The organism is Sphingobacterium sp. B16(2022) (assembly GCF_012030425.1).
Taxonomy (GTDB): domain Bacteria; phylum Bacteroidota; class Bacteroidia; order Sphingobacteriales; family Sphingobacteriaceae; genus Sphingobacterium; species Sphingobacterium anhuiense.
In genome coordinates, this window is record NZ_JAAUVN010000002.1 from 403,700 (window position 1) to 461,370 (window position 57,671).

40 protein-coding genes, 1 tRNA gene and 1 pseudogene (2 of these 42 running past the window's edge) are annotated in these 57,671 nt (G+C 36.8%); 21 read left to right on the top strand and 21 right to left on the bottom strand.

What is annotated here, in order from left to right:
- From HCX49_RS12085 to HCX49_RS12100, 4 genes are all read left to right on the top strand, one after another.
- Nucleotides 1-1,563, top strand: partial view of a sodium/sugar symporter gene (locus HCX49_RS12085; protein ID WP_132845100.1) — the 3' portion only. Its footprint begins 120 nt before the window's first position; the window shows 1,563 of its 1,683 coding nt (coding positions 121-1,683); the start codon falls outside the window, past its left edge; it ends in the stop codon at nt 1,561-1,563.
- A gap of 6 nt (nt 1,564-1,569) precedes the next feature.
- Nucleotides 1,570-4,734 (top strand): GH92 family glycosyl hydrolase, encoded by a 3,165-nt coding sequence (locus HCX49_RS12090; protein ID WP_206368431.1) that lies wholly within the window; start codon nt 1,570-1,572, stop codon nt 4,732-4,734.
- A gap of 289 nt (nt 4,735-5,023) precedes the next feature.
- A complete protein-coding gene (locus HCX49_RS12095; RefSeq protein WP_168127189.1) occupies nt 5,024-7,438 on the top strand; it encodes a hypothetical protein in 2,415 nt (804 codons plus the stop codon).
- Nucleotides 7,439-7,603: 165 nt separating this feature from the next.
- Complete coding sequence (locus HCX49_RS12100; protein ID WP_168127190.1) at nt 7,604-9,169, top strand: glycoside hydrolase 43 family protein; 1,566 nt, start codon at nt 7,604-7,606, stop codon at nt 9,167-9,169.
- An 89-nt stretch (nt 9,170-9,258) separates the two neighbouring features.
- Here the strand turns inward: HCX49_RS12100 and HCX49_RS12105 are convergent, their stop codons facing one another.
- On the bottom strand, nt 9,259-10,257 hold the full coding sequence (locus HCX49_RS12105; RefSeq protein WP_132770764.1) for a beta-ketoacyl-ACP synthase III: 999 nt from the start codon (nt 10,255-10,257) through the stop codon (nt 9,259-9,261).
- A gap of 537 nt (nt 10,258-10,794) precedes the next feature.
- Between HCX49_RS12105 and HCX49_RS12110 the strand changes: the two genes are divergently transcribed.
- Together HCX49_RS12110 and HCX49_RS12115 are read left to right on the top strand one after the other, a co-directional pair.
- Nucleotides 10,795-11,331 (top strand): GNAT family N-acetyltransferase, encoded by a 537-nt coding sequence (locus HCX49_RS12110; protein ID WP_206368433.1) that lies wholly within the window; start codon nt 10,795-10,797, stop codon nt 11,329-11,331.
- A 291-nt stretch (nt 11,332-11,622) separates the two neighbouring features.
- Entirely contained in the window at nt 11,623-13,392 is a 1,770-nt protein-coding gene (locus HCX49_RS12115; RefSeq protein WP_168127191.1) for an aromatic amino acid hydroxylase, read from the top strand.
- Nucleotides 13,393-13,535: 143 nt separating this feature from the next.
- Here HCX49_RS12115 and HCX49_RS12120 read toward each other — a convergent pair whose 3' ends face one another.
- The gene (locus HCX49_RS12120) at nt 13,536-14,441 is read right to left on the bottom strand and encodes a flavin reductase family protein (RefSeq protein WP_168127192.1); all 906 of its coding nucleotides are present in this window, start codon (nt 14,439-14,441) and stop codon (nt 13,536-13,538) included.
- A gap of 30 nt (nt 14,442-14,471) precedes the next feature.
- On the bottom strand, nt 14,472-15,446 hold the full coding sequence (locus HCX49_RS12125) for a fumarylacetoacetate hydrolase family protein (RefSeq protein ID WP_168127193.1): 975 nt from the start codon (nt 15,444-15,446) through the stop codon (nt 14,472-14,474).
- Between the two features lie 385 nt (nt 15,447-15,831).
- Here HCX49_RS12125 and HCX49_RS12130 point away from each other — a divergent pair, with 385 nt between their 5' ends.
- The 3 genes from HCX49_RS12130 to HCX49_RS12140 are packed head-to-tail and all read left to right on the top strand — an operon-like array spanning nt 15,832 to nt 19,396.
- On the top strand, nt 15,832-16,989 hold the full coding sequence (locus HCX49_RS12130; RefSeq protein WP_168127194.1) for a homogentisate 1,2-dioxygenase: 1,158 nt from the start codon (nt 15,832-15,834) through the stop codon (nt 16,987-16,989).
- A gap of 25 nt (nt 16,990-17,014) precedes the next feature.
- Nucleotides 17,015-18,142: a 4-hydroxyphenylpyruvate dioxygenase gene (gene hppD, locus HCX49_RS12135; RefSeq protein WP_132845091.1), complete on the top strand. Its 1,128-nt coding sequence runs from the start codon at nt 17,015-17,017 to the stop codon at nt 18,140-18,142.
- An 18-nt stretch (nt 18,143-18,160) separates the two neighbouring features.
- On the top strand, nt 18,161-19,396 hold the full coding sequence (locus HCX49_RS12140) for a Glu/Leu/Phe/Val dehydrogenase dimerization domain-containing protein (RefSeq protein WP_237682785.1): 1,236 nt from the start codon (nt 18,161-18,163) through the stop codon (nt 19,394-19,396).
- A 78-nt stretch (nt 19,397-19,474) separates the two neighbouring features.
- On the opposite strand, the gene HCX49_RS12145 is transcribed toward HCX49_RS12140, so the two are convergent.
- From HCX49_RS12145 to HCX49_RS12155, 3 genes are all read right to left on the bottom strand, one after another.
- Nucleotides 19,475-20,146: a hypothetical protein gene (locus tag HCX49_RS12145; protein ID WP_132845089.1), complete on the bottom strand. Its 672-nt coding sequence runs from the start codon at nt 20,144-20,146 to the stop codon at nt 19,475-19,477.
- Nucleotides 20,136-20,663, bottom strand: a complete 528-nt coding sequence (locus tag HCX49_RS12150; RefSeq protein WP_237682786.1) for an RNA polymerase sigma factor — start codon at nt 20,661-20,663, stop codon at nt 20,136-20,138. The genes HCX49_RS12145 and HCX49_RS12150 overlap by 11 nt, the downstream gene beginning before the upstream one ends.
- A gap of 760 nt (nt 20,664-21,423) precedes the next feature.
- The gene (locus tag HCX49_RS12155) at nt 21,424-22,950 is read right to left on the bottom strand and encodes an NYN domain-containing protein (protein ID WP_168127195.1); all 1,527 of its coding nucleotides are present in this window, start codon (nt 22,948-22,950) and stop codon (nt 21,424-21,426) included.
- Nucleotides 22,951-23,306: 356 nt separating this feature from the next.
- Here HCX49_RS12155 and HCX49_RS12160 point away from each other — a divergent pair, with 356 nt between their 5' ends.
- The gene (locus HCX49_RS12160; RefSeq protein WP_168127196.1) at nt 23,307-24,290 is read left to right on the top strand and encodes a lipoate--protein ligase; all 984 of its coding nucleotides are present in this window, start codon (nt 23,307-23,309) and stop codon (nt 24,288-24,290) included.
- A 277-nt stretch (nt 24,291-24,567) separates the two neighbouring features.
- Nucleotides 24,568-25,692 carry a lipid II:glycine glycyltransferase FemX gene (locus HCX49_RS12165; RefSeq protein ID WP_168127197.1) on the top strand — a complete coding sequence of 375 codons (1,125 nt, stop codon included), beginning with the start codon at nt 24,568-24,570 and terminating at the stop codon, nt 25,690-25,692.
- A 78-nt stretch (nt 25,693-25,770) separates the two neighbouring features.
- On the opposite strand, the gene HCX49_RS12170 is transcribed toward HCX49_RS12165, so the two are convergent.
- Nucleotides 25,771-27,171: a family 10 glycosylhydrolase gene (locus HCX49_RS12170; RefSeq protein WP_206368435.1), complete on the bottom strand. Its 1,401-nt coding sequence runs from the start codon at nt 27,169-27,171 to the stop codon at nt 25,771-25,773.
- Between the two features lie 483 nt (nt 27,172-27,654).
- Here HCX49_RS12170 and HCX49_RS25690 point away from each other — a divergent pair, with 483 nt between their 5' ends.
- Both HCX49_RS25690 and HCX49_RS12175 read left to right on the top strand, forming a co-directional pair.
- Complete coding sequence (locus tag HCX49_RS25690) at nt 27,655-27,786, top strand: hypothetical protein (RefSeq protein ID WP_260292297.1); 132 nt, start codon at nt 27,655-27,657, stop codon at nt 27,784-27,786.
- 32 nt (nt 27,787-27,818) lie between these two features.
- On the top strand, nt 27,819-29,840 hold the full coding sequence (locus HCX49_RS12175) for a site-specific recombinase (RefSeq protein ID WP_168127198.1): 2,022 nt from the start codon (nt 27,819-27,821) through the stop codon (nt 29,838-29,840).
- 20 nt (nt 29,841-29,860) lie between these two features.
- Here HCX49_RS12175 and HCX49_RS12180 read toward each other — a convergent pair whose 3' ends face one another.
- From HCX49_RS12180 to HCX49_RS12195, 4 genes are all read right to left on the bottom strand, one after another.
- Nucleotides 29,861-30,943 (bottom strand): WG repeat-containing protein, encoded by a 1,083-nt coding sequence (locus HCX49_RS12180; RefSeq protein WP_168127199.1) that lies wholly within the window; start codon nt 30,941-30,943, stop codon nt 29,861-29,863.
- A 57-nt stretch (nt 30,944-31,000) separates the two neighbouring features.
- Nucleotides 31,001-32,215, bottom strand: coding sequence for a trans-sulfuration enzyme family protein (locus HCX49_RS12185; protein ID WP_168127200.1), 1,215 nt, complete (start codon nt 32,213-32,215; stop codon nt 31,001-31,003).
- Between the two features lie 41 nt (nt 32,216-32,256).
- On the bottom strand, nt 32,257-32,625 hold the full coding sequence (locus tag HCX49_RS12190; RefSeq protein WP_168127201.1) for a DUF488 domain-containing protein: 369 nt from the start codon (nt 32,623-32,625) through the stop codon (nt 32,257-32,259).
- Between the two features lie 480 nt (nt 32,626-33,105).
- On the bottom strand, nt 33,106-34,320 hold the full coding sequence (locus HCX49_RS12195) for a DUF763 domain-containing protein (protein ID WP_168127202.1): 1,215 nt from the start codon (nt 34,318-34,320) through the stop codon (nt 33,106-33,108).
- A gap of 163 nt (nt 34,321-34,483) precedes the next feature.
- On the opposite strand from HCX49_RS12195, the gene HCX49_RS12200 reads away from it, so the two are divergent.
- The 3 genes from HCX49_RS12200 (at nt 34,484) to HCX49_RS12210 (ending at nt 37,702) form a co-directional block, all read left to right on the top strand.
- Nucleotides 34,484-35,599: an acyltransferase family protein gene (locus HCX49_RS12200; RefSeq protein ID WP_168127203.1), complete on the top strand. Its 1,116-nt coding sequence runs from the start codon at nt 34,484-34,486 to the stop codon at nt 35,597-35,599.
- A gap of 157 nt (nt 35,600-35,756) precedes the next feature.
- Complete coding sequence (locus tag HCX49_RS12205; protein ID WP_168127204.1) at nt 35,757-37,235, top strand: ATP-binding protein; 1,479 nt, start codon at nt 35,757-35,759, stop codon at nt 37,233-37,235.
- Between the two features lie 101 nt (nt 37,236-37,336).
- Complete coding sequence (locus HCX49_RS12210; protein WP_168127205.1) at nt 37,337-37,702, top strand: response regulator; 366 nt, start codon at nt 37,337-37,339, stop codon at nt 37,700-37,702.
- Between the two features lie 118 nt (nt 37,703-37,820).
- Here HCX49_RS12210 and HCX49_RS12215 read toward each other — a convergent pair whose 3' ends face one another.
- Nucleotides 37,821-40,301 carry a phosphocholine-specific phospholipase C gene (locus tag HCX49_RS12215; RefSeq protein WP_168127206.1) on the bottom strand — a complete coding sequence of 827 codons (2,481 nt, stop codon included), beginning with the start codon at nt 40,299-40,301 and terminating at the stop codon, nt 37,821-37,823.
- 269 nt (nt 40,302-40,570) lie between these two features.
- On the opposite strand from HCX49_RS12215, the gene HCX49_RS12220 reads away from it, so the two are divergent.
- On the top strand, nt 40,571-41,365 hold the full coding sequence (locus tag HCX49_RS12220; RefSeq protein ID WP_021190410.1) for an HAEPLYID family protein: 795 nt from the start codon (nt 40,571-40,573) through the stop codon (nt 41,363-41,365).
- A 74-nt stretch (nt 41,366-41,439) separates the two neighbouring features.
- On the opposite strand, the gene HCX49_RS12225 is transcribed toward HCX49_RS12220, so the two are convergent.
- Nucleotides 41,440-42,621, bottom strand: a complete 1,182-nt coding sequence (locus HCX49_RS12225) for a glycosyltransferase (RefSeq protein WP_168127207.1) — start codon at nt 42,619-42,621, stop codon at nt 41,440-41,442.
- Between the two features lie 506 nt (nt 42,622-43,127).
- Nucleotides 43,128-43,200, bottom strand: a tRNA-Ala gene (locus HCX49_RS12230).
- Nucleotides 43,201-43,687: 487 nt separating this feature from the next.
- Between HCX49_RS12230 and HCX49_RS12235 the strand changes: the two genes are divergently transcribed.
- On the top strand, nt 43,688-46,798 hold the full coding sequence (locus HCX49_RS12235) for a SusC/RagA family TonB-linked outer membrane protein (protein WP_206368437.1): 3,111 nt from the start codon (nt 43,688-43,690) through the stop codon (nt 46,796-46,798).
- 31 nt (nt 46,799-46,829) lie between these two features.
- Nucleotides 46,830-48,320, top strand: a complete 1,491-nt coding sequence (locus HCX49_RS12240; protein ID WP_237682787.1) for a RagB/SusD family nutrient uptake outer membrane protein — start codon at nt 46,830-46,832, stop codon at nt 48,318-48,320.
- A 126-nt stretch (nt 48,321-48,446) separates the two neighbouring features.
- Here the strand turns inward: HCX49_RS12240 and HCX49_RS12245 are convergent, their stop codons facing one another.
- Both HCX49_RS12245 and HCX49_RS12250 read right to left on the bottom strand, forming a co-directional pair.
- Nucleotides 48,447-49,277 (bottom strand): hypothetical protein, encoded by an 831-nt coding sequence (locus tag HCX49_RS12245; protein ID WP_168127208.1) that lies wholly within the window; start codon nt 49,275-49,277, stop codon nt 48,447-48,449.
- A 246-nt stretch (nt 49,278-49,523) separates the two neighbouring features.
- On the bottom strand, nt 49,524-50,288 hold the full coding sequence (locus HCX49_RS12250; RefSeq protein WP_168127209.1) for an AraC family transcriptional regulator: 765 nt from the start codon (nt 50,286-50,288) through the stop codon (nt 49,524-49,526).
- An 87-nt stretch (nt 50,289-50,375) separates the two neighbouring features.
- Here HCX49_RS12250 and HCX49_RS12255 point away from each other — a divergent pair, with 87 nt between their 5' ends.
- On the top strand, nt 50,376-51,512 hold the full coding sequence (locus tag HCX49_RS12255; protein WP_168127210.1) for a multidrug effflux MFS transporter: 1,137 nt from the start codon (nt 50,376-50,378) through the stop codon (nt 51,510-51,512).
- Nucleotides 51,513-51,596: 84 nt separating this feature from the next.
- Nucleotides 51,597-52,334, top strand: a pseudogene (locus HCX49_RS12260) (metallophosphoesterase family protein); the annotation flags it as partial.
- Nucleotides 52,335-52,489: 155 nt separating this feature from the next.
- On the opposite strand, the gene HCX49_RS12265 reads toward HCX49_RS12260, so the two are convergent.
- From HCX49_RS12265 to HCX49_RS12285, 5 genes are all read right to left on the bottom strand, one after another.
- Nucleotides 52,490-52,855, bottom strand: a complete 366-nt coding sequence (locus HCX49_RS12265) for a PleD family two-component system response regulator (protein WP_168127211.1) — start codon at nt 52,853-52,855, stop codon at nt 52,490-52,492.
- 4 nt (nt 52,856-52,859) lie between these two features.
- Nucleotides 52,860-54,359 (bottom strand): PAS domain-containing sensor histidine kinase, encoded by a 1,500-nt coding sequence (locus HCX49_RS12270; RefSeq protein ID WP_168127212.1) that lies wholly within the window; start codon nt 54,357-54,359, stop codon nt 52,860-52,862.
- Nucleotides 54,360-55,217: 858 nt separating this feature from the next.
- Nucleotides 55,218-55,799: a YdeI/OmpD-associated family protein gene (locus HCX49_RS12275; RefSeq protein WP_168127213.1), complete on the bottom strand. Its 582-nt coding sequence runs from the start codon at nt 55,797-55,799 to the stop codon at nt 55,218-55,220.
- A gap of 229 nt (nt 55,800-56,028) precedes the next feature.
- A complete protein-coding gene (locus tag HCX49_RS12280; protein ID WP_168127214.1) occupies nt 56,029-57,075 on the bottom strand; it encodes an NAD(P)-dependent alcohol dehydrogenase in 1,047 nt (348 codons plus the stop codon).
- A 21-nt stretch (nt 57,076-57,096) separates the two neighbouring features.
- Nucleotides 57,097-57,671, bottom strand: the 3' portion of a protein-coding gene (locus tag HCX49_RS12285; RefSeq protein WP_168127215.1) for an AraC family transcriptional regulator. It continues 352 nt past the right edge of the window; the window shows 575 of its 927 coding nt (coding positions 353-927); its start codon lies off the right edge, out of view; the stop codon is at nt 57,097-57,099.

A 57,671-nucleotide genomic window follows, 5' to 3' on the forward strand; every position in this document is an offset into this window, starting at 1 on the left:
AAAGATTATTTTTTAGCAGAAGGCTCACTAACTTGGTGGGCCATCGGCGCTTCTTTGATTGCATCTAACATCTCTGCCGAACAGTTTATCGGTATGAGCGGTTCGGGCTTTAAGATGGGTCTTGCTATTGCTACTTATGAATGGATGGCAGCTGTGACATTGATTATTGTTGCGGTGTTTTTTATTCCGGTATATCTTAAAAATAAGATATTTACGATGCCTCAATTTCTGCATCAACGCTACAACGGCACCGTTGCTATGATTATGGCTGTATTTTGGTTGATGTTGTACGTAGTAGTCAATCTAACCTCAATTTTGTATTTGGGAGCACTCGCAGTTAGTAGCATTTCGGGTTTCGATTTAGAGGTGTGTATGTATGCTATCGCTTGCTTTGCTGTTATTATTACATTGGGAGGAATGCGGGTTATTGGGTTTACAGATGTTATTCAGGTTTTCTTCTTGATTCTAGGAGGTCTGGCAACCACGTATTTGGCGCTGAAATTAGTGGCAGAAAATTACGGTGGAGAAGGGGTGCTAGAAGGATATCAGATTATGGCTACTAAGGCCACGGATCATTTTCACATGATCCTACATCAGGATAATGAAAATTATTTGGATTTACCAGGGCTTACGGTCTTGATTGGTGGTATGTGGATTGTAAACCTCAATTATTGGGGCTGTAATCAATATATCACGCAACGAGCTTTAGGAGCAGATCTTAAAACGGCTAGAAACGGAATTCTGTTTGCGGCTTTCCTCAAGCTTTTGATGCCTATCATTGTCGTATTACCGGGAATTGCAGCTTATGTGTTATGGAAGGATGGCTTATTCCAACCTGAAATGCTTCAGAATGGTGAGGTTAATCCAGATCGGGCATATCCAGTTTTATTAAACTTACTTCCTTCGGGTTTAAAAGGTCTATCATTTGCCGCTTTGACTGCCGCAGTAGTTGCTTCATTAGCTGGTAAATCGAATAGTATTGCAACTATCTTTTCATTGGACATTTACCAGAAGGTATTCAATAAAAAAGCAAGCGAAAAGCAATTGGTCAATGTCGGTAAAATAACCATTATATTTTCGATGGTACTTGCGGTGATCATAGCACCTCATTTAGGGATAGATAGTAAAGGTGGTTTTCAATATATTCAAGAATATACCGGATTTGTTTCACCAGGTATTTTTGCGATGTTCATTTTGGGATTCTTCTGGAAGAAAACAACTTCAAATGCAGCTTTATTTGCAACAATAGGCGGGTTTATTTTATCTGTTCTGTTTAAATTTTTACCGCATATTGCAGATCTGTCGTTTTTAAGTTCGACTGGTTTTTCTGTTTTAAATAAAGCGTCAGGACTGTACGAAATTCCATTTTTAGACCGTATGGGTTTTGTTTTTGTCATCTGTATTATTGGTATGTTGATCATTAGTTTAATCGATCAACGAAATGGCGTTGTATCAAAAGGATTGGAAATAGACAGAACAATGTTTAAACCGCATACCGGATTTATAATTGGTGCATTGTTGATCATTCTGTTAACGACTGCGCTATATATGATTTACTGGTAATTTAAAATGAAATTATTTTTTACAATGTTATCGTTGATCTGCTTAGTCAGATCAACGTATTCGCAAGACAAAGTGTTGTTTGAAGTGGGAGAAAAGGATAGTAAGTCTTCTGAGTTTTCATTGTCTCCAAACCAATATGATAGTTTTCTAGCTAGTTTTTCAGGAGAGCCCACATATTATGTGGGCTATTCTTTTTCAAATAAACAATGGCCTTATGTGTTACCAGGACCACTGGACAATTGGGCAGGTGGTGGTTATTGGGCGGGATTTCATCCGCGTCATTTTCCGTCGCTTTATTTTGAGCTAGTGCAATTGGCAATTGAAGGTGAATGTGAATTTACAATTGATTTTGTAGGTGCGAAAACGGGAACCAACAAGATTCGTATCGAAGTGAATGGGCATCGTTTTGAAGAAGATATTCAAGGAGTGGATAGTAATACGCTTTTGGAAGGGAAAGCGCAAGAAGCAAACCCAGCTCATATCCAGATTCGATTTCCAGTTTCTTGGTTGAACAAGGGAATGAATAAGATTCAATTAGGGACAATAGCTGGTAGCTGGTCTATTTTTGATGCGATGCAATTGAAAACTCCTGTAGCAGTTACATTAAAGGAAGCATCTTCTACATTAATTCGATCGGCCGAGACAGCGCCATTTGAATATTTACGAGATCAGGGCATGCGTGTACAGCCCGTTCTTGTAGATATGTCTCAATTTGATGTAGCTAGAAAGTTGAGTTTTGAAGTGGATGGTAAATTAGTGGAAACACGTATCATTGAAGTCGGTGCTTCTATTCAAGAGATATATTTACCTGCATTACTAAAAAAAAATGGAGTTAAAAATTCCATCTTAACCATAAAAGATGGCCAAAACATTGTCTTTACTGGTTCCATAAAATGTTCGTTTCAAGAGCTGCATAAACGGACAGATTATGTTGATTTGTTAATGGGAATGGGTAATTCTAGGTGGATGTTTAAGCCATCACCTGCACTTCCATTAAGCATGGTACAGATCGCACCCGATAATCAGGATGAAACTTGGAAAGCCGGCTATGAATATACGATTGAGAATATCATGGGTTTTAGCCACTTTTGTGATTGGACCATGACTGGACTCTTAATGCAACCTACTTGTGGCGAACTCCAAGTTACTCCTGGAAGGGAAGCTTTTCCTGATGAGGGGTACCGGTCTCGTATCGATAAAAAAACGGAGGAAGCAAAAGTGGGACATTATTCGGTATTCATGACCGATACGAAGATAAAGGCTGAATTGACTGCCACACGTAGAGCAGCATTGCAGAAGTATACTTTTCCTAAGCGCAATGATGCACGCATCATGATCGATATGTTTACACCAAGTGAGTATCCGCATAATTTGACGGATGCTAAAATAACCAAGGTAAATGATCGTGAAATTGAAGGCTATGCAACCTATTATAACGCCTTTACAGGTTATTCTCTTCAACAGGAGTATACCGTCCATTTTGTTTTGCAATTTAGTAAACCTTTTGATGCTATGGGAGGATGGGTTAATGAAGGTGTTGAGGCAGTGAAAGGTTATATACCGGAATGGAACCGGAATCATGAGTTTAAAAGTACAAATGACATCCGCATGGATATCAATGAAATTCATGGAAAAGGAGATCTTGGTGTTTTTGTGAATTATAAGACCACCGAGGGAGAAGAAATACTCGTACGATCCGGAGTTTCACTTGTGGATATCGCTGGGGCAAGAAATAACCTTAAAACTGAACTTTCAACTCCATTTGGATGGGATTTTAATCAGGTTGTTGCTAATTCGAGAACAATCTGGGAAGATTATCTAGGACGTATAGAGGTTGAAACAGATGATTACCTTCAAAAAAAGAAGTTCTACACAAATTATTATAGAGCTTTATCGGCTAAAGCAATCTGGAGTGATGTGGATGGTCGTTATCGTGATGAAGATGAGGAGATCAGACAATTAAAGGATAAGAAGGATGCTATTGTAGCGGGTGAATATTGGAATACTTTCTGGAATAATCAGCAACTGTTTAATCTCATTGCACCGGAGATTTCTTCTACTTGGGCACGTTCAGCTATACAACTTTATCAGAATACGGGTTGGTTTAATACTGATCCCGCGGGTATTGAACATACTGGTGTCATGGTCGCGATGCATGTAGCCTCTCAGATTCAAGGGGCATGGCAAAGTGGTATTCGAGACTTTGATCTCAGCACAGCATATGACGGATTAAAAAAAATGTTGACGGTTTCTCCTCAACGTTATCCAGGCGGTGGTACAGTTGGGGTGGAACATCTAGACGTTTACAAAAAGTATGGCTATGTTCCTGCTGGAAAAGGTTATGTATCCAATACGTTAGAATATGCCTACGACGATTGGTGTCTCGCCCAAATGGCTAAAGAGCTAGGGAAAAAAGATGATTATAATTATTTCCTGAAAAGATCTGAAAACTGGAAACATATTTTTGATCCTAAAACCGGTTTTATGCGACCGAAGGATGAAAAAGGAAATTGGATAGAACCATTTGATCCTTATCATACGCCTGGATTTGTAGAAGGAAATTCTTTTAATTACAGCTGGTTTGTGCCACATGATCCCAAAGGGTTAGTAGAAGGTGTTGGACAATCACGTTTTGTAAACAGACTGGATGAGGCAATGGATAAATCCGCAAAAGCAAATTTTAATGCCGCCGGTGATAATTTTAGTGCTTATCCGTTGAACCATGGTAATCAGACATCAATGGAAGTGGCATATTTATTTAATTGGGCTGGTGCTCCTTGGCTGACCCAAAAGTGGTCGCGGGCCATACAAGAACAGTATTATGGAACCACACCTTACAATGCATATCCGGGTGATGAAGATCTTGGACAGATGAGCAGTTGGTTTGTAATGAGTGCCTTGGGTTTGTTTCAATTAGATGGTGGTGCATCAACGACACCTACTTATGAGTTGGCTTCGCCACGTTATCCTAAAGTAACACTAAATATGGGAGGACGCTATGGCCGTGGTCAAAAATTTGTGATTGAAGCAAGAAATGCATCAAAAGAAAATAAGTATATCCAAAATGTAACACTTAATGGAAAGAAAGTCGAAGGATTTTTAATTCCTCAAAGTGCTGTTTTAAATGGAGGTAAATTAATTATAGAAATGGGAAGTACTCCGGTTAAATAGCGGAGAGTACTATTCCGAATTAAAGCAAAAAAGTCATCGGGATGTCTACTTCCGATGGCTTTTTTGCTTTAATCAGTACGGATCAGTAATTGCAATTTTCTATTTTTTTTACTAGGGAGAATTCGTTTTGAATCGACTTAGTTATTGCACATCATGTTTTTAAGTAGAATTAAATCAATCTTTAAATAAAATCGATCAAAATCAAGTTGATGATTAGAAACTAAAAGTAGAGATGAGTGAACCAGGTTGTACGAGCTATAAACACAAAAATATAATGAAATACTAAACTATGAGGAACAAGTTGAAAATATTATGGACACTATGTTTCATCTTCATGTTGAACAATCTGAGTCAGGGTGTAGAACTGAAAACGAAACAAACTCAAATTACACTTGATGGCAAGGGATATTACAGTTCGATTAAAGTTGCAGGAAAGGAATTGTTAGGCAAAGGTAGTTATCCGATTTTGTCAGCAGTCAAGGCACAACAGATTATTCTACCTAAAGAATTAAAGATTAAAGGAGATCAGTATTTGCTTTCGATGGAAGATGGTCAACAAATTGAACTTAAGGTAAAACAGCTGGCGCAAGCCATTACTTACGAAATCATTAAGATCAGTGATGTATACAATATGGTTGTTTTTGGTCCGGTAAAGATCAATTCACATGAGGTTGTTGGAGAAATTGTAGGTATTGCACAGGATGTTGATGTCGCATTTGGAATGCAATCATTAAATGCGAAAACCAATGGTGGAATACCACAGGAATCAGCAAGTTTATATAGTTCTAAATTTACATACACAGGTGCTAATACGGAACTTTCAGTAGCCAGCGTTCCTTTCTATAATCTGGTCGCGGTTGATGCAAAAGATGGAACGGTTTTTCAATTGTCAGCCCGTAATAGACAAAAAATTGAATACCGGAAAGTGCAACAGTTGGAAAAATCGCTAACACTTCCAGTTTCTGGTCCTGATGGATCGATAATCGGTGCAAAGATCGCTCTCTTTGGAGATCATAGGGATGCAATTTTAAATCGCATAGGGCATGTAGAATTGGAACAAGGATTACCACATCCCATGCTTGATGGTGAATGGGATAAAATATCCCGATCAGCGATGGATTCTTACCTGATTTCAAATTTTTCAGAAGAGGATTTCGACTTTGTTTTGGATAAGGTAAAGATGGCCGGTTTTAGGAATGTGTACCATACGGATCCTTTTGAGACATGGGGCCATTTTAAATGGAAATCGTCTTTTGTTAAGGATGGAGATCAGGGTGTAAAGGTTCTAGTAGACAAAGCGAAGGCTAAAGGTATTCGTATTGGGGTGCATACGTTAACTAATTTTTTAACCACTAATGATGCTTATGTCACTCCGATTCCAAGTAAGCACTTGCTTAAACAAGGTGAGTTGAAGTTATTGCACAATTTGAATGCAGATCAGCAAGAAATAGAAATTCAAGTGTCCGGTTTATTTGAAATGCCACTTTCCCTTAATGCTATGCAGATAGATGATGAGCTGATTACATTTGGTAAAGTTGAGAAAATGAACAATCGGATGCGGTTGACAGATTGTAAAAGAGGGGCTTTCGGAACAAAGGCTACTGCACATGATCAGGTACAACCGTTGTATAAATTATGGGATTATCCTTACAAGACATTATTCCCTGATTTGGTGCTACAGGATGAATTTGCACAACGACTAGCGACCATATTCAATACAACAGGCCTCAAGCAGATTTCATTTGATGGCCTTGAGGGCAGTATGTATACGGGTCATGACTACTATGCTACAGCACGTTTTATCACAGAATATTATAAAAACTTGAAAGATAAGACCGATTTGATTAATGATGCAAGTCGATTGGATCATTTTTTATGGCATACGCATACCCGTATGAATTGGGGAGAGCCGTGGGGTGAAGAAATGCGTAAGGGACAGGTCGAAAATAGAATCAAGAATCAGGAATATTTTAGACGCAATCTATTTCCACGTATGCTAGGTTGGTTTTTGGTTCGTTTGGCAGATCGTAAGTTTGAAACAACAACTTTAGAAGATCTGGAATGGGCTTTATCAGAGTCAGCTGGTTTTGATTCCGGATATGCAATGAGTATTAATATGCAGACACTCCGAAAACATGGTCAGATTGATCAGTTATTAGAAGCAATGAAAAATTGGGATGTGTTGCGAAAAGCGAAAGCTTTTAATGACGATCAAATGAAGCGTTTGCGGGATCCAGAAACGGAATGGCATCTTAAAAAAGTAACTGAAGATCAGTTTTTGCTCTATCCACTTTATATTTCAGATCGCTATCGTTGTGATTTATCGGAAATGCAACCCGGACAACCTGGCGGAGCTGATTGGTCCTGGCATGCCCCCAACGAAGGAACTTATGCGCTACGTTTAAAAGTAGAAGGTGGAGGAACAATTTCAAATCCTTCATTTACAACTTCCAAAGGTGTGATTAAAATAGAAGGAGCGATCGAAACCGATCAATACTTGTTATTGGATCATGACGGGAATGCTTTGTTGACGGATAAAAATTTTAATACGATAAAGAAGCTTCCTGTTCAGGGGAAAGCCATTTTGCCTCAAGGTAATTCAAGTATTGCATTTGCCTGTGATGTACAAGATGATACTCCCACAGAAGTACTAGTACGTTACAGTGTAAGAGGAGAAGCGGAAAAGATAACGAAAAGAAAATAAGGTAATCTTGAGCGCATCATCATCATATAGGATGCGCTCAATGAATGATAAAAATTAATGACTGCAATAATATTTGATATTACGTGTTTATCAACAGCAGGTAAAGTTATGGGCAGATGCCAAAAAGATATTATGATTAAATTTTTGAAGTACAGCATTAGGAGTATGATTTGCTTCCTACTGTTTTTGTCATGTTTTTCAACTGCTAATGCGCAGCAGGTATGGTCTCCCGATAACGGAAATGGAACATTTACCAATCCATTGATGTGGGGTGATTGGCCTGACCCAGACATCATCCGTGTCGGAGATGACTTTTACTTGATCTCGACAAGCATGCATTATGTTCCTGGAAGCCCAATAGCAAAATCTAAAGATTTGGTGAACTGGGAGATCGTTGGATATCCTGTAGAGCGTTATGATGAAGATCCACGTTTTGATATGAAAGGTGGTACTTTGTATCTCAATGGATCGTGGGCCAATACCATCAAGCACCATAATGGAAAGTTTTATGTTGGATTTTGTACACCTAAGAACTGGGGATGGGATAAAGGAAATTTTTCTATCTGTATTGCTAATAAACCAGAAGGACCATGGGAAAGAACTATTTTTCCAGAATTCTTATACGATCCAGGACTGTTTTTTGATGATGATGGTAAAGTTTATGTAGCGCATGGTCAAGGAACTTTGTACCTAACGGAATTAAATGCCGATGCTAAATCTGTAAAAGGTAAAGACGTTAAAATTTGGGACAAGCGTTTTAAAAACGCTAATGAATTTGGAGGTGGATTTGGTATGGAAGGTGCTCATATGTATAAGATTAATGGAAAATATTATATTACTTGTCCAGCTGGAGGTACGGAAGGATGGCAGATTTGTCTACGGTCGGACAATATTTACGGACCTTATGAGCATAAATTAATTATCAATGATAGCAGTTCTTATCCACCAAATGGTTTACACCAAGGTGGAATGGTGCAGTTAAAAAATGGAGATTGGTGGTTTATTATTATGCAAGATCGTGGGGCGATTGGTCGAGTACCTGTTCTTTTGCCTGTTGAGTGGAAAGACGGTTGGCCGATGTTAGGAAGCGGAAATAAAGACGTGATTACTTATAAAAAACCTAATGTTGGTAAAGTGTATCCTATTAAAAGTCCTGCAACAACAGATGAGTTTACAAAGCAAAAATTAGGTTTGCAATGGCAATGGAATCATAATCCTGACAATGAAAAATGGTCCTTAACAGAGCGCAAAGGATATATGCGCTTAAAAGCATCTTATGCCGATTCATTAAAAGTTGCACGTAATACACTGACACAACGCGTTCAAGGCCCCAATTCAGAAGGAACAGTTGAGATTGATTTAATGAGCCTGAAAGATGGTAATGTCGCTGGATTCGGAGTGTTTCAGTTTCCTTATGCTTTTGTAGCAGTAGAACAGACGGATGGTCAAAGACGTATTATTATGAATAACAATGATAAGATTATCGAGCAGATCGATAATTTTAAGGGTGATAAAATTTGGATCAGAGCACGTGTTACTGATCGAGATTTTATTGCTAAGTTTTACTACAGTATAGATGGAGAAAACTTTTATGTTATCGGAAATGATCTCAAGATGCAATTAGAATTATATTGGACAGCCAATCGTTTTGCTTTGTTTAATTATAGTAAAACTAAGACTGGCGTTGATGGGTATGCCGATTTCAATTGGTTTAGATTTACAAATAAATAAATTAACACACAAAAAAGAAATCCCGCCGATCTATGATTAGCGGGATTTTTTTTATACAGACTTACCAGTTTCAGTAAGCGGTTTATTTTTTATATCATCCAACGGAATAAGCTTGCGCCCCAAGAGAAACCAGCCCCAAAAGCTGTTAACATAACAAGATCTCCAGTCTTCATCTGTTTTACATTTTCCCAGATACATAATGGAATTGTCGCTGCGATTGTATTCCCAAGATACTCAATATTACTTAAGGTACGGCCTTCAGGAATATTTAATGAGCGACCTACAGCATCGATAATACGTTGGTTTGCTTGATGTGGCACTACCCAGTTGATATCCTCAACGGTTAAGTTGTTGCGCTGCATGACCTGCGTGCAGGCATCACTCATTGATTGTACCGCTTGCTTAAATACGGTTTTACCGTCTTGACGTAAGTATCTTTTTTGTGTATCATTATCCGATAAGCTTATTGGATATTGGGTTCCACCTGCTTCAATATTTAGGAAAGCGCGACCATCTCCGTTACTTCTCAAGTAGGCGTCCATAACACCTCCTTCTGTAGAAGGTTGTAGTAATACAACTCCAGCACCATCTCCGAATAGGATGTTGGTTGAACGGTCATGGATATCGACATAAGTACTGATATTATCAGCCCCTACGATAAGTACATTTTTGTATCGTCCTGTCTCAACAAGTGAAGCACCCATATCCAGCGCATATAGAAAACCAGAACAAGCAGCGTTTATATCAAAAGCCCAAACATTTGTAAGACCTAGTTTTTCAGCGATGATGTTCGCAGTCGCAGGCATGGGCATATCAGGAGTTGAAGTTGCTACTAAAATTGCATCTACTTCAGCTAAATCTTTACCATACTTTGCTACGAGATCCTGAATTGCACGAACGGCCATGTCAGAAGTCGCCAATTCTTCTTCTAAGATGCGACGTTCTTTGATACCAGTTCTTTTGATGATCCACTCATCATTCGTATCACATAATTTTTCTAAGTCAGAATTTGTTCGTTTATTTTGAGGGATATAACCTCCGATTGCGGTAATTGCAGCGTAAAGTTTATTCGGGAGAGTTGTATTCATATATTATGGTTATCATATTCAAGTATGATCCGCCTTTTGGTATTTAGTTTAATTTTATTATCTCTAATGAGTATGTTTATTTATTCTGCCTTTTTCTCTTTTCCAAAAAGAGTTGTAAAGGAGGTGTAAAAATAGGATAATTTCTACAACAGTATGAAAAATATTAAGATTGTGACAAAATGATTACGATGAATCACTTTTTTTGAACCGTTTTGCAAAACGGTCTAGTTATGATACCGTTTTAGTTTTATTGTTTAGAATATAATTTTGATAAAGTTGCTGTTGACAAAATATATGAAATTATTGTAATGCAATTAAAACACGTTAAAAAACAGTCCTTTATTTAAACTATTAGCACTTATTTTATTATTTAACCATAACCTGCCGGAAAAAAAACGAAAATAATAAATTTCCAGAAATATTTCATAGATCCCTGTTGAATTAACGAATGGTTTTCTTAATTTGTTGTTCGGGAGCTCATTTTTTATAGAGGCAAAGCTTACCCAATTGAATTTCTGTTATTAAAATATATATGCAATGATTCCATTTTCTATTCAAGCACCACTCGAAAATAGTAAGATCAGACTAGTTCCGCTACAGGATAATGACTTCGAAAGGCTTTTCGCTGTCGCTAATGATCCTAAAGTATGGGAGCAACACCCTAATAAAGATCGGTATAAAAGACCTGTGTTTGAAAATTTCTTTGAAGGTGCGGTAATCAGTAAAGGTGCCTACCTGATCCAGGATAAACTGTCCAATGAAATCTTAGGAAGTACACGTTTTTACAATTATAGTTCCGATGATAACAGTATTTTCATCGGTTACACTTTTTATGGTACAAAGACATGGGGCACTGGTATAAATCCTCAAGTAAAAAAAATGATGCTCGATTATATATTTGATCATGTGGATACTGTATATTTTCATGTTGGGAATAATAATGAAAGATCAAAAAAAGCAATGGAGAGATTAGGGGCACAAAAAATAGCTTTGGAAGAAGTGGCTTATCATGGTGAACCTAACCGTATCAACATTCTGTATGCTATTAGAAAAGATGACTATTACAAAGTATGATGGGATCTAATATAAGCTTTTTGCATTTTAAAATATAACATGCTGCACACGGGCAAGCGCATATGTTTAGGAGATATTAGAATCATTAATTTTTGCGAAAATTTGAGTTAACTCGGACTTTTAGTTAGATGATTTCAACTTAGTGCAAAGAAGATTGTAAAAAGAACAAGATTTCATTGCTAATCTTGTCATTTTTGCTTGTGTAAATAGATTTTTCTACACCTAACTGTTTCATATGCTATCGTTTATCTTCAAGAAAATAAGTTAAATTTGTTTATAGCTCAATTATAAATGGAAACTTACGGCAACCCAGTATTAAATCGCTTACCCCAACATCTGAAACGTTTTATTGTACCGCAACAATATGATCGTTATACGGCAATTGATCAGGCTGTGTGGCGCTATGTCATGCGTCAGAACTATGCATATCTTCGTAATATTGCATATTATCCCTATATTCCAGGGCTTCATAAAGCAGGATTAACGATTGAGGAAATCCCAAATCTGCAAACGATGAACGACAGTCTTAAACATATGGGTTGGGGAGCAGCTACAGTGGACGGTTTTATTCCTCCTGCAGCTTTTATGGAGTTTCAAGCTTATCGGGTACTCGTGGTAGCAGCAGATATACGTCAGATTGAACATATTGAATATACTCCTGCACCAGATATTATTCATGAATCATCTGGACATGCTCCGATCATTGGAGAGCCTGAGTATGCGGCATATTTGCAATATTTTGGGGAGATTGGTACAAAGGCAATGTTTTCTGAGAAAGATTTTGAACTGTACGAGGCAATTCGAAACCTTTCTATCCTTAAAGAAAGTAGTAGTGCAACCGAAGAGCAGCTGTCAAGTGCAGAAGCAAAGCTTATTGCGATACAAGAAAATATGGGTGAACCTTCCGAAATGGCATTATTGAGTAGATTGCATTGGTGGACGGTTGAGTATGGACTAATTGGAACAGTAGATGATCCCAAAATTTATGGGGCAGGGCTTTTGTCATCAATTGGAGAAAGTGCGTCCTGTATGCGTAAAGAAGTCCCAAAATTACCTTATTCATTAAAAGCATTAGCTTATTCATACGATATTACGAAGCCACAACCTCAATTGTTTGTTACGGAAGATTTTAATCAGTTGCGAGAGGTTTTAGATCAATTTGCCAATACCATGTCATTTCGGGTAGGGGGAAAAGTTGGTTTGGAAAAGGCTATTGCTTGTAAGAACCTATGTACTATTGTGTATAGCTCCGGATTGCAGGTCTCTGGGCTTTTTCAGACAGTTATTGCTGAGAGTGAAATAGAATATATCAAGACTGTTGGTCCAACGGCATTAGCTTATGCAGATAGACAGCTTTCTGGTCATGGAAAGACGTATCACGCTGATGGATTTGGGTCCCCTGTTGGGTATCTGTTAGGAGCAGTCAAAGCACTGGAAGATTTTGATGCTGCTGATCTAAAAGAATATGGCATTGAAATAGGGCAGCACACCACACTTATCTTTACTTCTGGAATTGAGGTAAGAGGAGTTGTTCAGTCTATAGAACAGCGGGATAAAAAAAATCAATTGATTACCTTTTCTCCATGTCAGGTTGTCGATAGTAGATCCTGTCAGATTCTATTTGATCCAGAATGGGGAACTTATGACATGGCTGTAGGGAAACAGATTGTATCGGTTTTTTGTGGAGCAGCAGATAAAGAAGCTTATGAGCAAGGAGCCTTTGTGTCGGAAACTAAAACAATCGTGCATCAGCAAAACGAGGTCGAAAAATCAAAAAATAAGCTTTATAAAGTTATTCGTGACCGAAGAACAGGTCAAGAACCGGATGTTTCACTTAGTGAGATTTATCAGAATATAACACATAACTATCCCGAAGATTGGCTTGCTTATATTGAAACACTGGAATTGGCTATTCATGATGGAGATCATTTGTTAGCAACTCAAATTGAAAATCGATTGCTGGAAATTATTCAAGATCATCAACATTGGAGTAAATTGATTTTGGATGGCATTAACTTAGCTAAAAACGACCAAATAGCATTGCTTTTAGGACCTAAGTAATGCATATCTACGATTAGAACGAGATTTAAAAATGTATCCAGGGATACTAATAAATCTTTCCAGGACTGCTAAGTAATAAAGAACTGCCATGAGCTATTGTTTGATATCTCATGGCAGTAGGTATTTTAAACCGTATTTTAATATTAGACTGCTAATAAAAGAATTTGCCAAGCTGAAATCAATTCACCTTGGTCTAACAGTTTTGCGGCATGCATCTGGAGCAACTTACGTCTTAGGGCAAGATCTTCGTGAGATTGTTCCCAGATTGCTATAATTTCAGGATTTACTAATAAAGTCTTCTCGTCATTCAATACAGGTAATTGCTCTACATTTGCCAATCGACCCAATTGATTTCCCGTAAGAATATCCGAATAACGGATATGTTCGGGAAGTGCGTCAACTCCTATACCTAAATTGCGGAGTGGCTTTGGGACTTCGAAGAGTGATTCTTTTGTTACGCGACTGTACCAATTCCCACCTAAACGGGCAACGAGATCAAGTGATTCCTGTGAGATTTCATTTTTATCATTTAGTAAGTTTTCATGAATATGCATCCGGACTATTTCTGCAATGACGAGATTTCCTGCTCCCGGACCATCACCGAGATTGATAATTTCATGAACTTTACATTCCAATTGAACTGGTGATTCTGCCACACGTGGAGGGTTGATCAGATCTGAAGCAATAGCTGTAAAACCTGATTTATCAAATTCATTAATTCCCTTTCCATATTCGGTGCTTGCGAGAGACTGTTGCTGCACCATGGAATAATTCACAATATTAATAACAACCTCTGGTACTTCTAGCATGTTGTCCAAGGTATGTTTAGTAGAACCGTCGCGCATTCGTCGCAACGGTGAAAAAACACAGATAGGGGGTTGCTGAGACATAAAATTAAAGTAGCTAAAAGGGCTCAGGTTGACGTTTCCTGCCGCATCAATTGTACTTGCAAAACAGATAGGACGCGGAGCTACCGCATATTTGATAAGATTATCAAATATTGCTTGTTGTTCAACTGGATCTATTACTGTTGTTTTTTCTGTAGTCATATGTTGAGTAGCTTATTTAATTTAGTGTTCTTAATTATTTGCGGCGATGATATAATTTTGTAATCGACCTAAACCGGTAACTTCCATTACGATTTGATCGCCGATCTGTAACCATTGTTCTTTATGAGATGGATCATGCAGCTTCGCAGTCCCATTAAGCTCCAGAAAACAACCAGTACCAACAGTACCTGAGCCGATGACATCTCCTGGAAATACTTCAACACCATAGGATACACGTGCTATGATTTCAGCAAACGTCCAGTTCATATCGCGCAGGTTTCCTATGGATACTAATTTTCCATTAACTGAGCAGGTCATTTCAAGATCATAACAGACGCCAATATGGCCCATGCGCGGATCAACACGATATTTTTCCAATTCATCTGCTGTAACAAGACAGGGGCCTATCACCGTCGCAAAATCTTTTCCTTTAGCAGGCCCCAAGTTAAGTTTCATTTCTTCCATCTGTAATGTTCGGGCACTGATATCATTCATGATCATGAAGCCGCCAATATAAGAGTCCGCTTCTGATGCAGGTATATTTTTACCCTGTTTATCAATAACAATAGCAACTTCCAATTCAAAATCAAGTTTGTCTAAATGTTTGGGCATGCAGGAAACAGCGCCTGGACCGTAGATAGCACGGTGGTTTGAAAAATAGAAGACAGGAAATAGATCAAATTCAGGAATCATCTCTAAACCGCGGTTTCTACGGGAGGTTGCTACATGCTGACGAAATGCATAAGCATCGCGTAAAGAACCTGGACGGGGTATGGGAGCTTCTAAAATTGTGTTAGCAAGTGTATGGTGTGTTTCTTCATTTTTTGAACTAAAGAGCTTTTGATAGGCATCCTTCATGGCGGCTTTGATACTTAAAGCTGCATGGAGATATTTATCCATAGAATCTGGAAATTTAGAATCAACCTTACTACAAGGATATATAGATATACCAATTAAAAATGCCAGGTGTTCACTATCTTCCAGAATACAGGTAACAAGTTTCATAATGTCATGAATATAGTATTGAAATCGGTTTTCTCTTTTATTTATATGTACGTTTTCAACGTTAAAAAAGAATTTTTGTACACCGTGCTTGATGTAATTTGGTTAAATATAGGAAGTTCGGGGTTAACTTTCTTTGTTTTTTATGAATTATTAAAAATTAAAATATTATATTTGATATAAACAAAAATCCAATTATGAACACCAGCAGACTCACATATGTAAGAGTCATTTTCGGAATGAGTGCTTTCTTGAAGGCCTTGATCGCTGCTGTGGTGTTTGCGCAGTATTAAATTTTTCCTCTTTTCTTATTTATCTGTGCTTGTGTCATTCGTTTGATCCATGCTTCACTATATATATCATTTCACTTTTTAAAACTTATTTACTTATGCCAATTTATCATCAATTGGGGAAAGTTCCTTCTAAAAGGCATACCGTATTTCGGAAACCTAATGGTGCTTTGTATTCCGAAGAGCTGGTTTCTACACACGGATTCTCAAGCACATATTCGTTGGTTTATCACTGTCATCCGCCAACATTAGTTAAACAGATTGGAGAACCCTATGATGTGTCTCCTAAAATAGCACGGCGAAAGCATTTGAAACACACGAGTCTAAAAGGATTTGCTATAAAGTCGAAAGACGATTATCTGGAAAGTCGGGTACCGGTTCTGGTCAATGATGATTTGCATATATCCTTAGCAGCTCCTAGACAATCTATGACGGATTATTTTTATAAAAATAGTCAAGCAGATGAAATTATTTTTATTCATCATGGATCAGGTGTCGTTAAAACAGGTTATGGTCAGATTCCATTTTCATATGGTGACTATATTGTTATTCCTCGCGGTGTGATTTATCAGATTCATTTTGATCAATCTGAGAATCGATTATTTATTGTCGAATCCTTTTCGCCGATCCGAACGCCAAAGCGCTATCGAAATGAATTTGGTCAATTGATGGAACATGCGCCATTTTATGAACGCGATATTAGAAAACCGTCACAATTAGAGACTAATGATTCATTAGGTGACTTTGAAGTGAAAATTAAAAAACAGGGATTAATATATCCGTATATATATGGTAGTCATCCTTTTGATTTCATTGGCTGGGATGGTTATCACTATCCTTGGGCGTTTTCAATCCATGATTTTATGCCTATTACGGGGAAATTGCATCAACCGCCACCGGTACATCAGACCTTTGAAACCGACAGTTTTGTTGTCTGTAGTTTCTGTCCACGTCTATATGATTATCATCCGGAATCGATTCCAGCTCCTTATAGCCACAGCAATGTGGACTCCGACGAGGTTCTATATTATGTAGATGGCGATTTTATGAGCCGTAAAAGTGTAGAGCGTGGTCAAATTACGCTACATCCTGGAGGAATTCCTCACGGTCCGCATCCTGGAACTGTGGAGAAAAGTATCGGTCAGAAACAGACCGATGAATTAGCGGTTATGATCGACCCTTTTAGACCATTAATGCTGACAGAAGAAGCTTTGGAAATTGAAGATCAAGAATATTTTAAATCCTGGTTGAGTTAATCATAAATTATAAAAGAAATCTAAAATGAAACAGACTTTTGCTGAAAAAATAGCTTTGGCGCAAGATTTTTTGCCCATTAACGGTACTGATTATATTGAATTTTATGTGGGCAATGCGAAGCAGGCCGCACATTTTTACAAGACGGCTTTTGGATTTCAGTCCGAAGCATATGCTGGTCCAGAAACGGGGGTACGGGACCGTGCATCCTATGTTTTAAGACAAGGTAAGATTCGTCTGGTGTTGACTACCGCATTACGATCAGACCACCTCATTTCAGAACATGTTAAAAAGCATGGTGATGGTGTTAAGATTCTTGCCCTCTGGGTAGATGATGCTACAAAAGCTTTTGAAGAAACAACTAAGCGAGGTGCTCAAGTGTATCAGGAGCCACAGGTATTATCTGATGAATATGGAGAGGCAGTTACCTCGGGTATATATACGTACGGTGAAACGGTTCATCTGTTTGTAGAACGTAAAAATTATAACGGTGTATTTTTACCAGGTTATCAAGTATGGGAAAGTGATTATCAGCCAGAAGAAGTAGGCTTGCTATATATTGACCATTGTGTTGGAAATGTCGGTTGGAACAAGATGAATGAAACGGTCGAGTGGTATCAGCAGGTTATGGGCTTCGTTAATGTACTTTCTTTTGATGATAAGCAGATCAATACCGAATATTCTGCATTGATGAGCAAAGTGATGAGTAATGGCAATGGATATGTGAAATTTCCGATTAATGAGCCTGCAGAGGGGCAAAAAAAATCGCAGATTGAAGAGTATCTGGAGTTTTATGAAGGTGAAGGTGTACAGCATGCCGCATTAGCGACGAAGGATATTGTCAAAACAGTAAAAGAGCTGAAAGCGCGAGGTGTTGAATTCTTAGGAGCGCCACCAGAAGCGTATTATGATATGTTACCCGATCGTGTCGGTCAAATTGATGAAGAAATAAAAATTATTCAAGACCTCGGAATACTTGTTGATCGTGATGATGAAGGTTATCTCTTACAGATTTTTACTAAGCCAGTAGAAGATCGACCAACTTTGTTTTTTGAAATCATACAACGTAAAGGTGCTCAGAGTTTTGGTGCTGGAAATTTTAAAGCTTTGTTTGAAGCAATAGAACGTGAACAGGCAAAGCGAGGAAATTTATAATCATAGATTAGCGAGAATATGGAAAACATGAAAGATCTGCTGCAGGCGTTTGAGCGTAAAAGACCTGAGATTGTATTTGAATGGAAAGATACGGAAACAGAGGCTGAAGGCTGGGTCGTTATCAATTCTTTGCGTGGAGGTGCCGCAGGAGGAGGGACACGCATGAGAAAGGGGTTAGATAAAAATGAAGTTGAATCATTGGCTAAAACCATGGAGGTTAAATTTACAGTTTCTGGACCTCCAATCGGTGGGGCTAAATCTGGAATTAACTTTGATCCTTCCGATCCACGAAAAAAAGGAGTACTTGATAGATGGTTTAAGGTGGTCACTCCGTTACTTAAAAATTACTATGGTACAGGCGGTGATCTGAATGTCGATGAAATTCATGATGTTATTCCTTTGACAGAACAGTATGGCCTTTGGCACCCGCAAGAGGGGGTATTGAATGGACATTTTAATGTGCGTGAAAATGAACGAATTCATCAGATAGGGCAGTTGCGGTACGGTGTTTCTAAAGTTTTGGAAGACCCGCAGTACAGTCCGGATATGAAGCGCAAATACAAAATTGCTGACATGATTACTGGTTACGGTGTGGCAGAAGCGGTTAAACACTTTTACAGATGTTACGATACCGATTGTATTGGTAAAAGTGCAATTATACAGGGATGGGGGAATGTAGCCGCGGCGGCTGCATTTTATTTAAGCAAATTAGGGGTTAAGATTGTAGGCATTATTGACCGTGCAGGAGGTTTAATAAATCCGTTGGGCTTTACAGAAGACGAGATCACTGCACTATTTTTAAATCGTAAAGGAAATGAACTAGCAAGCCCAGATTTGTTATCTTTTGAAGAAGTCAATAGCCAGATCTGGCGTATGGGTGCATCTATTTTTATTCCGGCAGCTGCTTCTCGTTTGGTTTCAAAAGAACAGGTAAGCGAATTAGTCACACACGGATTGGAGTTGATTGCTTCTGGAGCGAATGTTCCCTTTTCAGATCGGGAAATATTTTATGGGCCGGTCATGGAATATGCCGATTCTCAAGTCTCTGTCATTCCAGATTTTATAGCAAATTGTGGTATGGCTCGGGTGTTTGCCTATCTGATGCAACCCAATGTAGAAATTTCTGATGATGCGTTATTTTCGGATGTATCTCGTGTTATCGAGCAAGCTATAGATCGGATTAGAGCAATATCAGAATCCAAAATACATCTGTCTTCAAAAGCATATGAAATTGCACTTAAACAATTGGTGTAATCGAGATGTCAACATATAATGGAAAAAGCATTTGCCGTTCAGCAAATGCTTTTTTCTGTAATTGATTTTTGATATCGTTTATTGCCTACCGTCTTTTTGTATATTTTCATTCGAATTATTTATACTAAACTCATTCTCTTTTAGTTCTTCTTCTTTAAGTTCATCCAATATTTTTTTCAACTGCAGGAGATAAGGACTATAAAAATATCTTGTCCATGTAAGGACTATTAATATCGTAATGATACTTACAGTTAAAGTTAATATGGTAAAAGAAATTACGGATTGATCCGGGTCGGTAAATTCTGTAAACTGCAATCGCATACTGTATCTATACATACCTAGGGTAACTAATGCTATTGGGAGCAGGAGAAAACTAAAGGCATGATAGCGCTCAATATTAATTTTAAGCTCATAGTATATTTCCAGTAAACTATCCTTTGTATCGGCTGTATAATGATTGATCTTATTATAGAATAATCGGAAAAGGTTTAAATAATATGCTGATATCGCTAATGATAGTGCGTAGAAAGCATAATATAGAACATATAGGGATGGATCTATATTCAGCAGTTTTGGGATAAAAGCCACAAATAGGATACAGAAAGATTGCAGATAAAATTCGCTTTTCATTTTCCGCTTTAGTTTATCTAAAGGATGCTTAGCCTGCCCGAGCTGTTTTATTTTTGATGGAATACGCACATCATTTGTGCTTTCGGAATTCCATGCCGTTTTTAATTCATCAAGATTCATAATTTGTTTTTTTTATGATTTGTTGTAGTTTTTCTTTCGTTCTATTCAATTTTACACGTACATTTCCTTCAGTTAAACCGAGCTGTATACCTGTCTCTCGATGCGATAGTCCTTCCATAAAGTAAAAGATCAAAGCTTTTTCCACCGCATTTAGTTCCTGCACCGCCTGGTAAAAAATCTCTAGCTGTCTATCTTTTTCAGGATTGTAATCTTCATTTTCAGGCTCTTTTATATTGTCGTAAGTATACACATCACTTCTTCGTTTTTCTTTTTTAAAATAGGAAATGGCTGTGTTAATAGCCACCCGGTACATCCAGGACGAGAAGGCACTCTCTCCTTTAAAGTTCTGATAGGATCTCCACAATTGTATGATGATTTCCTGTTGCAAATCTTCCCGATCTTCCGAACTGTCCATGTACAATCGAGCGACCTTATGCAAAATGCCTTTGTGAACCTCTATTAGGTTTAAAAATGTTTTTTCGATTAAAGAGTCTGCCTGCATATTATGCTTTTGCAAATGTTTTAATTAGTAATGCCTTATTTCTTTTTATAAACCTATTGCTTAGGGATATGTTCCTTTCTGTTTGTTAGGTAGTAAGTACAGGGTCTGGTTGTTTCGTTACACTTTTTTTTGCTAAATTAAATTAAGGCTTGTGGGCTGTTGTTAAAATGTGAATGATCATCACTGATCAGGCTATCGGATAACTGTTCTAAAAATAGGATTTTATCCGGATGAATTTACAAGTGCACATAGCCTAACTGAATTACGATTGCCATAAATTTCCTACGTCATGTTTTTGTCCTGTTTTACGCATGGATTAATGCTATTGTTAATCCATTAGGTATTTGCTTGTTCCGGAAGTTAGCTCATAACTTTTTCTATTGCCCTATACATACTGTGTACTTTTAAGTTCACTTCGGTTTTGGAAATCATTTATGCACGGCTTATTTATATACTATAACAATAAAACTATGATATTGATTTTTAATATTTCGTTTAGTAATTTGTTAATTATCCTAAATTAAAATTATGTTAAGCTTTTAATTTATTAGATTAAAAGATGTTTAATTAAGGATTAGAGGAGTATTTGAGAATATTCTGAACCTGAGCATAAAGGTTTAAAAATGAAAATGCCTCAGGTGGGGAGCCTTAGGCATTTTCTAACCAATTATTAATCTAAATTATGAATAAAAGTTATTTCAAATGTTGTGCCAAAAGATAAACTAGTTATTATTAATTGTGTTACATTAATAATATTACATGATTTACAGTAATTTTAGTTACTTTCTTTAATCACTTTCTCTAATTGATAAGAGTTTTCGCCTAGTTTTGTAACTTTAATGGATATTCCCGCTTCAAGTTCCAACTCTTGTGCAGCAGCAGTTCCCAGACTGAGCACATGTGAACGATCCCTTCTATATGAAAAGGAACACTCATATTCATTATCAATAAGAATTCGGATTTTTTTTGTCTTATTTGGGAACAATTGTTTTAGATCCTTCGTTATCCTAATCTGATTTTTAGTAACATCTTCTGCAGTGATCTGATTTCCTTTCGAGGGAAGGATTGCCGTTTCTAAATTTATTGTTGTATTTTTTACTGTTGAAGGTGTTCCATCAGTTGTTTGAGTAGCTTCTGATGCATTATTGTCTGCATTACCTTGATTAGTTACAGTAATTTCAGCTTTTTCAGTGTGAGCTTGCGCTTTCCCTTGTTTCTGATTATCGGTCGCACTTTTGGATTTCGCAGAACTTGATTTTGTATTTTCTTGTTTTTGATTTCCGGAGATATTTTCTGCTTGATCAGGGGGATTCTGCGTATTCACAGTCTTTCCTTGATGACTAGATACACTTTCTGTTTTGGTGGAATTCGGTGTATTTACCACTTTATTTTGCCCCGGATTGTTTTGCTTTCCTTGATTATGTCCTTTATGTCCTGTTTGCGCGGAACTGGAGTGAGACTGTGTCGTTTTTAATTGATTAGGAGTAGGATGCTCCGCTTTCGGGACGGCAGGAGTAGCCGGTGTGACTTTATTGATGATATTTCTAATGTAGTAATTCTTTATTCTTGATTTTTCAGTATTCCGTTCTTCAATCTCAAAATCTTCTTTATAAGCCTTGAAAAGATGCGATATTTTTTCATATCCATAATTACGGGCATCAAAATCAGGTTTTCTTTTATTAAATAAACTACCAATTTCCCCTAAAAATGCCCATCCGCTTTCATCAGCCGTATCATCTACAGTGTCTTTTAATAGTTCAAGCGTCTCTTCATCCAATGCTGATATTTTATTCCGTTCAATTGGTGATGGCGTCGGACTGGTATTATTGTTTTTCTTTTTTACCGCCTTTTTTGAAACTTCTTTCTCAAGAATTTCCACATAAATAAACTTATCACATGAAGATATGAACGGTTTTGGTGTTTTTCTTTCTCCTATGCCAATGACAAGTTTTCCTGATTCACGTAGCCTAGTTGCTAAACGTGTGAAATCACTGTCACTTGAAACAATGCAAAATCCATCTACCCGATCCGAGTGTAGGATATCCATGGCATCTATGATCAAAGCCGAATCGGTCGAGTTTTTGCCCTGTGTATAACTGTATTGCTGAATAGGTGTTATAGCATGAGTCAAAAGACTGTCTTTCCAGTTTTCAACATAAGGACTAGTCCAGTCTCCATAAATACGCTTGATAGTAGGGATCCCATATCGTTTTACTTCATTCAATATCTCTTCTATCTTTTTATAGGAGATATTATCAGCATCAATTAAGATCGCTATTTTTTTTTCTGTTTCTTCTGGCATCCCTTATTTCTTTAATATGCACGATCTATTATTTTGCAATAAAATTCTAATCATTTATTTCTCTAATGTAATCTGAACGAAGTATAGTTGATAAAAAAAGCAGCGTAATACACTTCGTGGAAAAGTATTTAACGTTATTTTAATAGCTCTTCTCTTGTAAATATAATGGTTTCATTTAATATTTTTCTTAATCCATGTTCCGCTTTTTTCAATTATTGAAGCTATTTCATTGTTAGAGATTAAAACTGTTTATTTATGAAGGTATTATTGACCAGACTTGATCCTGTATAAAGCATCGAAGGCCCGGCATCGTCTTTCTGTCAAAAACTTATTATTTTTGTTAAAATTTCAATCTTATGTTGATTATCGATTCACCTTCTAATAATGCTTATTTTAATATAGCATCGGAAGAATACTTATTATATAAATACCCAAAAGAAGCTATTTTCCTTCTGTATATTAATGCACCTTCAATTATCATAGGCAAATTTCAAAATACATTAGCTGAAATTAACTTGGATTATGTTCAAGCTCAAGGAATAAAGGTCGTTCGAAGGATGTCAGGTGGAGGAGCGGTTTATCATGATCTTGGAAATCTGAATTTTTCTTTTCACATCTTATTGGGCGAAAATGATTTTATGGATTTCTCGACATTTACTCAGCCCGTTGTATCGTTGTTAAATAGTATGAACATACCTGCAAAATTGGAGGGGAGAAATGATCTGTTGATTGAAGGGAAGAAATTTAGTGGAAATGCCAAACTTGCAAAAAATGGAAAAATGATCCAACATGGTACGTTATTGATTAGTTCACAGATGGAGGTACTGGGCGATGCGCTAAAAGTTAATCCTTTGAAGTTTATAGATAAAGCTGTCAAGTCCAATCGTGCACGTGTAATTAATCTGAATGAGTACTTACCACAAGATATGACAGTCTCAGCTTTCAAGCAATTGTTGATTGAGGAGATGAGGAAGAATAATCCTGAAGCTAAGATTTATAAACTAACGGATGAAGATATTCTGGGGATCGAAAAATTGGTAGCAGAAAAGTACAGTACCTGGGAATGGAATTTTGGCTTTTCTCCAAATTACAATTTTAAGAAAGCGATAAAGATACCTGCTGGATTTATTGAAATACATTTAGATGTCCATAAAGGGTATATTGAAAAGGCGAAGATATTTGGAGATTTTTTTGCATCAAAACCAATTGAGGAGCTGGAGAATAGATTGATTGGACAAAAACATGTGGCTGTCCACCTTGCACAATTACTGGAAAAGCATGATGTAACGGCTTACTTCGGTAAAGTTAATATTGCAGAATTAATGGAATTGTTCAAATAACTGTGGGTTATTTCAGTAGTACTCTTCGTTGGTTATTGAATTTTTAAGCCAATTTGAAGAGTGCTCATAATTTTTAAGTCTTACTTTACCCTTGTTCTTATTTGAAGTCAGCAAGAAGATCTCGCATCTTTGATAATTATGCTTCATTTTAACAAGTCCCTGACAAATGGACTTGCCGTCTTTAATCTTTATGGTTATGTTTGTCGTTTTGGGCATTGAAATTTGAAAACGGAAGTTTCAAATTTCAATGCCCATTGATTTAATATTAAAAAACGTCATGATTGCCGAAATAGAAGACAAAGAAATTAAACAGATTTATCAAACATCAATCATTCAGCAAACGGCCTATTGGTCTGAAGTAAAAAGGTTACAGGGTGTAACTTCAAAAGCATTTAATTTTAAAACTAAAATAGCAGATCTTTATGTCGATTCAGAAGACAGTGCCTATTTTATAGGAGATCTATTGATTTTGATTCAGGCTATCGATCAGGAGCACAGTATTGCCTACGTTCCCTATGGACCAGAGATCGAACCATCGGTTGAAAATCAAGGCTATTTCTTGGAGCAATTGTCCGAGAGTTTAAGATCTTGTTTACCTAAAAACTGCATTATGATTCGTTATGATTTATCTTGGGAATCACATTGGGCAAAAGACGATGACTGTTATGATATCAATGGCAACTGGTTAGGAGTTCCGGATAAAAAAATTCAGGAAATTCGTTTTAATTTTAATACCAATAATTGGAACTTAAGAAAAGCCAATACCGATATTTTACCTTCAAATACCATTTTTATGGATTTGAGAAAAGATGAAGATAGCTTATTAGGTGCAATGAAAGCCAAAACGCGTTATAATGTCCATTTAGCAAAGCGAAAAGGAGTCAACATTCGCTCTCTTGGTATGGATAGTTTAGCGATTTGGTATGACCTGTATAAACAGACTGCAGTGCGGAATAATTTCTTTTTACATGATATCAGCTATTTTAGAATTGTACTTTCTGCTCGTGCTAATGATACCCTTTCACCGGCAGATGTTCATTTATTAGTTGCTGAGGTCGAGGGCAAACCGTTAGCAGCCATGTTTTTAGTCGTGTCAGCAAATAGGGGGACATATCTTTACGGAGCATCAGCCACAGAAAATAGAAATTATATGGCAACCTATGCATTGCAATGGCGTGCTATGCAAATCGCAAAAGAAAAAGGCTGTACTGAATATGATTTTTTTGGAGTTGCTCCGCAGGCAGATGAGTCACATCCGATGTATGGATTGTACCGATTTAAAACGGGGTTTGGTGGTGAAATCTTTCATCGTATGGGTTGTTGGGATTATCCACTGGATAATGAGAAATATAAATATTATACTTCTATGGAATTCAAGAACCAGAGTTACCACTTGAGTTAAATTAAAAAGGGTTGATCATCGCTATGATCAACCCTTTTCGATATTGAAATATGTTCCGATTTCTTGGATGAGTAAATTTTACACGGTTTCCTTTACTGCATCTACATTCCAGCCTGATAGGATACCTCCATAAAAATAAAAAGTGACGTGGAATTTTTTATTACTGATTTTATCAGACACCAAATAACGTTCTGTAACATCATAGGAAGCTACTTTTTTGAAACTTGATAATTTTACCGCAGGAAGGCTGGTTGCAGTTTCTGAACCAGATACCATCTTTTGGATTTTAGCTGTGATCGAATTCATAATACCTTCTTTTTTGAAAGGATCTTTTTCAACCTTATTCGTCGCAACAAGAGGCATTATTCCATTGTTAGCCGCTTTTTTTGCTTTTGCCTGTGCAGTATAATTTTTAAATTTTTCTTTGACTTTAGGATCACGGATGCTGTTTACCGTAAAAATTGCGATTCCCTGTGCACCATGATTTAAAGCTTCGTCCATCTCTGTAAACATAGCATCGCTATTACTAGCCATCAGCCCACAATATAAGCTGGTCATTTTATTTTTATCTCTTGCATTTTCAATTGTACAGTCTCTGACGAAACTAGCATCTTCCGTGTAGAAATTACTATATACCATTGGGAATACCATATCCAGATTCCACTTTCCCCAATCTTGTCTTACCATACGGGATGCCATTTTAGGGGTTGGAAATGGCGATGCTGCCATAATTTTTCCACTAGCATGTACAACGTCTGCGATCATATTAGCCACATCTGTAATCTGATCACAACGGAATTGTCTCCATTTAAGATCACTGGAAGGATCTTTTTGTGTTCTAGGATCATAGCCATATTGATCCTTAAATTTTTGGACTGCGACGGGATGATAACCATAATCCCAGGCCGCATATTCGCGATCTTGAACAATATTATATTTTGGCCAAAGTGTAGTTGGGAGCACAACATCTACATAGCGGTGATAATCGATCGATATACCATCTAAGCCCTCTACAGCACAGTATGATTCGATTTTCTTTTTAATATAGTCTTTGACTTCAGGCAAGACTGGAGATAAAAATTTATAATAACCGACGTATGCTGTTGTATCTGCCAGGCTTTTTCCGTTACGGTTTACACTGAACCATTCCGGATGTTCCTTTAATATCTTCTCGCGATCATGTTCTAGATTCATGGTCCATAACCAAGCCACAACTTTAATCCCATACTTATGTGCTATCGGGATAGCAACTCTGTAATCGTCGGGTGATGGTGCATTGAGCATCACTCCGTCAATACCTAGATATTGCATTTCACGGCATAAGGAATCAAAATTGCTTGTAGGTCTGTAATCCAACCAAGTCCAGAACATAGGCTGACCATCCTTTTCGGCCGCTTTGGTTTCAGAAGCGGTAAATAGAAATAGCCCAAAGAAAAAAAGAATGTAAAAACGCATGCGTGACAAATGAAGGTGATTCATAATTTATAGCTTTATTGAAACACGGTTTTGGTTATGTTTCGATTTATACTGTTTAAGCTGCAATATAAATATTTTTCATCAAATTGGACTAAATGGTTATAGCTTTTGGTTCGTTTTAATCATTCATTAGACAAAGTGATTTTTATTGTTTGATCTAGCAAAAATTAAGGATAGCGTTAAATTTCTAAAAGAAAACGTTATATGGTGTACTAAAAAACGCCTGAAGCGGGGAACTCCAGGCGTTTTAACTAACCAATTATTAACCTAAATTATGAATACATACTAAACGCATTTAGTATGCCGATTAATATAATTGATCATGAATTTTAACAGATTTTAACTATTTTCCTCACAATTTGATCATTTGTGTCGTATATTTAAGCAATAAGGTCAGTTGAGAGAACTCTTAATATGATGATGAGGAACATATCAGTTCTCTGTACGCAATGATAAAGTGGCATTATCATTGAAGAAATGTAAAAAATGAAAAGTATACGAATTATTACGATGACTTTAGGTTTTACCATTTTAGAAATTTCCAATAGTACAAGAGAAATTTTTAACAGCCATATGCCTGCTGTATTTTATAATGTAAATAGCATCATCATACTCTAATTTTATTATTACGCAATTTCAAGCTGTTCTACATGAGAGAAAAAGTAAATGCCAGTCAAGAGATAAAACAACTTTTTGAGAGATTTGGGGCTCAACTTAGTGATCCAGCCTACATCGAGTTGGACTTTTTGGCTGCATTAATAGATATCTTTAGACCAAAGCGACGATCGTTATATTACCAGGTCGATATTGCGCCATTATTGATTTATTTAGAAGCTTCACCTGACTTCAGGTTCAGTTTTTCTTCTTATGTGCGTCGAGTTATAGATCATAAAGATTTTGATCAATTAATTTCAGATACCGGAATTATCAGTTATGCCGATTTTAGGTATGAGATCAAAAAGAGAATAACGGAGAAATATCTTCCTTCACAACCTCCCAAATCAACATTGCAATATGTGTTAAATCAGCTTTTCTATCATTCGCAAGATGCAGATTGGGTTGCCGTCATTCCCAATGATCAGTTGCAACGACTCTATCTGATATGTGATTTCAATTCATTATACGAGAGCGATGTCAACTTCGAAATCAAGGAAATTCTCTATGGTCTTGAAGTATTGGTTCAACGTATTACAGGTAGGGCAATGGAAACAGATGTCAACAAGATGGTTCCTGAATTTCAAAATTTTGATAGTCCATTTATTGCCATCATGCGTGAGTTTAGCGAACTTAACGATCGTTTTTTAGCGGGTAACTTGCATTTTATGACCTCCGATGATCTTGCTTATAAACAAATCCTGGTTTTGCATAAGCAATGTGAAAATTATATTGATACCGCCTTTGCAAACTCTCATCGTTTTGGCATCTCAATTAAGGTCAATCAATCTTTATTGAGAATCCGGCAACAATTGGAAAGAATTAAAGCCATCATTTCTTTTTTGGTTATTGATAAAGAGCAGGAAAAGGTTGATAAAAGCATTGCTTTTGCTCAGACGTTAATTGGTTACAACTGCCGTAAGAGTAATATTCGCAAACTTGTTGGACAGAGTACACAATTATTGGCTTACGAAATCACGCACCATACCGCACAGACCGGAGAGCATTATATTACCTCCAGCAAGAAAGAATATTGGAACATGTTTCGCTCGGCCTGTGGTGGCGGCATCATTGTAGGCGTTATGTGTATCCTGAAATTGTTTTTAGGTAAAGTAGAGACAAGCGAATTTGGACATGCTTTACTTTATAGTATAAATTATGCGATCGGATTTACAGCTATTTATCTATTTGGAGCAACCTTGGCGACAAAGCAACCCGCAATGACTGCTTCTGCTTTAGTTGCTGCAATTGAGAATGGGGCATCAGGACAAGATGAGACCAGACATAGATACTGGAATTTTGCGGTATTTTTTGCAAGATTGTTCCGTTCACAATTCATTGCATTTGTAGGTAATGTGATAATGGCTTTTCCCGTAAGTCTTGTTTTAATTTGGGGTATACAAGAACTTTTCCATTATAATGCGGCAGCAGGGAAATGGATGACCTTGGTCAATGATCTTAATCCGACCGAAACTCCTATGATCTTGCATGCTTGTATAGCAGGTGTTTTTTTGTTTTTGTCAGGAATTATTGCCGGTAGTATCTCTAACCGTGATAAACACAATTCAGTGTATTATCGAATCGAGGAACAACCGGTGTTAAAGAAAGTATTCGGTAAGGAGAAAACTGCAAAAGTTGCCCGTTTTTATGAAAAGAAATGGGCAGGGATCGTTTCTAATATCTGGTTCGGGGTTTTTATGGGAACAACAGCTTCAGTCGGTATGTTTTTAGGTCTTAATTTAGATATTAGGCATATTACTTTTGCGAGCGGAAATTTAGCTTTAGGATTATTTGGGAATAACATGTCGCTGACTACTGATATGTGGATCTGGGGCATTTTAGGTATAGGGCTTATTGGTTTTTTTAATTTTGCTGTTAGTTTTTCACTATCGTTGACGCTCGCATTTCGATCCCGTAATTTATCCTTTGGAGAATTGATTAAAATGGCAAAAGCAGTCTGGATTTATTTTAAAATTAGTCCGAGGTCATTTTTCTTTCCACCTCAAGATAAATCGTAATATAAGTCTGCATATGTAAGCTATTTTAACTGACCTTTTCTGATGGTGACACATAAAAGTTGATACCCTTCATCTGTTCTTAAGAATTCAAGATGATCCTGAACCATATCCTTTTTGTTCTTATGGGAAATAATGATAGACATGGTCGGATATTGCCAATCTTTTGATTCACCACAATTATTAAAATATTTCTGAAATTCTGGGGTATCGAACATAAAGGGATTTAAGCCATCTGCCGAAATGAAATAATCCGTATCTGAGTTTGTAATTTCCATCAATTTATTTTTAATAAGATCAAAATTATGTTCGATAAACACGATTTTATCCGATGTTTCCCAAGCAATGGACGTTTCCCAAGTAACTTTTGGATAAGTTGCCGTTAATAGTTTTGACTTTGTTAAATCAACCAGTAAGTCTGTCTTTAACCAATTTTCAAATTCTTTCTGAAAATTAATAAAGGAATAATGTAAACCGTCATTTCCGACAAAAGAAATTCGAGCGGGATCATCTAAATGCTCTTTTGTTTTTTGAAGAGAGAAAAAATTTAGAGTTGGTTGGTATTTAAAATCTGCAATTATAACGTTGTTACTGGTATCTAAAAGTACTTCTTCACCACCAACCCAAGTTATTAAGCTGTCTATTCCGACGCGTTTTTTTGTAGCTCCTTTTAAAGCAACCAGAAGACCATTATGAACGCGGGTCAAGCCACTGTACATGGCGGGAATGACGATATCGCCATTCCGGTTGAAAAGACCTGTTAAATAAGTTTGTGGATCTCTAAATCGGATAAATCCCTCACTTTCACAATCGGCGCCATTGTCGATGATATGTAGGCTATCGTGACCAATTTTACGGCCTGATTTTGTTAGATAGAATGAATTCCATTGACCATTATTTTTTTCAGTAGCAGCTAAGATATCATCAAAACGATTTGCTCTTGTGACACCTTCAAATTTAGGTTTGATTTTCACATGGCTAAGTCCATCTTTAAAACCAATAAGAGTACTGTCTTGATTGTAAAATGCATACCATGGGTCGCTTTGTTGCGCAAACAGATTACAGTATGTAAATACTAAAAACAAAGACAGTGTGAAATATCTCATAGGACTAAAAATAAAAATCTAATAAAAGGTTCTGATGTAAATTCTGATCTGCTCAGTTTATTGCAAAGCTTGTTCGAGGTCTGCAATTAAATCTTCGATGGACTCCAGACCAACACTGATGCGGATAAGACCATCCGTGATACCGGTTTTCAGTCTGATTTCCCGAGGTATACCAGCGTGCGACATTGAGGCCGGATGCGAGACCAAAGTATCTACAGTGCCGATTGAAACAGCTCGTGTACATATCTGTAGCTTATTGACAAAATCAATTGATTTTTCATATCCACCTTTTAGCTCAATACTCATGACAGATCCCGCATGTCGCATCTGCTTCTTGCTAATTTCAAAATCTGGGTGGCTCGGTAGACCGTTATAATGTACGTTAGCAATCTCCGGATGATTATTCAGAAAATAGGCTACATCCATGGCATTTCGGCAATGCTGTTCCATTCTTAATGGTAACGTTTTTATTCCCTGCAAAACTAAAAATGCATCAAATGGATTACTGTTTACACCCAGTAATTTATGTGTCTGGTGCACGTAAGTCTGCATAGCATTTAGATCACGGCCAATCAGGACACCACCGATTGCACTACCGTGTCCATTTAAAAACTTTGTAGTGGAATGAAAAATAAAATCCACCTGATATTTAAATGGCTGTTGTAAATAAGGCGTTGCAAAAGTGTTGTCTACAGAAACTAGCTTCTGATATTTTTTTGAAATCTGAACAACACGTTCAATATTGATGCATTGCATCGTTGGATTAGCGGGGGACTCAAAATGAACAAGCTTAATTTCGGGATTTGCTTTCAAAAGTGCTTCCAGTTCAGTAACATCTGTCATATCCGAAAAATAGGTTTTGATCCCAAATTTAGGAAGCATTTTCGTGATAAATTCATGAGTGCCACCATAAAGAGAAGACGTAGCCAATAGTGCATCTCCGGCATTTAAGCAAGAAATAAATAAGGTAGCCATCGCCGCCTGTCCACTTGAGGTTAACAGCGCCCTGGCGCGCATTGGCGTTCCGTCTTCATTTAAGATCTTCCAAGTTTCAAGATCGGCTATAGCTTGAGCTGTGGCATCAGTAGTTGGGTTTCCAAACCTGGAGTAAATATAACCAGAATCTTCACCGGAGAATCTTCGCATACCCTGTTCGGCACTGTCAAAAGTAAAAGTGGAACTGGCATATATGGGTGCTAAATGAGAATGGTGACCATCAGTATGCAATTGATGTATGGCAAGTGTTCCAAAATCGATGCTTTTGTTATTCATTGGGTGTAGGTTTTAGGTTTATGATGAGTTTATTATTAAAATTACTTTCGGGAATTGTAGCAAAATATCAGATATTCCTGCAATACAAGCGCATGCGTGTGCTCTTTATCCTTAGCAGCATAAAGTAATGTTATGATGGGATGTTCTTCCCATTTATCCAGATAAGAAATTAACTGTTCATTGTTTAGGAGTTCGTTTTTGTACTGGATTTTAAAGATTTCCCATCGTTCCGGAACATGAGCATAGGCGAGCCGGGTTGCTGTAGAAGGTGCAATCTCAGTAGCCCATTCGTCAATATGAGCTTTTTCTTTAGTAAGACCTCTTGGCCATAGTCTATCCACCAAAACTCGATAACCGTCATGACTATCGGTTTCTTCATAGATACGTTTAATACTTATATCTGGTCGCATAGTTTAAATTTAGTGATAAATCCTGATAGCAAATCTATTTATGCATAATTAATATAAGTACAAACCGCTTATTCATTTCATTGGTAAAGGAATCAATATGGAAAAGGACATCGACTATTAATAGATTGTAGTCGATGTCACACTTTATGAAGCATGTTAAACAGTAATTTGTATACCTATTTCAGTAATTGTGGTAAGTCGCAAACGATTATACATGCGATATTTGTTTTAGACCGAATATCATGACATGATCGTATTGAAATTTACCTTGAACACGGTGGTAAAATGATATAAAATGATGTGAAGGAGCAGAAGTAGAAAATGACACGTAATTAGTTGTTATTACTTTGGTCAATTTATGTTTAGTTAGCTCCGAAACCCCATTTCGGAGCTTTTTATTTCCATCTTTATTGATAGGAAATCTGATTCGTTTTTAGCGAGAATGGATGAAGCTTGTTGGAAATTAAGTGCAGTATCAGTTTAAAAAAGAGATAGTTGAATGCCTGGTTTATTTGGGTCGGGTTTCTGGGCTTTTCCCATGACAGTTCTACCTTCATATTTCCAGGAATCTCGTCGTTCCTGCTCAATGATTTCTTGAATATCAAACTGAGGGTTGAAATTCGCCTCAGCCTGAAGAACAATCTGATGCAGTTTATTGATCGTACGTAATTTATCAGACTGTCCCAATTTTGATTTTTCTATTCCTTTTCTTAAAACAGCAATGCTATTGTCATATATTGTTATTGGCACGGGAAAAGGGTGGCCATCTTTACCACCGTGTGCAAATGAAAAACGGGCCGGATCTTGAAAACGGGCCGGACCACCGTGTATAACCTCACTGACCAAAGCTAGGGACTGCATTGTGCGGGGGCCTACACCTTTTAAAAGCAACAGTTCTTCAAAATTGTCGGTCTGTAGTTCACGAGTTACATATAATAAGGCGCCAAGCCTTTTAAGATCAACATCAGAAGATTGGATATCGTGTCTTTTAGGCATGATCAAATGTGCAAATTCTTGTATTGTTTTTGCAGGATCTGTTTTTGCAATGGCGAGAATTCCCTGTCTATTGGAAGAAGCGCCCGAAGCTGTTAGGTTTAATATTCGCCCCTGTGATATACCGTTAATACCGGTATGCGGTTCATCGATGAAAGATTTTAATTGTTCCGAATGCCAGTGGTAACGCCTAGCAGTCCCATCATGATCATGCATTCCCTGTTGGACAACTGTCCAATTTCCTTTATCGGACACAATGAAATTGTGCAGGTACAATTGGTATCCATCTTGTATTGCGGTGTTGTCCACTTTTGCAGTCAATTTGCTCGCACGCACTAATTCCTGTCCTGCTAGACCAGCATGATCGGCTACCCGCAATAGCTCCATTGGGGTTTCTTTGGATAACTTACCTTTTCCGCCACAAATGTATAGACCTAAAGATGTGGAATTTGGATTGATGGCTCGTTTTAAAGCACCCATTACCGATGTGGTGATACCGGAAGAATGCCAGTCCATACCGAGTACAGCGCCAAAACTTTGAAACCAAAATGGATCGGACAAACGACGAAGTACTTCATCTTTACCATATTCCGTTAAAATTGCCTCTACTATAGAAAGTCCCAAAGCCGACATACGTTCATAAAGCCAAGCAGGTACTTTTCCATAGTGAAGCGGTAAATCGGCTGTCCCGGAACGTTTCATGTTGTTTTTGCTAATATTATTAGTGTAAATGTAGTAAATAAAAATTACAGTTCATTTTTTTATATCTTGATTTACCAGGTAAAATGGCTATAGCAACAATTGTTTATTCGTCTTCATTGTATATATTCGCTTAGAAAACAACACGCCTAAACTAAACTTAATTATGCAAGACCAAAAATCACAGCGACTGGAGTCACTGGATATTCTACGGGGATTTGACTTATTTTTATTGGTTGCTTTACAACCTGTGCTAGTCGCGATCGGTCAGGTATGGGACAATTCTTATTATCATGCCTTTTTGTATCAATTTGATCATGAAGTTTGGGAAGGTTTCCGATTATGGGATCTGATTATGCCTTTGTTTTTATTTATGACCGGTGTTACTGTTCCTTTTTCTCTTGACAGTAAGATCGGGCAACCTGTTGGACCGATATATAGGCATATTTTTAGACGTTTTGCTATTCTTTGGCTCCTAGGGATGATTATACAGGGAAATCTACTGAGTTTTGATTGGCATTATTTCAAACTTTATTCCAATACATTGCAGGCCATAGCTGTGGGATATTTATTCACATCATTAGCTTACTTTAATTTGCCGATACGAAAAGTAATTACTTTGAGCATCTGTTTATTAGTTGTATATACTATCCCATTTGTACTGGATGGCAATTATAGCCCGCAAGAAAACTTTGCAATTCGTGTGGATAAAAAAATATTAGGTTCCTGGATGGATGGAGTGTACTGGGATCAGGGCATTTGGGATTTTTCAGACACCTATGATTACTCTTGGATATGGAGCAGTTTGACCTTTACAGTTACCGTGATGATGGGCTGTTTTGCAGGTAAAATCATTAAAGAAAATACACGTATTAATCCCAATAGAGTTTTTCGTGATTTGATCGCTATCGGTTTTATATGTTTATTGTTAGGAGTATTATTGCATTTTCAAATGCCTATTATTAAACGTATCTGGACCAGTAGTATGACCTTGTTTTCAGGTGGAATCTGCTTTATTCTGATGGCTATATTTTATTATGTGATTGATGTTAAAAAGGTGGTTAAGCCCTTTAGATGGTTAAAAATATATGGCATGAATTCTATTGTTGCTTATTTTATTGGTGAATTTGTTAACTTCAGATCAGTAGTTCATTCTTTGACATTTGGTTTAGAGAACCAGTGGCCGGAACTTGCTCCAATCATATTAACTGCCGGAAATTTTTATATCGTATTTCTGATTTTATACCTGTTGTATAAAAATAAGTATTTCGTGAAGATTTAAAATGTGATTTATATCTTTTTCGCTAACCTAGTAGATGGCAACTATTTGGATTGATTTTTGATTTTACTATCGTGGAGGATTATATAAACTTACAGCACACAAACAGTTTATTTAATACCCAAAATAAAAAACAGTCAAAAAGTAGAAGAACTAAATTATGATTTTAATTGTTGATGATAAACCAGAGAATATCTATTCCTTGCAACAACTGTTAGAGTCTAGAGGTTTTAGTGTAGATACCGCTTTTTCAGGAGACGAAGCATTGAGAAAGACGTTTAAGAATCGATATGCTCTTATTATTCTTGATGTAAAGATGCCCGATATGGATGGATTTGAAGTGGCTGATCACTTGGCAAAGTATACCAAAACCAAAGATATTCCGATTATATTTTTATCAGCAGCTAATCGTGACAAGAGATTTATAGAACAGGGATATAAATCTGGCGGTATTGACTATGTGACCAAACCAGTTGATATGAATATATTACTGCTCAAAGTAAAAAATTTTTATCGACTATATGAACAGACTTTGGTTCTTAATGCCGTGCAAGAAGATTTAAAGGCCGAAATTGAACGCCGTAAAAAAGCCCAGTATTCGTTAGTCGCCAAAGCCAATCATTTACGTTTGATATTAGAAGCTCTTCCACAGATAGCATTTACGGTAACACCGGATGGGAGGATTGATTTTGTTAATCGTAACTGGTTTACTTTTTCTAGGACGCAAAATGATTTTCCAGAATGTCATCCAAACGATCCAGCTATTCTGGTAACTTTAAGATCACACATTCAAAAAGGAACTGCTCTGGAAATGGAGGTTCGAATAAAACCTCTAGATGCACAACTTTACCGTTATCATCTTTTAAGAATTGTACCTATTGAAGAGGATCAATTCATTACCCATTGGGTTGGTACTTTTACAGATATTGATGATCAAAAACAGCTTTCACAGAAGAAAGATGAATTTTTAAGTATTGCGTCGCATGAGTTAAAAACACCACTTACAAGCATGCGTGGTTATGTGCAACTTCTGAATCGTTCTTTAAAAGACGAGCCACATTCAAAAGCATATAAATATATGAACCGGGTTGAAGGACAATTAAATAAACTAAGTACTTTGGTTGCAGACCTGCTCGATATTTCAAAAATTGATAATGGTAAATTATATGTCGATCACCAATTTTTTGATTTAGATGCTGTGATTGATACAGTGGTCGATACGATGCATCAGACTCAGGAAAAGAGAATATTAAATATTGAACGCACAGGTGAAAAATTGGAAATCCCGATTTTTGGAGACGAGATGCGTATTGAACAAGTTTTGATCAATTTTATGAGCAATGCAATTAAGTATGGACCAGATTCTGACCATATTATAATTCATACGGAAAAGGATGATAAGGAAGTGAAAGTCAGTGTGCAAGATTTTGGTATTGGTGTTCCGCTTCAAAATCAAGCGCCAATATTTGATAAATTTTATAGGGTAGAGGAGACTTCGGTACGCTTTCAGGGATTGGGATTGGGTTTGTATATCTGTGCCGAAATTATCCGTCAACATGAGGGACAATATGGTATGACGAGTAAAGCAGGTGAAGGTACCACATTTTATTTTACACTTCCTTTAAGAGTAGTACACTAAAATTACCCGAGCTTCCAAAAATGTGAAAAACCTCAGTATCACCCTTGATGAAAATGAACATACTACAAAAAAATTAGCACGAACAGTTTAAAGATAGAGCCATGGATAATAGAAAGAAGATTTTAATATTTGAAGATGATGTTTCCATTTTAGAAATTGTGACCATTATTTTAGAAGATGCGGGATATCAAATTGCCATATCTGAGACCTCTCACGATATTATTGAGAAGGTTGCTGAACTGACACCCGATTTGATTTTGATGGACAATTGGATTCCGGATATTGGAGGGAAAGAAGCAACAAAACTATTGAAACAACATCCTTTATTTCAACATATACCCGTTATTTACGTTACAGCAAATAGTGATATCGCGTCTCTTGCAGCAGATGCAGGTGCAGATGATTATCTTGCTAAGCCATTTGATTTAGAGGATCTTGAAAATATTGTTGCTAAATATCTGGAGTAGCATTTGAATTACTTAGAAACCTTTTATAAAATCACTTTTTGAGAAAGGGCAAAGATCAATAATCCAATAATATTCGTTCAGATTACAGTGACGACTATTATTGGATTATAGTAATGAACTAACTTAATTGCGGATCTGTTTTTGAATGTTTTCCAGTTTCCACACGGCCTGCAAAATGGCGTTCGAAAGCTGTATTGACTACATGTAAACTGAGATCATACCAGCCAGATTGTTGGTGTGTGTCAATTTTCCAAGTGATCGATCTTCCTGCAGGTAATGATACTTTTTTATGCCAGTTGCTATATGCATTATCTTTTGCTTCAATAAGTAAGGCTTCTTTTCCTTCATTTATTAAAGTGATCAATAGGTTACCTGTTGCCTGCTTTCCTTGATCCAATTCATAAGAAGACTGTACTTGTAGCGCTTCATCTTTACCTTTAAATCCGCGCATAAATCCATTCGGCCCATAGGCTGTTAAAGTATAGGTATGGTCTTTAAAGTCCGATAAATTCCAGCTGAAATCTAGAGATTCTCCAGCAAGAACAGCAAAAGGCCAAAACTTCACGCCACCTTTATAAGTTGAGCCTGCGTATACATTGTATGGACTGCTTAGCGCCATTTTTCCAAAAATGGAATTTCCTGCTTCTAGTTTTAAATTAATTTTGTTCTCTTTTTTATCAATTTTTTCATGCACATATAGTTCGTAAGCGAGTGCATTAGATGGTCGTTGTCCTTTTTCTTGCTTCGCTAATAACGAATTGCTTTTTTTATGAAGTTTCAATTGCGCAATATCTACTTCAGACCATTGATGATAGTTATTAGGCAGTGGTAATTTTTTAGCTTCATCAATAGCACGAATTTGTGCATTACGATCCAAGAAAGGAAGTTTTTTAGCATTGCCTGAAACAGCAGTGCGAAAGACAGATGTCAGATCTCCAGTAATTGCTCTTCTCCATGAACTAATATTATCTTCATGGATATTTTTACCATATTTTTTATTTATGAATTGCTCAATAAATTGAATAGTAGACGTTATATCAAAAACTTCGGAATTGACCCATCCACCTTTAGACCAAGGGGAAGCTATTACTAAAGGAACACGGTACCCTAATCCGACAGGTCCTTCGGTGGCATTTTCCTTATCAACACCTGCTTCCAATTCCTGTTGCAGACTGACATACTCGCCAGAAATATCCAATCCAGGCGATACTTTTCCTGAAGTAGGATCGGCAGGATTCGGTGCTACAAAAGGAGGGACATGATCAAAATAACCATCATTTTCATCATAATTTAAGATGAAAATTGTTTTGCGCCAGACATCGGGATTTTCAGTTAATATGTTTAAAATTTCTGAAGTAAACCATGCACCATACATGGGGGCACTAGGATGGTCTGAAAAATATTCTGGGGCGACCAGCCAAGAGACAGTAGGTAGATTTCCTGATTTTACATCTTTTCTAAATTGATGTAATACGTCACCTTTAGGAACCCGAATGTCTGTACCTTGTTCATTTACGGTAATGGCTTCGCGATAATTCGGGTCGTTTTCATTTGTTTGGAAGGCACGACGGAAAAGGGCTTGTTCTGATGGTGATACCTTGTTGAAGGCTTCCGGTGTTAATGACTCAAGCTTTTTCTCAAAACTTAGCAGCTGTTCTTTCTTTTGCTTCAGTTTATTCTGTTCTTTTTGTACACTTGTTGCTTGACCGTCCTGAAGTAGCTTCTCTATACCAGTGATTTCAGCAGGAAGCTCTGCTACGCGTTTCTTTAAAAATGCTAAATGACTTTCCTTAAATTCTATATGATATTGTGAAAACCACTCCAGGTTATTGTCCGTGTAATTGCCCAATAACCCATCGTCTTGTAGGCCAGATTGTATGCTGACTTCATTTTGGTACACCTTCCAAGAGACAGCCGCCGCTTCAAGTTTCTCTGGAAATGTTTTCCAGCTCGCCCAGCGGTTAAAATAAATATCCGAATTGCGTACTAATGGTTTTTCTCCTTTACCCGGTACACAGGTACCTGTCCAAAAAAAGTGTCGGTTTGTTGTCGTGCCGGTTATTGAAGAACAGAAGTTTTGATCGCAGATCGTGAAAGCATCAGCAAATGCATAGTAAAATGGATTATCTTCCCGTGTATAATAACCCATTGTTAAAGGTATATCTCTAAAATCTTTATAGTCAGAACGTTTTGCGTCGATCCAATTATCGTGTTTTCCCTGGTTGCGTGCAGCAGATTGATTCTCCCAGGAGTGTGGTAGATAGCTCGTCCAGGCCGCCTTAGATCTTTTAATATCCAACCGGAAAGGAGAGAACGTTTTTCCATCTTTTCCAGATTGTAACCATACTGGATTTCCATTCGGTAATTGTATCGCTCTAGGGTCTCCATAACCACGTACACCAGACAGCGTACCAAAACTATGGTCAAATGAACGATTTTCCTGCATAAGCATGACAATGTGTTCCGCATCTAAAAAACTAGATCCGGCAAGAGGCTCGATTGCCATCGCTTTTTGTATGGCGTCGGGCAATCCCCATTCTAAACCCATCGCTCCAGCTAAAAGGGAGGCTTTCTTTAAAAAATCTCTTCTATTGTCCATTTCGTGTTTTATTGTCTTAATTAGGTTTAAAAGTAAAAAGAATTTGTAAGTATGTTATGTAACGATTAGGTTTCAAAAAAAACTGTGGAAGATTTTTTTCTCCCACAGTTTCATCATTTGCTAACGTTTATTTCAAGATCACTTCGACATCGTAATTTATTAAGAGCAATCTTGATATAAGTGAAAAATTTCAGATAAGGACAACATACAATTAGAATTCCTAATTTTTTCCTAAATGTGCCTATAAGTTTGTTTCAAACATTAATATCATGAAATTTATATATACACTTTTATTTTTCCTATTCGTTTCCAATTTTTTATTTGCACAAGAAACCACAATACCTAAGCCAGCAAAAGTAAAACATGCAGAACCACTCTACCTAGACCTCATGCGGGATCTTGGCGCTAGAAAAGGCGAAGCAGAATTTAATGTTGGATATGGTACTGGACGTTTCAAAAATAAAGTAGAGCATAATGCTTTTATTGAATACGAGTGGGCTGTTGCTAATCGTCTGGGACTGGAAGTTGAAGTGCCTGTACTATTTGCAAAAGATAATGTAGGGCAAAGAACCAATCATATAGAAGGTTTAAAATTAGGAACACAATATACGTTTCTGGTAGATGAGAAACACCAGACTTCTTTGGCTATCGGGTATGTACATGAAATGGAATTTGGCCGATCAAATCCAACTGTAAGAAATACACCTCTTTTTGATGGTTTTGTATCATCACCCTTCTTTATAGCAGCTAAGAATTTTAATCAGATCAGTACATTGATTTATACAGGACCTGAATTCGAATATCACTTTAAAAAGAAAGGAATGGAAACCAATTTTGTATTGAACGCAAACGTGCATTACATGGTTCCCAATTCAAGTCATTACATCGGTATTGAAAATGATATGCGTATCGAGCATGGTCATTTAGAATATATCATGAGACCTCAAATGAAGTTAGCGTTATCCCCTAATTTTGCAGTAGGTCTAGTGTGTGGTGTTCCGATAAAATCAAAAGAGTTTCAAATGGATTTTATGACCAGATTAATTTGGGAACCAAAGTTCTAAGGCCTACGAGCTTTGTTTTAGTTTCTTGACATATTAGAAAAGCCTCAGCGTTTAAATACTGAGGCTTCGGTTTCTTATGCTTCCCTTCTCATATCAAAAGATATGTAATTTTCAAAATACTCAAGTGACCTTATGGGGGTTGTGCGGTTACTCAACAGTTCAATATAATTATTTGCCATCAATCTCCATGTTGATAGTTCTCCAAAACTTTGCGCTTTGAACCGATACCAAGCCAATAATCTTGGGGAATTATATAAAAGAATGATGTTTTCGCGCATCGCTTCTATATCATCGAAAGGTGTGAGTATGCCTCGGTCATCGATCAATAAATCCTTAGCGTGCCAATAGGGAGTAGCAATAACAGCTGTTCCAGCTCCAACTGCGAACGATAGAGTTCCACTACTTGATTGTTCCTTATGTTGATAGGGAGATATGTAAATATCGCATGCTGTAAGATATTCTTTGAGTTGCTCATCCGATAAAAACTCATCTACAAATACGACTTTATCCTGTAATTCTAATTGTTCCACCAGATTTTGTAATTCATAACGATAGGATTCACCTTCACTTGCCAATACATGCGGATGTGTCTTTCCGACAATAAAGTATTTGAAATCTGGTAAATCGAGACCTACCAAAGACTTGATAGCGTATTCCAAATTTTTACTCCGTCTGATTAAGCCGAAAGTCAGCATCATAAAATGTTGCTGTAAGCCTAATTTTTGCTTTGCTAATCCTTGGTTATAATCAAACTGAGGAACTCCATGTGGAATCATTTTAATCTTCTGATGATCAAGATCTGGGAAAATCTCTTTCAAAATTGAGCATCCTTTGGGCGAAAGAGAAATGACCTGCTTTGATTTTTTCAGGAGTGATTCCATGATTTCTTTTTTCCTTAAGGTTGGATCCTGTATTATTGTGTGAAAAACCGTTATTAATGGTATGTTTAAGTTATTGATCAGGTTATTGATGAAAATGCCATCAGCACCACCAAAAATCCCAAATTCATGTTGTAATATACAATAATCATATTCCTCATTAATGATACATGAAGCTTGCATATAACTGTCTAATCCATCCTTGTCAATGACAAATCGTATTGAGTTATCAAATTGTTCTTTACCTAATTTACATACAGCAATTAGATCGACTGTTACATCTGGATCGAGCTCCATTCCCTGTTTCAGATCTTTAGTGAAGGTTGCAAGTCCACATTTCTGAGGAGGGCAGGTGCTAATAATGACAATTTTCTTCATATTATTGCTACTTGCTTATGTTATTATCTGCCTGCTCAACAGGTATATCCAAAATCGCCATCAATAATAAATAATATCCTCTGTCTAAGCCCATTTCTTTTGCTTTTTGATCGATATGCTCCATAATATATAGTATGATTAAATGCTACGTCCTTTTTATGCAAGCTGTAAATCAAAAGCTGTACCCAAAACCTATTTTTATGTACATAACCGTAGTTTTTAGGTCAGTTAAAGTAGATTGTTACTTATCGACAGTACTAAGCGTAGAGCGTGCGTATTTGTACGGACACATAGAAATATTCTTGTTTTTAGCGTTGGCTGATACGAATTGGTTTGCTTTTATTCTGAGGCAAAAAGTTAGATTACCGTGCAAGAAATAGATAATTACATATAATTAGTTTACAGATGGTCGATAATTTAGCAAGAATGAATGTGGTCATTCATTAAATTTATTTATAAAAAATAAAAAGGCTTATACATAAAAATATGTATAAGCCTTTTTAATGTGGAGCATATCGGAATCGAACCGATCACCTCTTCACTGCCAGCGAAGCGCTCTACCAAATGAGCTAATACCCCAGTATGTCGTAAGACAGGACCAAGATAGTACTTTAATATGAAATTCAAAACATCGGCGTTCTAATTTTTTCATTTACCTCTGTATTTTTTATTAGAATAGCTAGAGTAATAGACTATTTTGGTTTATACAGATTTAAAACTATTTATTTTACATAAGTTAATTTATTGTATTTGAGCGTAATAATCTATTTTCTTTATTTTTTAACCATAAATTTTTGATAAGTGAGATTTCATAAAGCCTCAACTTCGGACCATTATGTTCTTGATAGGTGCAATTAGAAAATAATTCCTTGTAAATGAGTTGTTTGTTGATTGTGTTTTAATTATGACAAAAAAGTCTACTAAATCTATATATAAAAATATTACTTTTGCCACACAATAAAGACTACTAGTTTAGTAGATTATTGTTTTTCAATAAATATAAGCGAAACGGAGTCCGTATTAAATGCTTTATAAGTGCAGTATTAAAAATTCTAAACAGTATTACATGCAGTTAACAAACAAAATTTTTCCATTAGTAGCTACGGTATTAACCGTCTCAAGTATGAGTCAACTTCAGGCTCAGCAGCGCAATGTACAAGGTAAAGTTACAGATGTCACAACAGGAAAAGCGCTTTCAGGAGTTAATGTTGTTTTCTCCGGACAGACTAGAGGCACAACAACAAATGTAAATGGAGAATTTACACTCCCCGTACAGCAGGCTTCAGATACCATTATCGAATTTTCTTATATCGGTTATGAGACTCAAAAGGTAAAAGCTGACGGCGCTAATCTGACTGTCGCTTTGCAGGTTACCAGTCAAAACCTTGATGAGGTTGTGGTGGTCGCTTACGGTACATCTAAGCGCGCCAATATTACCGGATCAGTCAGCACGGTTAATGCAAAAGCAATTGAAAATAGACAGGTCTCCAGTATTTCGAAAGCGTTGGAAGGTCAAGTACCCGGCTTACAGTCGGTCGCATCTTCAGGTCAACCCGGTACTGATGCCGCAATCAGAATTAGAGGTATAGGGTCTATCAACGCCTCAAGTTCGCCATTGTTTGTCGTGGACGGAAATCCATTTTCAGGAGATATCAACTCGATCAATCCCAATGATATTCAATCCGTTTCTGTTCTGAAAGATGCAGCTTCAAGCGCCTTGTATGGATCTAGAGGTGCTAATGGTGTCATTATCATTACGACAAAAAGTGGTAAGTCTTCTGAAAATACGACGATCAATCTTAATTTTACCCAAGGTTATTCTGGAAGAGCGGTTCGTGACTACGATCAGGTATCTACGGATGATTATTTCCAAATGTATTGGGAGGCACTTCGTAATAAAAACCTTTCAAATGGCTTGACAGCCGCGCAGGCAGCAACAAATGCGACGAACAGTGTTATAACTGATCTGAATAAAAATCCATATGGGTCGGCATTTCCGCAGCCGGTAGGACTGGATGGGAAATTAGTTCCAGGAGCAAAAGCATTATGGAATGATCCATGGACCGATGTTTTGCAACGTACAGGTGTGCGTACACAAGGAGATTTAAGTTTCAGTGGTGGTGGTCCTAAAAATACCTATTTTATGTCCGGGAGTTATTTGGATGATCAGGGTATTGCAATTGAATCAGGTTTCAAACGGTATAATGTACGTGCCAATATTGATGGAAAGATGAAATCCTGGTTAAATGCAGGTCTCAATATAGCAGGTAGCAGTACACAGCAGAAATATCCGCAATCCGAAGATAGCAACACCGCTAATATTATCAATTTTTCCCGCTTAGTACCTTCTTTTTATCCTTACTACGAGCGTGCAGCAGACGGTTCTTATGTGCTGGATGAAAACGGAAATAAAATATATGATTTTGGACTTTACCGTCCGAGTGGCGCTACTCCAAAGAACAATCTGGCAGCTTCACTGCCTTTAGATAAAAATGATATCCGAAGAGAAAATGTTGCCGCTAGAGCCTACCTTGAGGCTGTTTTTTCAAAAGATCTGAAATTCCGATCTACTTATAGTCTAGACTATATCAATAGTAATACCCATAATTATACCAATCCTACGGTTGGTTTTGGTGTCGATACAAAAGGATCTGTGTCCAAATCCAATGTACGAACAGTAGGACAAACTTGGAACAATATTTTAACGTTTGATAAGCAGTTTGACCTACATCACTTGAATGTATTGGCAGGTCAGGAATATTATGATTTCAACAGTTCCAATATGAGTGGTAGTCGTCAGGGATTTGTACTTCCAGGATTTTACGAACCGGTCGCAGCGTCGCAATTGAATAATTTTACAGGATCTAGCGTCGATTACAGCTTATTGAGTTTCCTTGGACGTGCCGAATATAACTATGATAACCGTTATTATTTCTCGACCTCATTACGTACCGATGGATCATCCCGTTTTGCACCAGAAACCCGTTGGGGAACTTTCTGGTCAGTGGGCGGTTCATGGAAAATTGCGCAGGAAAATTTCTTGAAAGATGTTTCAGCTCTTAATCAGTTAACCTTGAGAGCTAGTTATGGAGGCCAGGGTAATGACAACTTGGGAACTTACTATGCTTACCAAGGCTTATATACTATTTCCAATAGTTTAGGTGAAGGCGGAACGGTTACAAGCCGATTGCCAACACCAGATCTGAAATGGGAGACAAACTTGAACTTTAATGTGGGTTTGGATGTTGCTGCTTTTAAAAATCGAGTTTCATTAAGTGTGGAATATTTTAATCGCCAAAGTAAAGATCTGTTATTTACAATGCCGATGCCTTATTCGAGCGGTTATTCAGGTTATGATGCCAATATTGGATCACTTCGAAATAGAGGATTCGATATCGATATACACACGATCCCAGTACTGACTGAAAACTTCAGATGGAACTTGGATGTGAATCTATCTCATTATACCAATAAAATCACCTCGTTGCCAAATAATAACAAAGATATCATTACGGGCACACGTGCATTACGAGTTGGTGGTACGATCTATGATTTCTTTATGCCGGAATGGGCGGGTGTAAATCCTGAAAATGGATTACCTCAATGGTATGTGGCCGATCAGGACGGGAAAAAAACAGATCAAAAAACATCTGAGTATACTAAAGCTGGATTTTTTGATGCCGGAAGCTCATTGCCTGATTTAATAGGTGGTGTAAGCAATAGCTTTAGTTATAAGAATTTTGATTTATCTGCTTTGGTCAGCTTCAGTTTAGGTGGACAAGTATTGGATAACGATTATATCCAGTTGATGCATACCGGAAATAATGTGGGAAGAGCGTGGAGTGTTGAAATGTTGAATCATTGGACACCAGAAAATACAGCTACAAACGTCCCAAAGTTGACCACAGATAATTTAAACTGGACTTCAACCTCCACACGCTTTTTATATGATGCAACGTATGCGCGTTTAAAGAATGTGAGTTTAGGCTATAGTTTACCTGGAGATTTAATCCGACGAATTGGACTCGGTAAATTACGCGTATTTGCAACAGCAGAAAACTTGCTAACTTTTTATGGACATCAAGGAATGGATCCGGAGCAGACATTAAATGGAGCTACTTATTTCCGGTACCCGGCTATGCGTACCATTTCAGGAGGTTTACAGCTTGTTTTTTAATGTTTAGGCAATCATATAAAAATAAAACAGTATGAATATGAAATTAAAATCTACCTATATACTTTTGGCAGTTTCCTTACTCGGTACATCTTGTAAAGATGTCTTGGACACGAATCCGACAACTGCCGTCGCTGAGTCCGAGATTTATAAAACGACCGCGAATGTTGAAACGGTTATTAATGGAACTTGGAAATACCTCAATGATACGTTTTTCACGTATGCCAATCCGGGCTACTCAGCTATTTTGCGTACCAGTGATGCCATGGGGAGTGACGTTGCTTTGACGACAAAATACGGATATCGCGATGCTTATACATTTTCAGAACTCAATAATAACCGATCTTACCGCATTAACTCTTTCTGGACTTTGCTTTATAAAGTCATCGATAATGCCAATAATATTGTTGCTAAAGTCGATGGCGCTGAAGGTAGGACAGAAGATAAGAATAGGTTAAAGGGGCAGGCAAAAGCACTCCGCGCATTTGCTTATCTGAATTTAGCATCTTTTTATCAGTTTAGTTATCAGAAAGATAAAAATGCGTTAACAGCACCGATTTATACTGAACCAAGCACCACAGCGACCAAAGGAAATCCGCGAGCAAGTCTACAGCAACTTTACGATCAAATTTTAAGTGACTTAAAAGATAGCCAAACACTTCTTGAAGGATATACCCGTACCGAGAAATATAAGATCAATCAGAATGTAGTTCAAGGTTTATTGGCACGTACCTATCTGCAGGTGGGTGAATGGAAGCTAGCAGCTGAGGCTGCAGAAAAAGCAAGAAGTACTTACAATCTTATGGGTGCAGCTGATTATCAGGCAGGGTTCAATGATCTTGGGAATTCAGAATGGATATGGGGACATAAGCAGACGACTGAACAAAGCAATGCTAGTTATACCTTCCATTATTTAGACGTATCCTCCGATGCATCTTATTATTTCAGCTTTATGGCAGATCCTTATTTTAAGAATTTATTTGACGAAAGCGATACGCGCTACAGTTTATTCGAGTGGGATCCATTGGCTGGACGTGAAGGGTTTTTAAGATATAAAAAATTCAAATTTAAACCCAACGTGATCGGAGATATCGTATATATGCGTTCTTCCGAGATGGTATTGATTGAAGCCGAAGGTTATGCGCGCGCAGGGCTGCAGGACAAAGCCATTGCTGCATTAAACACATTGCGTACAGCCCGTCAAGCAAAACTTTATGATGTGAGCCAAGGGAAAAACTTAATTGAAGAGATCTTGATAGAACGACGTAAAGAACTTTGGGGAGAAGGCTTCGCTTTATCGGATATTATTAGAACGCAAGGAAAAGTACAGCGTAAATTGTTTATTGATGAAACAGGTAAACCAATCCAGGTTTCGATCAAAACAGCAAATGGAGGTACTAAACTTGTTAATGGACAGGGACATCGCGTAGTGAAATTTCCGGATGGATCTAATTTCGTCACTAATAGCCCATATTATCTATTCACTATTCCAAACGAAGAAATTGTTAGAAATCCTAATTTATAATATGAATTGCTTTTTAATAAAAATAGGCCTCTTACAGTAGTAAGGGCCTGTTTTTTTATTACTTATTTCACGCTCATTTTTAATCTTTCTGATTACATACTATTATATACTTTCAGTCAACTATAATTATTTTAGAGGTACTCGTTTGGCTAATGTTTTTAATGCTCCTTTATAAGAATCGACTCCGCCAAGAAAAGGTTTTCTTGTGTCCGAAAACAGTTGCCTTCCAGTCGCATCATAAATAGTCATTAAAACTTTTGTGTCATAATTTGTACTGGTGTAGCTGTTGTTTGATTGGACAACAGTACCCTTCGTTTTATTATCTTTTTTCTTGTCATCATAAGATGCTACCCCAGATCCATAGCTGAATGTTCCTTTATTTTCAATATCATAAACCCCTAATACTACATAATCTACACCTAATAGTTTTGCTAATTCTTCCGGTGTATGATTGGCAATATCAGCGAGATTAATACCTGCTTTAGAAAGGGTAGCGTTGGTCGTCCTTGAATCTTGCATCTGAATAGAAAGTGATCGTGATCTCAAAGCATCGACACAGGCCTGCTGCACTTCCCGTCTCATCACATCGGTGGTAAGACCTTGGTCATTACTGGCAATTTCAAATGGAATAACAGCAAGTCTGTTCCCGCCCTGTATAGCGCTAGATTGTAATGCTGTTGCATTTACTGTACTGCTGGGATTACCAGCTGACCTAAAGGATTCTTCTCTTCCATTGGCAAATACAATTTTATCAATTAAAGATTTTTTAAGTTCGTATTGTAACTCCTCACCGGTATAAGAAAACTTGATGATTTCGTCCCCAATCGTGATGACTTTTCCTTTTTTCTGTCCACCGTCCATCAGATAGATGACATCTTCTTTTTGCTGCGCAAAAGCTGTGGACGTGCATATCAGTAAAGTGAAGAGATAAATTGTAAATTTTAAAATGTGTTTCATAGTTAAGTTAGATTAATTTTGCCTGCTTATATTTTGCTATCGTAAATATTGCCTGTTAGCGAGCTTAAAAGATTAACAAATAGCCATTAGAAATGGTTTTTAATCTATCAAATTATCTGATTAAAAACAGAAATGCAATGGCTGGAAAAGCAGCTTCAAAGAGTTAAAAGAAAATTGAAAGAGGTCATTACATTTTGACATCAATGGGTTGATCTACTAAGTCTTTTCGCTCTTTTAGATTAAAAATTATAAATATTGATTTGGCGTTTTTCGCAGATATTTTTTAAAGAATTCTATAAATGCACTCGGGCTAGAAAAATCTAATTCATCAGCTGTTTCGTTAACATTTCTACCATTGGTTAATAATTCTATTGATCGATGCAGCCTCCATTGTTGCCTCCAGTCCTGATAAGACATGCCTGTTTCTTTCATAAAAATGCGTCCAATTGTTTTTTCAGTTATCCCGATTTCTAACGCAAATTTCTTCATTAGCGGCGGTTTTGACTTCCCTATATTCCATTGGTCTATATAGGGTTGAAATCTTGGATCCGATGGCTCTACTAAGGTTAAGTTTTCACGAGATGCGTGCTGAAATTCTTCAAAAAAAACAGCTGTTATATTTTTCTGATTGCTCCAGTGCATATCCCAGGGCCAATACGATATACGTTCAATAACTTCTTTTAATAAAGGACTTATATTCATGATTATTAATTCATCAGGTAGGTTTTTGAACTTGTTGGGATCAAAATATATAGAACGATAAGCGACTGTATTTCTAATCGTAACGCTATGTAATACATTTGGTGGAATCCATGCCGCCATTGTAGGTGGTAATAAACTCTGTGTACTATCTGTACGTATTGACATGCATCCGCTAGGAGCATATAATAGTTGCGCCTTTTGATGTTTGTGGCGTCCTGAATCATGAGCATTCAATTCTGACGCAATGCCAATTACAGCAGCATCTATTTTGTCGGGATCAAAGTAATCATCTTTAGCTATGTATGTCATTGTCTTAATATTGATATTTTTTGTCTTAATACCAATAACAAGATACGATAAATCATGTGTTATTTTGCAAATTAATTAAAGTGAAAAATGAAAAATAAACCAAATTTGATGCTATTAATCATCTTGATTATGTTTCCACAATTTGTCGAAACAATTTATAGCCCAGCATTACCCGGTATCGCACAAGCTTTTCAGGTGAGCAATCAGCAGGCGTCGTTAACCCTATCATTTTACTTTATTGCTTTCGCATTTGGTGTAATCTTTTGGGGCATATTATCCGATATAATAGGGAGAAGAAGTGCTATGATCTGGGGATTATTTTTTTATTCAATTGGAGCTATTATGGCGCTATTAACCAGTGATTTCAATATGATATTAATCGCTCGGGTAGTCGCTGCTTTTGGAGCTTCCGTAGGTTCTATTATAACACAGACTATCCTTCGGGATGTATATCGAAAAGAAGACCTTAGTTCTGTATTTTCTATTATTGGAATTGCGCTCTCTTTAAGTCCTATTATCGGTTTTATAACGGGAGGTTATATGACTGAAAGCTTTGGATATCAGGGTGTATTTATGGTGGTTTTGTTAGTTGCGGTATTGTTGTTAATCAATGCTATAAAGTTTTTGCCTGAAACAAAAGCGCCTATTAAACAAGACCGTCCGAAAATTGGAACAGTTTTGAGACAATTATTAAGTGATCGGGTGATCTGGTTAAGTGCCCTATTGGTAGCATTATTCAACATCATGTTATTTAGCTACTATTCTTTAGGTCCATTTATATTTGAACAATCAGGGCATAGCGCAACACAATTTGGATATAGTGGTATTTTACTTGCCATTGGTTCATTAGCTGGGGGCGTATTGAATAAAAAACTTATTCATTTAAATTTTTCTGCACAACGATTGATTTATTTGTCATCTTTTATTTCTGTTATCGGTGCATTTGGTGTATTCATGCTGCAGGACAGTTTATGGTTTCTATTACCCATTATTTTTGTCCTGATTGCGTTCAGTATTGCAATACCCAATATATTAAGTCAGGCACTAATCAAATATAGAGACGTTGCTGGAACTGCAGGAGCTATATTTGGACTGCTTTATTATACGCTTATCGGTTTAGGTCTTATAGCTTCAGGATGGATTCAAGATTTAGGTGTGGTACTCATTTCATCCTCTTTGTTGACTATCTTATTGGCGTACACCTATAGAAAGTATCTACCCTAAGGAAGTTACATTACTCGGCAAATAGCTACTTTTACGCCATAACAGATCAATATATCATCATGAAGAGAATAGCTTTTTTTTACAGATACACATTTAGGTCAGGAAGTTTATGTAGTACATGACGATTTAGGTACTGAAAAAATGAATTATCGGGGAGAGCCTGATACACATAAAGAAAATTTAACAGCTATTTTAAAAGATATTGTTGAAAGAGGAATAACTGAGGTTGTATTTGGCGGGGATATCGGCTCAAAACAATCAAATTCGGACTTTTTTAATACCCTTCGTTCGTATGGTATCAAACCTAGGATTATTCTCGGTAATCATGATTCTTATTCAGAAGTTTCAAAATATTTTATTTCTGATTTTGCATCAGATGCACAGGAGATGCTAAACGTACAGGAAGATGACTTTTTTAAATATATTTATTTGGATACATCTTCTAACGCCATTACTGCAGGACAGTTGATATGGCTCAAAGAACAGTTGCAAACTGTAAAAAAAATTATTGTTTTTTCGCATCATCCTATTTTAGAAATCAGTACTCCAATTGATCATCTTGGTGCCGCTCTGAATAGACGGGACGAAATAAAATATGCTTTACTTCAGATTGACAATGAAGTAACGATCTTTTGCGGACATTACCACATGGAAGATGTCACTTCTGAAAAAAATATACTCCAATATTCAACCCTTGCTTGTTCCTATCAGATAGAAAAGGATGTTGATACTGTCATTATAAACGATCAGATCTATGGGTATGGCCTTATCGCAATCGAAAATGATCATATTAGCAGGACCCTAATCAGTTTTGATAAGTGAGTGTACGCTATCACAAAGTAGGATATCGCAACATACTGGTTTTCGTTAAAAAGATTTTGAATATCAATCATAGCATAAGCTTAAAATCATTCACAGGTATTTCCAGTGAATGCTCCTATACCAAAAATGGTTACCTTAAAATTTGCTTATTACCATTAATTTGGTAATAAGCTGTTCACTTCTGCTATGATTTCGTTGAGATCAAAAGGTTTTGCAAGAAAGCGGTCAGCTCCCGCCTCCATGGCAATCTTATTTCCATCCCCGCTTGCCGATATTACAAGAACGGGTAACTTTTTTATCTCCGGATTATCCCGGATTATTTTTAATATCTCATCCCCCGGTAAGATGGGCATCCAAAGGTCCAGCAATAGAAGGTCGGGCGATTGCATTAAAATTTCATTAATAATATGAATACTATTGATCTGTGGTAAAACCTCAAACCCTTCAATCTCCAGTAACATCTGGAGCACATCAAGTATTCCTTGATCATCATCACAAATCATTATCTTTTTCTTATCCATAGCATTAATTTTTTATGACCGGTAAAGTAAAATTAAAGGTCGATCCTTCGCCCTCTTCACTTTCTACCCATAACGTTCCTTTATGATTTACGATAATTTCATGAGAAACATATAGTCCGATTCCTAATCCGGGATATTTCTTTTGAATATTACTTGCTCTAAAAAACCTTTCAAAGATTTTGATCTTATCTTGGTGGCTGATACCCATTCCAAAATCTTTTACCGAAATTTTCACAAAATTTCCGACAACATTGATATAAACTTCAATATTTTTAGATCCTGGAGCATACTTTATCGCATTTGAAATTAAGTTGTTGAATACCTGTAAAATCTGCATTTCATCACCACAAACGCTGGCATTTGTGCATCCTGAAAATGAGATATTATACTCAGGATTAACCACAGATAGGTTTTCAATTGCTTCTTTTATTGTTTTATCAATTTCAAAAGGTTCTAGATGTAATTCTATATTGCCAGAATGAATTTTTGATGTGTCCAGTAATTTAGAAATAAGCTTATTTAGTTTTTCAATATATATAGAAACTTTATCGAGAGATGTCGTGAACTGATCTGGATTTTTAACAGGATCCATACGCTGGAGCAGTTGTATCAGACTTTTTATTGTCGTTAACGGCGTCTTCAGTTCATGGCTTGCTATAGAAAGAAAATCATCTTTTCTGCGATCCAACTCTTTTTTATCTGTAATATCCTCTATAGCAATGAGTATCCTGTCTTTATATTGTCCTTCAAACTCTATTCTATAAGCATTAAGAAGCATCACTTTTTTTCCAATATGCTGAAAATGATGCTCCACTTCATAATCAGTGACCGGATTATTTGTTGGCAATATTTTCGTTAAGAGATCTTTTAAACCATCAATGTCCCATTGATGGTTTCCGAGTTCAAAAAGTATTTTACCGACAGTCTCTTCTTGGGTAACTTTGAATGAACTGAGGAAGTGATTATTTGCACTTAAAACAACATAGTTTGAATCGAGTACCAATAAACTTTCTCTTACCGTTTGAATAATACTGGATAAAAAAGCCTCTTTTCCCATCAATTCTTTAGTACGTTGCTGTATTTTTTCCTCTACAGATGATTTCTCTTCACGCAAATCGTACTCCACCTTTTTCCGATGTGTTACATCATTTTGCACTCCGATAAAGTGAGTGATAAGCCCGTCCTCATTTTTAACAGGAGATATGAATAATTCATTCCAGAACAATTGACCATTCTTTCGGTAGTTTCTAATTTCGACCTTACACTCTATGCCATCTCTTATACTTTCTTTAAGAAGTTGTCTTTCAGCTTGCGATCTGTCCTGGGCTTGAAGGAAACGACAGTTATGACCTATTATTTCATCTTTACTGTAACCGGATATTTTTTCAAACGCACTGTTACAATAGATTATAGGATTATCGGGTTGTAAATTATCTGTGATAATAATACCCGAGTTTGCCGAATTTAAGGCTTGAAGATATATATGGAGATTCTCATTTATCATAAAATTTATTTTCGTTACATGCTGTCTTTATCAGGATGTATAGACTGCATTTCAAAATATATTAATTATAGAATCAATTTTACAAATACTATGCCTTTACAAGCACCTCATCTTTTATAATTTTCTACAAGCGGATCGTTTACTGCCCATAAAACCTTCTCGATAATCATCTTATTTAAAGATATCTTGCCATCATTTGGCGGACTTTATTGAGGTTTTAACGGTTAAAAATAAGTGAATTAAGTTTTTTATATCCATCCAATGGAAAGATAATTTATAACAAATTAGCATTGTCGATCAAACGGTATTTTTTCGATGAATATAACGTAGTGTGGTAGTTATAAACCGTAGAAATTCATGAAGGTCAGGTATTTTTTGATTGTTCTTTACATGCCATAAGGAAATACGAATTTTATTACATTTCGTTGTTAAAGATGATGTTTTAATTGCGTTGGAAATTTAATTCCCTGCTATATGTAATTTATAAATCGATCTTCTTGTTTAACTTTTACGTTCAAAGTTCATCTCCCGGCCTTTGTTATAAATTGATTAAAATCAAAAGGGCCTAATTCTCATTAGACCCTTTATCTTGGCGTTCAACTGCACAGTAATTTTTATGTTTCTTATCGTTTCCTCTTTTTTGTTTCATCATCCAAATGGTTTTGGGACACTTGGATTTTATTACTGCACTACGTCATTTATCGTTTTATACTTAATAAAAAGTAATGTTGATTGCTGCTTTATATGAGATGAACACTTGGGCTCAGAAAAAGTTCATATAAATAAATATTTTTTTGATTTTTCGGAACTTTTTGAATAATTACCGCTATAATATAATTGTTTCCTGGTAAGTAAGTTTTATCGAAGGTGTTTCGGCTTTAAGTTTTGTTCTGCACATTCGACAATTTCAGTGATTCTTTTTTGTCGTACCTGCGGTTGTCTGGCAAGAACAATCCATTGTAAAATAGCTTTCTTTACCGATTTGCTTAAACTTACATAGAACACTTTAGCATGAGGTTTAGTTGCAAATTCCGCTTCAAGATCTTCTGGGATAATCAATTCTTCCACCTCATCCAGTAGTGTCCAGAAACCATTTTCCTTTGCAATTTCTATGCTGTTGTAACCAGCTTCATGCAGGAGGCCGTTTTCAATGAGATTTATTATTTTTTGTTTATTGATTTTTGACCAAGTACTTTTAGATTTACGTCTGCTAAAATATTGATGGGAAGTTTCGTTATCTACAGAAATCTTTTTACTGTCAATCCAGCCGAAGCAAAGTGCAACATCGACTGCCTCACTCCAGGTAATCGATTTTTTTTCAGAACTTTTTTTATGAAAAACAATCCATACAGCCTGTTTTGTCTGATGGTTTTCCATTAACCATTCGCGCCAGGCTCTACTATCAATAGGATAAAATATTTCTATTTCTTGCATCATCATTTAAAACGATTGTTTCAGGTTCTATTGCTCCAATATCGAGCGACTTATTATACCTTAAATGTAAACATAAACTTAATTGTACAGTTGCATTTTATTTGAAAAATAGAAAAAATGATGATTAGTCGCATTGTTTATACCTAAAACTCTTGCTGATTAATACATTATAAATCAGCAAGAGTTGTTTCATAAGAGGTACAGTTTATGTAGGTAAAGCAGTATCTGTTATTGATTATAGCGTTGCCATATCAATGACAAAACGGTACCGAACATCACCTTTTTCCATCCGCTTATATGCTTCATGAATATCTTTAATATCAATCAGTTCAATATCTGATACAATATTATGTTCAGCACAGAAATCTAACATTTCCTGCGTTTCTTTAATACCGCCTATACCCGAGCCGGCTAGACTTTTACGTCCATCCAGTAGTGCAAATGGTGGTATTTGAGAAGGAACTGCAGGAATTCCAACACAAATATGAGTTCCATTTGTTCGTAGGAGAGACAAATATGATGCGATATCATGTTCTGCACTGACGGTATCTAATATAAAATCAAATGTTCCTTTAGCCGCTTCAAACTGTTCAGGATCTGTTGTTACAACAAAATGGTGGGCACCTAATTTTCTGGCATCAGCTTCTTTTTTAGGTGAAGTACTGAGCACCGTAACATCAGCACCAAATGCCACAGCAAATTTCACTCCCATATGGCCTAAGCCACCTAATCCTAAAATAGCTACTTTGTGACCTTTTCCCACTTTCCAGTGGCGTAGGGGAGAATACGTAGTTATGCCAGCGCATAATAAAGGGGCTATTGCAGCTAAATCTAACTTATTAGACACATGTAGAACAAAATCTTCGTTAACGACAATTGTTTTAGAATAACCACCATATGTAGGCATACCATCCGTGTATGGATTTACACCATTGTATGTTTGTACGTTACCATTTTTACAATACTGCTCCAATCCATCTTTACAATTTTCACAGTCTCTACAAGAGTCTACCATACATCCTGTTCCTGCTAAATCCCCGATTTTGAATTTCGTGACTTCAGATCCTATTTGGACAACCTTACCTACGATTTCATGCCCCGGTACCATGGGAAATAAACCTTCAAACCAATCATTGTTAATCTGATGTAGATCCGAGTGACAAACCCCACAAAATAAAATATCAAATTGTACGTCTTTAGGCCCCAGTTCACGACGTTCAAAATTCCATTCGGCAAGCCCAGCACCAGCCTGCTGAGCCGCATATCCTTTCGTTGTAATCATAGATTCTGTTTTTTATATAAATTAATGTTTTATTTGATAGCTTTTTCTAAACGCTTGCGGAGTTAAGCCTATATTTTTCTTAAAAAATTGATTGAAATTTGATTGATCTGCAAAACCGATGCTAAATCCTATCTCTTGTAAACTCCAGTCAGATTGGATCAATAAAGCTTTGCTCTCTTCCAGCAAACGATTTTTAATGTGCGTACTCACATTTTGACCTGTATACTTCTTTAATATCGCATTTAAGTAATTAGGATGTATAGATAGCGAGTTCGCAAATTCTTTAGCGGTTTTAATACGCACCGGATTATGCCTATTGATATCCGAAGCCTCAGCTTCCAATAATTGAAAAAAATCGTGAATCTGTCTATATTCTTCACTTACAATATCAGGTTTTGGAAAATTAGCAAACTGTAAACTTTCAATCATTACCATTTGCATATACGTTTGTAAGCGGTCCTCCGTCATGCCATCCTGATCTTCATATTGTTTAAGCATAATGGCGAACCAATGATTTAAAGAGTCTAGATCATTTTCGCCCAATCGAATGACATTTTTCTCTATTTTACTAAACAGTTCATATTTTTCCATTGCAA

What these genes read in the sequence shown, in the direction of transcription:
- HCX49_RS12090 (WP_206368431.1), top strand. Translation starts at nt 1,570, where the DNA reads ATGAAATTATTTTTTACAATGTTATCGTTGATCTGCTTAGTCAGATCA.
- HCX49_RS12095 (WP_168127189.1), top strand. Translation starts at nt 5,024, where the DNA reads ATGAGGAACAAGTTGAAAATATTATGGACACTATGTTTCATCTTCATG.
- HCX49_RS12100 (WP_168127190.1), top strand. Translation starts at nt 7,604, where the DNA reads ATGATTTGCTTCCTACTGTTTTTGTCATGTTTTTCAACTGCTAATGCG.
- HCX49_RS12105 (WP_132770764.1), bottom strand. Translation starts at nt 10,257, where the DNA reads ATGAATACAACTCTCCCGAATAAACTTTACGCTGCAATTACCGCAATC.
- HCX49_RS12110 (WP_206368433.1), top strand. Translation starts at nt 10,795, where the DNA reads ATGATTCCATTTTCTATTCAAGCACCACTCGAAAATAGTAAGATCAGA.
- HCX49_RS12115 (WP_168127191.1), top strand. Translation starts at nt 11,623, where the DNA reads ATGGAAACTTACGGCAACCCAGTATTAAATCGCTTACCCCAACATCTG.
- HCX49_RS12120 (WP_168127192.1), bottom strand. Translation starts at nt 14,441, where the DNA reads ATGACTACAGAAAAAACAACAGTAATAGATCCAGTTGAACAACAAGCA.
- HCX49_RS12125 (WP_168127193.1), bottom strand. Translation starts at nt 15,446, where the DNA reads ATGAAACTTGTTACCTGTATTCTGGAAGATAGTGAACACCTGGCATTT.
- HCX49_RS12130 (WP_168127194.1), top strand. Translation starts at nt 15,832, where the DNA reads ATGCCAATTTATCATCAATTGGGGAAAGTTCCTTCTAAAAGGCATACC.
- hppD (WP_132845091.1), top strand. Translation starts at nt 17,015, where the DNA reads ATGAAACAGACTTTTGCTGAAAAAATAGCTTTGGCGCAAGATTTTTTG.
- HCX49_RS12140 (WP_237682785.1), top strand. Translation starts at nt 18,161, where the DNA reads ATGGAAAACATGAAAGATCTGCTGCAGGCGTTTGAGCGTAAAAGACCT.
- HCX49_RS12145 (WP_132845089.1), bottom strand. Translation starts at nt 20,146, where the DNA reads ATGAATCTTGATGAATTAAAAACGGCATGGAATTCCGAAAGCACAAAT.
- HCX49_RS12155 (WP_168127195.1), bottom strand. Translation starts at nt 22,950, where the DNA reads ATGCCAGAAGAAACAGAAAAAAAAATAGCGATCTTAATTGATGCTGAT.
- HCX49_RS12160 (WP_168127196.1), top strand. Translation starts at nt 23,307, where the DNA reads ATGTTGATTATCGATTCACCTTCTAATAATGCTTATTTTAATATAGCA.
- HCX49_RS12165 (WP_168127197.1), top strand. Translation starts at nt 24,568, where the DNA reads ATGATTGCCGAAATAGAAGACAAAGAAATTAAACAGATTTATCAAACA.
- HCX49_RS12170 (WP_206368435.1), bottom strand. Translation starts at nt 27,171, where the DNA reads ATGAATCACCTTCATTTGTCACGCATGCGTTTTTACATTCTTTTTTTC.
- HCX49_RS25690 (WP_260292297.1), top strand. Translation starts at nt 27,655, where the DNA reads ATGAAAAGTATACGAATTATTACGATGACTTTAGGTTTTACCATTTTA.
- HCX49_RS12175 (WP_168127198.1), top strand. Translation starts at nt 27,819, where the DNA reads ATGAGAGAAAAAGTAAATGCCAGTCAAGAGATAAAACAACTTTTTGAG.
- HCX49_RS12180 (WP_168127199.1), bottom strand. Translation starts at nt 30,943, where the DNA reads ATGAGATATTTCACACTGTCTTTGTTTTTAGTATTTACATACTGTAAT.
- HCX49_RS12185 (WP_168127200.1), bottom strand. Translation starts at nt 32,215, where the DNA reads ATGAATAACAAAAGCATCGATTTTGGAACACTTGCCATACATCAATTG.
- HCX49_RS12190 (WP_168127201.1), bottom strand. Translation starts at nt 32,625, where the DNA reads ATGCGACCAGATATAAGTATTAAACGTATCTATGAAGAAACCGATAGT.
- HCX49_RS12195 (WP_168127202.1), bottom strand. Translation starts at nt 34,320, where the DNA reads ATGAAACGTTCCGGGACAGCCGATTTACCGCTTCACTATGGAAAAGTA.
- HCX49_RS12200 (WP_168127203.1), top strand. Translation starts at nt 34,484, where the DNA reads ATGCAAGACCAAAAATCACAGCGACTGGAGTCACTGGATATTCTACGG.
- HCX49_RS12205 (WP_168127204.1), top strand. Translation starts at nt 35,757, where the DNA reads ATGATTTTAATTGTTGATGATAAACCAGAGAATATCTATTCCTTGCAA.
- HCX49_RS12210 (WP_168127205.1), top strand. Translation starts at nt 37,337, where the DNA reads ATGGATAATAGAAAGAAGATTTTAATATTTGAAGATGATGTTTCCATT.
- HCX49_RS12215 (WP_168127206.1), bottom strand. Translation starts at nt 40,301, where the DNA reads ATGGACAATAGAAGAGATTTTTTAAAGAAAGCCTCCCTTTTAGCTGGA.
- HCX49_RS12220 (WP_021190410.1), top strand. Translation starts at nt 40,571, where the DNA reads ATGAAATTTATATATACACTTTTATTTTTCCTATTCGTTTCCAATTTT.
- HCX49_RS12225 (WP_168127207.1), bottom strand. Translation starts at nt 42,621, where the DNA reads ATGAAGAAAATTGTCATTATTAGCACCTGCCCTCCTCAGAAATGTGGA.
- HCX49_RS12235 (WP_206368437.1), top strand. Translation starts at nt 43,688, where the DNA reads ATGCAGTTAACAAACAAAATTTTTCCATTAGTAGCTACGGTATTAACC.
- HCX49_RS12240 (WP_237682787.1), top strand. Translation starts at nt 46,830, where the DNA reads ATGAATATGAAATTAAAATCTACCTATATACTTTTGGCAGTTTCCTTA.
- HCX49_RS12245 (WP_168127208.1), bottom strand. Translation starts at nt 49,277, where the DNA reads ATGAAACACATTTTAAAATTTACAATTTATCTCTTCACTTTACTGATA.
- HCX49_RS12250 (WP_168127209.1), bottom strand. Translation starts at nt 50,288, where the DNA reads ATGACATACATAGCTAAAGATGATTACTTTGATCCCGACAAAATAGAT.
- HCX49_RS12255 (WP_168127210.1), top strand. Translation starts at nt 50,376, where the DNA reads ATGAAAAATAAACCAAATTTGATGCTATTAATCATCTTGATTATGTTT.
- HCX49_RS12265 (WP_168127211.1), bottom strand. Translation starts at nt 52,855, where the DNA reads ATGGATAAGAAAAAGATAATGATTTGTGATGATGATCAAGGAATACTT.
- HCX49_RS12270 (WP_168127212.1), bottom strand. Translation starts at nt 54,359, where the DNA reads ATGATAAATGAGAATCTCCATATATATCTTCAAGCCTTAAATTCGGCA.
- HCX49_RS12275 (WP_168127213.1), bottom strand. Translation starts at nt 55,799, where the DNA reads ATGATGATGCAAGAAATAGAAATATTTTATCCTATTGATAGTAGAGCC.
- HCX49_RS12280 (WP_168127214.1), bottom strand. Translation starts at nt 57,075, where the DNA reads ATGATTACAACGAAAGGATATGCGGCTCAGCAGGCTGGTGCTGGGCTT.